Origin of the sequence: Bradyrhizobium sp. CCBAU 11434 (assembly GCF_028128895.1) — a bacterium.
Taxonomy (GTDB): domain Bacteria; phylum Pseudomonadota; class Alphaproteobacteria; order Rhizobiales; family Xanthobacteraceae; genus Bradyrhizobium; species Bradyrhizobium zhengyangense.
Genome location: NZ_LBJX01000085.1, coordinates 1 through 57671 on the forward strand (window position 1 = coordinate 1; position 57671 = coordinate 57671).

Annotated in this window: 48 protein-coding genes (1 of these 48 running past the window's edge); 26 read left to right on the forward strand and 22 right to left on the reverse strand. The window is 63.8% G+C overall.

Features of this window, described 5'->3' with window-relative positions; genetic code table 11:
• Positions 1 to 1291: HAMP domain-containing protein (locus XI06_RS19185; RefSeq protein WP_271606144.1), on the reverse strand; the 1291-nt coding region annotated here is incomplete at its 3' end.
• A 251-nt stretch (positions 1292 to 1542) separates the two neighbouring features.
• Between XI06_RS19185 and XI06_RS19190 the strand changes: the two genes are divergently transcribed.
• Both XI06_RS19190 and XI06_RS19195 read left to right on the forward strand, forming a co-directional pair.
• Positions 1543 to 2712: an FIST N-terminal domain-containing protein gene (locus XI06_RS19190; protein ID WP_237864291.1), complete on the forward strand. Its 1170-nt coding sequence runs from the start codon at positions 1543 to 1545 to the stop codon at positions 2710 to 2712.
• Positions 2709 to 4067 (forward strand): hybrid sensor histidine kinase/response regulator, encoded by a 1359-nt coding sequence (locus XI06_RS19195; protein WP_271606145.1) that lies wholly within the window; start codon positions 2709 to 2711, stop codon positions 4065 to 4067. The genes XI06_RS19190 and XI06_RS19195 overlap by 4 nt, the downstream gene beginning before the upstream one ends.
• A 102-nt stretch (positions 4068 to 4169) precedes the next feature.
• Here XI06_RS19195 and XI06_RS19200 read toward each other — a convergent pair whose 3' ends face one another.
• Complete coding sequence (locus XI06_RS19200; protein ID WP_237864293.1) at positions 4170 to 4676, reverse strand: MarR family winged helix-turn-helix transcriptional regulator; 507 nt, start codon at positions 4674 to 4676, stop codon at positions 4170 to 4172.
• Positions 4677 to 4826: 150 nt separating this feature from the next.
• Here XI06_RS19200 and XI06_RS19205 point away from each other — a divergent pair, with 150 nt between their 5' ends.
• From XI06_RS19205 to XI06_RS19225, 5 genes are all read left to right on the forward strand, one after another.
• Entirely contained in the window at positions 4827 to 5444 is a 618-nt protein-coding gene (locus XI06_RS19205; RefSeq protein WP_271606146.1) for a glyoxalase, read from the forward strand.
• A 46-nt stretch (positions 5445 to 5490) separates the two neighbouring features.
• On the forward strand, positions 5491 to 6831 hold the full coding sequence (locus tag XI06_RS19210; RefSeq protein ID WP_237864295.1) for an epoxide hydrolase family protein: 1341 nt from the start codon (positions 5491 to 5493) through the stop codon (positions 6829 to 6831).
• A gap of 23 nt (positions 6832 to 6854) precedes the next feature.
• Positions 6855 to 7268 carry a cupin domain-containing protein gene (locus tag XI06_RS19215; protein WP_237864296.1) on the forward strand — a complete coding sequence of 138 codons (414 nt, stop codon included), beginning with the start codon at positions 6855 to 6857 and terminating at the stop codon, positions 7266 to 7268.
• 53 nt (positions 7269 to 7321) lie between these two features.
• Positions 7322 to 7783, forward strand: coding sequence for a carboxymuconolactone decarboxylase family protein (locus tag XI06_RS19220; protein ID WP_271606147.1), 462 nt, complete (start codon positions 7322 to 7324; stop codon positions 7781 to 7783).
• 93 nt (positions 7784 to 7876) lie between these two features.
• A complete protein-coding gene (locus tag XI06_RS19225; RefSeq protein WP_271606148.1) occupies positions 7877 to 8752 on the forward strand; it encodes an alpha/beta fold hydrolase in 876 nt (291 codons plus the stop codon).
• An 11-nt stretch (positions 8753 to 8763) separates the two neighbouring features.
• On the opposite strand, the gene XI06_RS19230 is transcribed toward XI06_RS19225, so the two are convergent.
• The 5 genes from XI06_RS19230 to XI06_RS19250 all read right to left on the reverse strand — a co-directional run bounded on the left by XI06_RS19230 (position 8764) and on the right by XI06_RS19250 (position 14360).
• A complete protein-coding gene (locus XI06_RS19230; protein ID WP_237864299.1) occupies positions 8764 to 9465 on the reverse strand; it encodes a response regulator in 702 nt (233 codons plus the stop codon).
• Between the two features lie 135 nt (positions 9466 to 9600).
• A complete protein-coding gene (locus XI06_RS19235; RefSeq protein ID WP_271606149.1) occupies positions 9601 to 10287 on the reverse strand; it encodes a response regulator in 687 nt (228 codons plus the stop codon).
• A 138-nt stretch (positions 10288 to 10425) separates the two neighbouring features.
• Positions 10426 to 11631: a c-type cytochrome gene (locus XI06_RS19240; RefSeq protein WP_333909351.1), complete on the reverse strand. Its 1206-nt coding sequence runs from the start codon at positions 11629 to 11631 to the stop codon at positions 10426 to 10428.
• Between the two features lie 227 nt (positions 11632 to 11858).
• The gene (locus tag XI06_RS19245; RefSeq protein WP_271606150.1) at positions 11859 to 13574 is read right to left on the reverse strand and encodes a PQQ-dependent methanol/ethanol family dehydrogenase; all 1716 of its coding nucleotides are present in this window, start codon (positions 13572 to 13574) and stop codon (positions 11859 to 11861) included.
• Positions 13575 to 13910: 336 nt separating this feature from the next.
• Positions 13911 to 14360, reverse strand: coding sequence for an SRPBCC family protein (locus XI06_RS19250; protein ID WP_128949285.1), 450 nt, complete (start codon positions 14358 to 14360; stop codon positions 13911 to 13913).
• 662 nt (positions 14361 to 15022) lie between these two features.
• Here XI06_RS19250 and XI06_RS19255 point away from each other — a divergent pair.
• The 5 genes from XI06_RS19255 (at position 15023) to XI06_RS19275 (ending at position 21464) form a co-directional block, all read left to right on the forward strand.
• Positions 15023 to 15508 carry a (2Fe-2S)-binding protein gene (locus tag XI06_RS19255; RefSeq protein WP_237864303.1) on the forward strand — a complete coding sequence of 162 codons (486 nt, stop codon included), beginning with the start codon at positions 15023 to 15025 and terminating at the stop codon, positions 15506 to 15508.
• Between the two features lie 81 nt (positions 15509 to 15589).
• Positions 15590 to 17932 carry a xanthine dehydrogenase family protein molybdopterin-binding subunit gene (locus tag XI06_RS19260; protein WP_271606151.1) on the forward strand — a complete coding sequence of 781 codons (2343 nt, stop codon included), beginning with the start codon at positions 15590 to 15592 and terminating at the stop codon, positions 17930 to 17932.
• A gap of 15 nt (positions 17933 to 17947) precedes the next feature.
• Positions 17948 to 18748 carry an FAD binding domain-containing protein gene (locus XI06_RS19265; protein ID WP_271606152.1) on the forward strand — a complete coding sequence of 267 codons (801 nt, stop codon included), beginning with the start codon at positions 17948 to 17950 and terminating at the stop codon, positions 18746 to 18748.
• Positions 18749 to 18955: 207 nt separating this feature from the next.
• The gene (locus XI06_RS19270) at positions 18956 to 20080 is read left to right on the forward strand and encodes a CaiB/BaiF CoA transferase family protein (protein WP_271606153.1); all 1125 of its coding nucleotides are present in this window, start codon (positions 18956 to 18958) and stop codon (positions 20078 to 20080) included.
• A 76-nt stretch (positions 20081 to 20156) separates the two neighbouring features.
• Complete coding sequence (locus XI06_RS19275) at positions 20157 to 21464, forward strand: MFS transporter (protein WP_271606154.1); 1308 nt, start codon at positions 20157 to 20159, stop codon at positions 21462 to 21464.
• Positions 21465 to 21484: 20 nt separating this feature from the next.
• On the opposite strand, the gene hppD is transcribed toward XI06_RS19275, so the two are convergent.
• Positions 21485 to 22603: a 4-hydroxyphenylpyruvate dioxygenase gene (gene hppD / locus XI06_RS19280; protein WP_271606155.1), complete on the reverse strand. Its 1119-nt coding sequence runs from the start codon at positions 22601 to 22603 to the stop codon at positions 21485 to 21487.
• Between the two features lie 123 nt (positions 22604 to 22726).
• On the opposite strand from hppD, the gene XI06_RS19285 reads away from it, so the two are divergent.
• Complete coding sequence (locus XI06_RS19285; protein WP_271606156.1) at positions 22727 to 23206, forward strand: Lrp/AsnC family transcriptional regulator; 480 nt, start codon at positions 22727 to 22729, stop codon at positions 23204 to 23206.
• Positions 23207 to 23279: 73 nt separating this feature from the next.
• The gene (locus tag XI06_RS19290) at positions 23280 to 23591 is read left to right on the forward strand and encodes a DUF1272 domain-containing protein (protein ID WP_237864310.1); all 312 of its coding nucleotides are present in this window, start codon (positions 23280 to 23282) and stop codon (positions 23589 to 23591) included.
• Positions 23592 to 23713: 122 nt separating this feature from the next.
• Here the strand turns inward: XI06_RS19290 and fahA are convergent, their stop codons facing one another.
• From fahA to XI06_RS19315, 5 genes are all read right to left on the reverse strand, one after another.
• Positions 23714 to 24985, reverse strand: a complete 1272-nt coding sequence (gene fahA / locus XI06_RS19295; protein ID WP_271606157.1) for a fumarylacetoacetase — start codon at positions 24983 to 24985, stop codon at positions 23714 to 23716.
• Between the two features lie 139 nt (positions 24986 to 25124).
• Positions 25125 to 26471, reverse strand: a complete 1347-nt coding sequence (hmgA, locus tag XI06_RS19300) for a homogentisate 1,2-dioxygenase (RefSeq protein ID WP_271606158.1) — start codon at positions 26469 to 26471, stop codon at positions 25125 to 25127.
• Positions 26472 to 26473: 2 nt separating this feature from the next.
• Positions 26474 to 27430 (reverse strand): MBL fold metallo-hydrolase, encoded by a 957-nt coding sequence (locus tag XI06_RS19305; protein ID WP_237870762.1) that lies wholly within the window; start codon positions 27428 to 27430, stop codon positions 26474 to 26476.
• A gap of 18 nt (positions 27431 to 27448) precedes the next feature.
• Positions 27449 to 27673, reverse strand: a complete 225-nt coding sequence (locus tag XI06_RS19310) for a DUF2783 domain-containing protein (RefSeq protein ID WP_237864313.1) — start codon at positions 27671 to 27673, stop codon at positions 27449 to 27451.
• A gap of 9 nt (positions 27674 to 27682) precedes the next feature.
• Entirely contained in the window at positions 27683 to 29311 is a 1629-nt protein-coding gene (locus tag XI06_RS19315) for an FAD-dependent oxidoreductase (RefSeq protein WP_271606159.1), read from the reverse strand.
• A gap of 110 nt (positions 29312 to 29421) precedes the next feature.
• On the opposite strand from XI06_RS19315, the gene XI06_RS19320 reads away from it, so the two are divergent.
• Positions 29422 to 29964: a MarR family winged helix-turn-helix transcriptional regulator gene (locus tag XI06_RS19320; RefSeq protein ID WP_237864315.1), complete on the forward strand. Its 543-nt coding sequence runs from the start codon at positions 29422 to 29424 to the stop codon at positions 29962 to 29964.
• A 352-nt stretch (positions 29965 to 30316) separates the two neighbouring features.
• Here XI06_RS19320 and XI06_RS19325 read toward each other — a convergent pair whose 3' ends face one another.
• Together XI06_RS19325 and XI06_RS19330 are read right to left on the reverse strand one after the other, a co-directional pair.
• Entirely contained in the window at positions 30317 to 30895 is a 579-nt protein-coding gene (locus tag XI06_RS19325; RefSeq protein ID WP_237864316.1) for a LabA-like NYN domain-containing protein, read from the reverse strand.
• Positions 30896 to 31365: 470 nt separating this feature from the next.
• Positions 31366 to 32184 (reverse strand): N-acyl homoserine lactonase family protein, encoded by an 819-nt coding sequence (locus XI06_RS19330; RefSeq protein WP_237864317.1) that lies wholly within the window; start codon positions 32182 to 32184, stop codon positions 31366 to 31368.
• Positions 32185 to 32548: 364 nt separating this feature from the next.
• Between XI06_RS19330 and XI06_RS19335 the strand changes: the two genes are divergently transcribed.
• The 4 genes from XI06_RS19335 (at position 32549) to XI06_RS19350 (ending at position 39120) form a co-directional block, all read left to right on the forward strand.
• On the forward strand, positions 32549 to 34087 hold the full coding sequence (locus XI06_RS19335; protein WP_237870752.1) for a caspase family protein: 1539 nt from the start codon (positions 32549 to 32551) through the stop codon (positions 34085 to 34087).
• Between the two features lie 138 nt (positions 34088 to 34225).
• Positions 34226 to 34897: an OmpA family protein gene (locus XI06_RS19340; protein ID WP_237864319.1), complete on the forward strand. Its 672-nt coding sequence runs from the start codon at positions 34226 to 34228 to the stop codon at positions 34895 to 34897.
• 144 nt (positions 34898 to 35041) lie between these two features.
• Complete coding sequence (locus tag XI06_RS19345; protein ID WP_237864320.1) at positions 35042 to 35971, forward strand: efflux RND transporter periplasmic adaptor subunit; 930 nt, start codon at positions 35042 to 35044, stop codon at positions 35969 to 35971.
• Entirely contained in the window at positions 35971 to 39120 is a 3150-nt protein-coding gene (locus XI06_RS19350) for an efflux RND transporter permease subunit (protein WP_237864321.1), read from the forward strand. Before XI06_RS19345 ends, XI06_RS19350 begins: the two co-directional genes overlap by 1 nt.
• Before the next feature lie 34 nt (positions 39121 to 39154).
• Here XI06_RS19350 and XI06_RS19355 read toward each other — a convergent pair whose 3' ends face one another.
• Positions 39155 to 39829 carry a Crp/Fnr family transcriptional regulator gene (locus tag XI06_RS19355; protein ID WP_237864322.1) on the reverse strand — a complete coding sequence of 225 codons (675 nt, stop codon included), beginning with the start codon at positions 39827 to 39829 and terminating at the stop codon, positions 39155 to 39157.
• Between the two features lie 235 nt (positions 39830 to 40064).
• On the opposite strand from XI06_RS19355, the gene XI06_RS19360 reads away from it, so the two are divergent.
• From XI06_RS19360 to XI06_RS19370, 3 genes are all read left to right on the forward strand, one after another.
• Positions 40065 to 42122: an AsmA family protein gene (locus XI06_RS19360; RefSeq protein WP_271606160.1), complete on the forward strand. Its 2058-nt coding sequence runs from the start codon at positions 40065 to 40067 to the stop codon at positions 42120 to 42122.
• Between the two features lie 256 nt (positions 42123 to 42378).
• Positions 42379 to 44826: an adenylate/guanylate cyclase domain-containing protein gene (locus tag XI06_RS19365; protein ID WP_271606161.1), complete on the forward strand. Its 2448-nt coding sequence runs from the start codon at positions 42379 to 42381 to the stop codon at positions 44824 to 44826.
• A 304-nt stretch (positions 44827 to 45130) separates the two neighbouring features.
• Positions 45131 to 45997, forward strand: coding sequence for a hypothetical protein (locus XI06_RS19370; RefSeq protein WP_271606162.1), 867 nt, complete (start codon positions 45131 to 45133; stop codon positions 45995 to 45997).
• Positions 45998 to 45999: 2 nt separating this feature from the next.
• Here the strand turns inward: XI06_RS19370 and XI06_RS19375 are convergent, their stop codons facing one another.
• The 4 genes from XI06_RS19375 to XI06_RS19390 form a co-directional block, all read right to left on the reverse strand.
• Complete coding sequence (locus XI06_RS19375; RefSeq protein ID WP_271606163.1) at positions 46000 to 46413, reverse strand: PIN domain-containing protein; 414 nt, start codon at positions 46411 to 46413, stop codon at positions 46000 to 46002.
• Entirely contained in the window at positions 46410 to 46640 is a 231-nt protein-coding gene (locus XI06_RS19380) for an AbrB/MazE/SpoVT family DNA-binding domain-containing protein (RefSeq protein WP_271606164.1), read from the reverse strand. Before XI06_RS19380 ends, XI06_RS19375 begins: the two co-directional genes overlap by 4 nt.
• An 87-nt stretch (positions 46641 to 46727) precedes the next feature.
• Positions 46728 to 47996 (reverse strand): Spy/CpxP family protein refolding chaperone, encoded by a 1269-nt coding sequence (locus XI06_RS19385; RefSeq protein WP_442869461.1) that lies wholly within the window; start codon positions 47994 to 47996, stop codon positions 46728 to 46730.
• A 279-nt stretch (positions 47997 to 48275) separates the two neighbouring features.
• The gene (locus XI06_RS19390) at positions 48276 to 49376 is read right to left on the reverse strand and encodes a LysM peptidoglycan-binding domain-containing protein (protein ID WP_271606166.1); all 1101 of its coding nucleotides are present in this window, start codon (positions 49374 to 49376) and stop codon (positions 48276 to 48278) included.
• 178 nt (positions 49377 to 49554) lie between these two features.
• On the opposite strand from XI06_RS19390, the gene XI06_RS19395 reads away from it, so the two are divergent.
• The 4 genes from XI06_RS19395 (at position 49555) to XI06_RS19410 (ending at position 55187) form a co-directional block, all read left to right on the forward strand.
• Entirely contained in the window at positions 49555 to 50256 is a 702-nt protein-coding gene (locus XI06_RS19395) for a hypothetical protein (RefSeq protein ID WP_271606167.1), read from the forward strand.
• A 147-nt stretch (positions 50257 to 50403) separates the two neighbouring features.
• On the forward strand, positions 50404 to 53067 hold the full coding sequence (locus XI06_RS19400; protein WP_237864329.1) for a bifunctional diguanylate cyclase/phosphodiesterase: 2664 nt from the start codon (positions 50404 to 50406) through the stop codon (positions 53065 to 53067).
• A gap of 52 nt (positions 53068 to 53119) precedes the next feature.
• On the forward strand, positions 53120 to 53380 hold the full coding sequence (locus XI06_RS19405; protein WP_237864330.1) for a hypothetical protein: 261 nt from the start codon (positions 53120 to 53122) through the stop codon (positions 53378 to 53380).
• A gap of 109 nt (positions 53381 to 53489) precedes the next feature.
• On the forward strand, positions 53490 to 55187 hold the full coding sequence (locus XI06_RS19410; RefSeq protein ID WP_237864331.1) for a GMC family oxidoreductase: 1698 nt from the start codon (positions 53490 to 53492) through the stop codon (positions 55185 to 55187).
• Positions 55188 to 55198: 11 nt separating this feature from the next.
• Here XI06_RS19410 and XI06_RS19415 read toward each other — a convergent pair whose 3' ends face one another.
• Together XI06_RS19415 and XI06_RS19420 are read right to left on the reverse strand one after the other, a co-directional pair.
• On the reverse strand, positions 55199 to 55975 hold the full coding sequence (locus XI06_RS19415) for a L,D-transpeptidase (protein ID WP_237864332.1): 777 nt from the start codon (positions 55973 to 55975) through the stop codon (positions 55199 to 55201).
• Positions 55976 to 56115: 140 nt separating this feature from the next.
• On the reverse strand, positions 56116 to 57671 hold the 3' portion of the coding sequence (locus XI06_RS19420) for a methyl-accepting chemotaxis protein (protein WP_237864333.1). The gene runs 544 nt beyond the window's last position; the window shows 1556 of its 2100 coding nt (coding positions 545-2100); its start codon lies off the right edge, out of view; its stop codon occupies positions 56116 to 56118.

Sequence of the window (57671 nt, forward strand, 5' to 3'; positions counted from 1 at the left end):
CGGATGATTCAAGCTGCACGGCTGAGGCCGAGACGTTGGACACGATGGCTCCGACCGCAGCTTCGAAATCATCGGCAAAACGGATCAGCTCGGCGCGGCGGCTCGCTGCCTGCTCCCTGTTCTGGGTTTCACTGGCGGCGGCATCGCGCTCGGCCTTGGCGACGGCTTGAACCTTGAACTCCTCGACCGCCCCGGCCATCTCGCCGATCTCGTCCTTGCGCCCGAGGCCGGGCAGCACGACGTCGAAATTGCCCGAGGCAAGCTCACGCATCGCCTTGCACATCGCGATCATCGGACGCGAGATGCCGGTGCCGAGCAGGAAGGCAAGGACCGCGCCCAACAGCGTGCCACCGATGGCAAGCATCAGCACCAGTTGCTCGGTCTTTCCGATGGTCGCTTCCGACTCCGCATCCAGCCGCTGCTGTTCGGCGACCAGATCCGCCTTCAGGGCGGAGGCGCCGCGCAAGATCGCACCCGCCGAGCCGCTCATCTCGGTGACGAGATCGTCGACCAGCTTGGCGTTGGCAATCAGCTTCTCCAGCGCTTCGCGATAGGCAACGAGGATGGTCTTGGCATCCTTCAGGCCGGCGACGATCTTGTCGTCCATGGAATAGACCGCGCCGAGCGAGTTCTCGACGAATTTCAGCCGCGCCAATGCACTGTTTGCGATTGACTGGTCGGACGTCAGGACGAAATTGGTCGCCGCGGAGCTCGCAGTCTGGAACTGGGCGTTGACCTGCTTGGTGCCGAATTCGATCGCCTGCGCTTCGGAATCTGAGGCGTTGTTGCCGATATCATCGAGCTTGTATTTCAGCAGATTGGCCTGGCGCGAGAGCTGGTTCTGCACCAGCAGCGCGCTGTCGCGCTTGGCGCGGAGGACCTTGGCGAAGGTCGCGGAAAAATTCGCGAATTCCTTGGCGAGCTTGTCGACGCTGTCCTGCCGCGCCGGTGTCTTGGCACTCTTGACGGCCTGGTCGATGGCGTTCTTTAGACTGGCTTCGGCGTCCAGCGCCGCCTTGGCGTCGTCTTCCTTGCCGGTGACGACGAAATATTTGACGGCCGAACGGTAGCCGAGCAGCTCGCGGTCGATGTTGCGCGCGAGATCGGCCTCCGAGACGCTGCTGCGATAGGAGCCGACGCCGGATGAAACCCGCTCGAAGCCGAAATAGGCGAATGCCATGCTGCCGGCAGAGATCACCAGCACCGCGGCAAAGCCGAGGATGATCTTGGCGCGGAATCGGAGGGTGGGAAATATGCTGCGCTTCGACGGCGACACGGTACGCCCGGACATTCCAACCCCCATTTCGTCTATTCAACCGCGATCCGGGGGCGCCCCGCCCCCAGACCCGGATGCGCAAAACTAAGGCAGAAACGATAAAGGGCGGTAAATTCGGCACGGCGGCGAGGCCGATCGCTTCGGGCCCGACCGATGCCCGCGCAGTCCCGGTCGCCGAGTTGCGGCAGGGCCGAAAAGACCTTACTGTCCGGACACTTGTCAGGTACTCGGCGCGAGACCGAGGTGAGCCTCGAGGGAGAAGCGGAGTGGGGCAAACCGACTTTCGGTTTAGCGACGCATCCGGCGTTGCCGTTGCGAAATCGAAGGCTGCGACCGTCGATGGAGCTGTAGCCGAGCTTGCGGCCCAGCTGCCGCCGGACGGCCTGGCTCTGATCCTGGTCTTCCTCTCACCTCACTACGACCCCCACCATTTCATCGCCGAGATCAGCCGGCAATTCGACACCACCCCGGTTTGCGGCTGCACGACCGCCGGCGAACTCGCACCTGACGGCTGGGACGAAAACAGCGTGGTGGCGCTGGCATTCAGCCGTGCCGATTTTACCGCGGTAGTCCGGCCGATCCTCAATCTCGACAGCTTCCGGGTCGAAGACGGGCGGCGGATCGGCGGTGAGCTATGTCACGAGCTCTTGCGCGTAAGCCCACAGGTCGACCGGGGCAATTCCTTCGGCCTGGTCCTGATCGACGGGCTCTGCCGCCGGGAAGAGGCGGTGATGTCCGCCATCTACGCCTCGCTCGACGATATCCCGATCGTCGGAGGGTCCGCAGGCGACGGGTTGCGCTTCGAGAAGACGTGGGTGTTCTTCGAAGGCCACGCCTATACGAATGCCGCCCTCCTGATCCTCCTGAACACGTCGCTGCCCTTCAAGGTGTTCAAGTGCGACAATTTCGAGCCGATGCCGCAGAAGATGGTGGTCACTGAAGCCGACATCGAGAGCCGCACGGTGAAGGAGCTGAACGCGGAGCCCGCCGCCGAGGAATATTCCCGAATGGTCGGGATCATGGAGGATGCCAAGCTCGACCCCTTCTCTTTTGCGTCCCACCCGGTGCTGGTCCGTGTCGGCGGCTCCTACTTTGCGCGGTCGATCCAGCGCGTCGAGCCCGACGGTTCGCTGCATTTCTTCTGCGCCATCGACGAGGGCATGGTACTCACCGCCGCCACCTCGCGAAGTCTCGTCGGCTCGACGCAGGACCTCTTCGCGCAAATGCAGGATCAGATTGGCGAGGTGTCGCTCTATATCGGCTTCGAGTGCCTGCTACGCCGGCTCGATGCCGAGCAGCACCAGCTCGCCCGCGACATGTCCGAGCTGTATCGACAGAATCGGGTCGTCGGTTTTCACACCTATGGTGAACAGTTCGGCTCGATGCATGTGAACCAGACATTTACAGGCGTCGCCATCGGCAGGCGGCAGGCGTGACCGAGGCGTGGCAGGATCCTGCGACGGTTGAGCAGCTGCGGCGCGAGACCGCGAAGCTGAAGAAGATCAATGCAGCGCTGATGTCGCGCGTCGAGCGCTCGATGGACCAGCAGCTCAACGCCTTTTCATTGTTCGAAACCGCCATTGCGCTCGACCACAAGGTTCGCGACCGGACCTATCAGCTGCGTGAGGCCTTGCATTCGATCGAACGCGCCAACGAAGGCCTGTATCGGGCCAAGCAGCAGGCGGAGGCGGCAAGCTCGCTGAAATCCTCGGTGCTGATCTCGGTCACCCACGATCTGCTGCAGCCGTTGAACGCGGCGCGCCTGACATTGTCGGCGCTGACGGAGATGATGGAATCGCAGGATGCCGGCCTGCTGATCGATCAGGTCGACCGCTCCCTGCTGACGCTGGAAGACCTGCTCCGCTCTTTGCTGGAGATCGCCAAGCTCGATGCTGGCGCACTCAAGCCCGACATACGCGCGATTGCACTGGCGCCCCTGTTCGAGCAGCTGCGCAACGAATTCGAGCCGATCGCCGCGCGGCAGCGCCTGGCTTTGCACATCTGCACGACGGACCTCGCGGTATCCTCGGATGCGATGATGCTGCGACGGATCCTGCAGAACCTGATCGCGAATGCAATCCGCTATACGCGGATTGGCCGCGTCACCATGGACTGCGGGCATCGCGCAAATCGGGTCTATGTCGAGGTTTCGGATACCGGGCCCGGAATTCCACAAGCGCAGCAGGAGGCGATCTTCCGCGAATTCCAGCGCGGCGACGCCAGCGCCACCGACCAGGCCGGATTCGGGCTTGGCCTCTCCATCGTGCGCCGTTTCGCAACCGTGCTCGGGCACGAGGTGCGCCTGTCATCGCAAATCGGCCAGGGATCGACCTTCACGATCGAGATGGAGCTGGCCGAACGCACCGAGGTCAGCGACGAGGCCCATGCAATCAAGCTCGCGGACCGGCAATATGGCGGGCTCGAAGGTGCCAAGATCCTTCTGATCGAAAACGACCCGTCGGGCTCGGAAGCGATGGCTGCCTTGCTCGAAGGCTGGGGCTGTGATGTCGCCACCACGCGCTCAGGCGCGGACGCGTTGCTGCGCCTCAGCGAGCTCGGCGGCGCGCCGGACGCAGTCGTCGCCGATCTCCACCTCGATCACGGCGAGAGTGGCCTGTCGGCCATCGCGGACGTCCGGGAGCATCTGAAGCTCGACACACCGGCGATGATCATCACGGCCGACTACTCCGAAAAGGCCGCGAAGGAAGCGAGCCTGCACGGGCTCGAAGTGCTCAAGAAGCCGATCAAGCCCGCCGAAATGCGGGCCCTGCTGTCATTCCTGCTGAGCTAGGCAGCGCGGGTGATCTTCGCCTCATCCCGCTTGTGGAGGGCCTATCGGCTTGGCCAAGACAAAAATGTCGAAAACAACCCCATGCAAAGTAGGCAGGGCCTGTCACTCCTCCTCCATCGCCTTGATTAAATTGTCGCGGAGCCTGACGACGGTTTTCTGCAACTGCGCGAACTCATCCGGCTTAAGTCCGCTCGATTTCACGAGATTCATGTGCATGCCCTTCTCGCGGAGGCGGCGGCCGGCGTCGGTGAGGCTGACGCGCACCTGCCGCTCGTCGGCGGGATCGCGCTGGCGGCGCAAATAGCCCATCGCCTCGAGCTTCTTGAGGATCGGCGTCAAGGTGTTGGATTCCAGGAACATCTTGTTGCCGAGTTCACTCACGGTTTGGTCGTCCTGCTCCCACAGCGCCACGATCGCGATCCACTGCGGGTAGGTCAGGCCGAGCTCATCGAGGCCCGGCTTGTAGGCTCGTCCATAAGCGAGGTTGGCCGAATAGATCGCAAAGCACAGGAAATCGTCGAGGCGACGTTCGCCCGCAGCCGGGGTCGGCTTCTGTTTGGTCGTTGAATCGTCTCTGGAATCGTCTCTGGAACCGTTTTGCAGGCTCATTGGTGGCAGTCCCTTCCGACACGGACATGTGAAGTCCCGCATGCATATATATCGCATCCGATTAAATCGGAAGGGTTGACATTGACAGCCGGCGGGACTTTATACAGCGCATCCGAATATATCGGACACGATCTAATTCAGGAGAGAGCCATGCCTGCCAAGAATGCAAACGAGACCACCAGAGCGCCGGCGATCGACATGACGCTCGGATGGAGGCTGGACGCCGATTTCGCGGGGCCTGACGACTACCGCGTCATCCAGTACACGCCGCCCGGCTCCCCCTCCTCGGTCATCTTCGGCAAGAACGTGACCGCGGCGGCACCCGGCTCCGCCCAGGGCCTGTACCTGATCGTCTCCGACATCGAAGCCGCGCGAAACGATCTGCGCGATCGCGGTGTCGAGGTCAGCGAGGTCTTCCACGCCGAAGGCGACGTGCACACCGGACCGGACGAGCCCTATCTGTTCGGGCGACGTCGGATCAGCGGCCTCGATCCCGCGCGCACCAGCTACCGCTCATACGTCTCGTTCAGGGATCCGGACGGCAACGGCTGGCTGTTCCAGGAGATTACCGCGCGATTGCCGGGACGCGTAGAGCCGGCAGGCACGACATTCACCTCCTCGACTGAACTGGCGAGCGCGCTCCGACGTGCGTCCGCCGCACACGGCGAGCACGAGAAGCGGAACGGCGGTCAGCACGATGCGAACTGGCCGGACTGGTACGCCGATTACATCGCCCGCGAGCAGGCGGGCCAGCCGCTGCCGGCCTGAGCCGCGGCCGCGACGTCACCCAATCGAACCAGTGAGGGAGAGTCCAATGCGTGCGCAGTCAAGTTCCAAAGTCATCAACCCGGACCGCCGCCAGCTGTTGCGCTCCGCCGCGATGGGAATTGCCGCGGCGGCTGCCGCAAGCCTTTTCCCCGCGCATCTGGCGCCGGCGGCGACAAGTGACGACATCCACCCCTTCCGGATCAACGTTCCGGAAGAGGCACTGATTGACCTGCGCAGCCGCATCAATGCGACGAGGTGGCCGGAGCAGGAAACCGTCGCCGACGAATCGCAGGGCGTACAGCTTGCGACCCTTCGGGACCTCGCGCGCTATTGGGCAACGGACTATGACTGGCGGAAGATCGAGGCAAAGCTCAACGCCCTGCCGCAGTTCATCACCGAGATCGACGGACTGGACATTCATTTCCTTCATGTCCGTTCGCGGCACGAAAATGCGTTGCCGCTCATCGTCACCCATGGGTGGCCCGGTTCGATCATCGAGCAGTTGAAGATCATCGATCCTCTCACCAATCCAACGGCGCATGGCGCGAGCGCATCGGACGCCTTCCATATCGTGATCCCGTCCGTTCCCGGCTACGGATTTTCTGGCAAGCCGGCCACCAGCGGCTGGGGCCCCTCTCGCGTCGCGCGCGCCTGGGTCCAGCTGATGAAGCGCCTTGGCTACACCCGCTTTGTCGCGCAGGGCGGAGACATCGGTGCTCTCATTTCCAATGCGATGGCCGAACAGGCGCCGCCGGAACTGCTGGGCATCCACACCAACTTCCCCGGCACGATTCCGCCTGACATCACCAAGGCGTTGCAGAGCGGTGAGATGCCATCCGGTCTCTCAGCCGACGAGCAACGCGCCTTCGACCAGGTGAAGGATTTTCGCGCCAAGCATTTTGCCTACGCCGCAATGATGGCGACGCGGCCACAGACGCTCTACGGCTTGGCAGATTCTCCGGTCGGCCTCGCCGCCTGGATTCTCGACCACGGTGACGGCGATGCGCAGCCGGCGGCGGCGATCACTTCGGCTGTGCTCGGACGCACCATCAATGGGCACTCCGCAGGCGACGTCACGCGCGACGACGTCCTCGACGACATCACACTCTATTGGCTGACGAACACCGCGATCTCGGCGGCCCGCTTCTATTGGGAAAACAAGGGAATGAGCGCACTGAACGCGGTCGACATCTCGATTCCCGCTGCTGTGAGCGTCTTTCCAGGCGAAATCTACCAGGCCCCGCGCAGCTGGACCGAGCGGGCCTATCGCAAGCTCATTCACTACAACAAGGTCGACCGAGGCGGACACTTTGCAGCCTGGGAACAACCGCAACTTTTTGCGGAAGAGGTCCGCACAGGCTTCCGTCCGCTGCGCAAATCGATCTGAAAATTCTGACCAAGGAGCACGAAGTGACCAAGCATCAAGTGAAGAGGAAAATCCTGGCGATCGCGGCGCTTGTCGTCGGAAGCGTTCTGGCCTCCAGCGCGGCGCAGGCTCAGCAGGCGGGCGTGACGCGCACCGATCTGCAACGGCACGATCTCTCTGCGCCCGGACGCGAAGCCGTCCAGGTACGCGTCGACCTCGCCCCGGGGGTCGCGTTCGGCAAGCACACGCATCCCGGCGAAGAGATCATCTATGTCCTCGAGGGTTCGCTCGAGTACCAGATCGAGGACAAGCCGCCGATTACCCTGAAGGCCGGCGACGTCCTGTTCATTCCGGCCGGAACGGTTCATGCGGCAAGGAACGTCGGCAACGTCACTGGCAGCGAACTCGCGACCTATATCGTCGAAAAAGGCAAGCCGCTGCTCGCATTGGTGAAGTGACGGCGGCGAGCGACAAAAAGGACCTGACCACCTACGTTCATCGAGGAGCTAAAATGAGCAAGCGGCTCGACTACAATCAGATCGCACCAGCAGGCGTGAAAGCGCTGGGCGGCGTCTACGGCTATGTCATGCAGAGCAACCTTTCGCCTGCGCTGATCGACCTGATCTATCTGCGAATTTCCCAGATCAACAACTGCGCGTACTGCCTCGACACGCACACCCGTGACTTGCTCAAGAAGGGAGTGACGATCGAAAAGCTCGCGCTGGTACAAGCGTGGAGAGAGGCCGGCAACGTCTTCGATGAGCGCGAACGCGGCGCCCTGGCATGGGCCGAAACGGTGACGCGCGTTGCGGAGACCAACGTGCCGGACGAAGCGTATCAAGCCGCCCGTACCGTGTTCGACGAACGCGAACTCGTGGATCTCACGATCGCGATTGGCTTGATGAACGCCTACAATCGCCTGGCCATCAGCTTTCGGAGCACGCCGCAGGCCGTACTCGAGCATCAGGCGTAGCAGCAGTCCGAATTCGTCTCCGCCGGACCTCCTTGGCCTCCAGATCACCTCGACCCGCACGCCGACTCGTAACGGGATGAAAGGACACTGACCATGTCACACCGGACCAACGACAACTCGATCGGCTTCTTCGAGATCAGCGAAGATATCACGCTTCGAAGGATGGTTCTGCGCAGCGCGAGACCGAGGGGGACCGTCCTCTTTCTGCACGGCTTTCCAGAGACCCTTTATGCGTGGAAGGATATCGGCGCGGCCCTCGCCGGGGACTACGAGGTCCATGCCTTCGACTGGCCGGGCTACGGTCTTTCATCGAGGCCCGCGGTCGACAGGTTCTCCTACGCGCCGACGGACTACGCGCATGTTCTGGATCGGTACATCGCGAAAGCAGACATCGACGCATCCAGGCTCACGATCTACGCAACGGACATCGGCGCCCTGCCGGCACTCCTGCTGGCGGTGGAAAAACCCGATATCGCAAGGGCCATCATCGTTGGCGACTTCGCCCCGTTCAACAGGCCGCAGTTCATGGCCGAGAATCTGCAAAATCTGAAGGCGGGGCCTGCCATGGCGCAGGTCCGCGCTATCATGAACAGAAATCGCGACGAGATCCTGGAAAACGTCTTCACAAGAGGCTTCCCCAAGGAGGCGCGGTTCGACGTTTCGCAGGAATTCAGGGACGACATGTCCCGCGGATGGAGTCACGGCGCCATGACGACCGTCGACGCATTCTCCCACTACTACTCGCACTTCACACGAGACCAAGACCACTTCGAAACGCAACTGGCTCGGCTCAAAACTCCGTTGAAGGTGATTTGGGGTGAGAAAGATCTCTACATCAAGAAGGAGATGGGAGCGGAGCTCGCTGAAAGGGTACGCGCGGAATTCACGCTTCTCCCCGGCATTGGGCACTACCCTCACCTCCAACATCCGGAGGGAACCGTCGATGAGGTGCGCGCCTCGTTCCGATGACTGACGTCTGGCTATCCCGAGGGCGGATCGGCCTGCGAACGCTCCCGCTTCGGGCCGGTCCCCTCGGCAGCCAGCGTCGCGAAATCGATCCTGGACATTTCGACGATGGCCTTGGTGCGACTAATCACGTTGAGCTTGCGCAGGATGTCCGAGACATGGACCTTCACCGTAGTCTCCGAGATCTTCAGCTCAAAGGCGATCTGCTTGTTCTGCAGGCCGCGCTTGAGCATTTCGAGCACGCGCAATTGCTGCGGCGTCAGCTCGTGCAGGCGTTTGATCAGATCCTGCGCCGGGCCGGACCCGCGCTGCGGGCGGACGGGCGCGCGATAGGCGGCGGGCACGCAGATCGAGCCGCGCAGCACCTCGCCGATCGACTGCGCCAGATCCTGCTTGGACGACGATTTGAGGATGTAGCCGGCCACGCCGAGCGACAGGGCGCCGGAGATGATCTGCGGATCCTGATGGCCTGATACGATGACGATTGGAATCTTGGGAAACGACTTGCGGATGCGGATGATGCCCGAAAGACCCGTCGTGCCCGGCATCGACAGATCAAGCAGGATGAGATCGAGCTCCGAAGTCGCCGCGACCAACTCGAGCGCCCCGTCGATCGAAATCGCCTCAAGGATCTCGGCCGTCGGCGCCACCATCTGGAGCGCGCCTTCGAGCGCCTCGCGAAACAACGGATGATCTTCGACAATCAAAAATCGCATCGCGCGTGAGCCACTGTGAAGGTCTTGCGGGAAACCTCGCCCGGGATGTGACCGGAACGGATGTTGAATTGCCTCACGTGAGAATGTCCCAGCCGGGCCGGGCCGGCTTGACCCAGGTCAAGAACGACGACCGCGTCATTGCGGCTTCCCGCGATCGACCCGCGCATAGGGACGCCCCTTGGGATCGGGCAGGTCCATCTCGCCGATCTCGATGACCGCCTTGTTGCGGCTGAACAGCCCGAGCTTGCGCAGAATCTCGGTGATGTGCGCTTTGACCGTGGATTCGGCCAGCGCAAGCTCCTGCGCGATCTGCCGGTTCGGGAAGCCTCGACGCAGCAGATCAAGCACGCGCAGCTGCTGCGGCGTGAGCTCGCGCAGCTTGACCTCGAGCGCCTTGCTGGCGTCGGCCCGGCGCAGCCGCGGCCCCGCCACGAAATCCTTCGGCACCGACACCGAGCCGCTGAGCACGCCCTCGATCGATTGCGCGAGCTCACGCTTCGACGTCGACTTCGGAAGATAGCCGGCGGCTCCCAGCGCGAGCGCCTCACGAACGATGTGCTGGTCCTCCTCGCTCGACACGATGGCGACGGGCAGGCGCGGATAGGCCTCGCGCAAACGCAGAAAGCCGGAGAAACCGGTCGCATCGGGCAGTGACAGATCGAGCAGGGCGAGGTCGATGCCCTGCTCGGCCAACAGGATATGCAGCGCGTCCTCGATCGACATCGCCTCGAAGATCCGCGCCTCCGGCAAGGCCAGCCGCACGGCATTGCCGAGCGCTTCGCGAAACAGCGGATGATCGTCGATGATCAGGAAGCTGGTCATGGCGCCTTCCCAGGATCGCGCCGCACAGGCATCCTCCGCGAGAGCGGAAGCGACATATCGATGCGGCACCCGTCCGGCGCCTGGATGATGCCGGACGGAAGCTAGCACATCCTCCCGATCGCGTTTGGTCAAGATCGTTCAGTCGTTGGATTCGGTCTGGACCGTCAGCAGGAAGGAATAAATGTTGTCGAACTGGTCGTCGGTGAAGACCTCTTTCCAGGCCGGCATGCCCTTGGTCGGCCGTCCTTCATGCACGGTCGTCCAGAATGTCTGGCGCATGTCGTCGCCGTAGCGGTGACGCAGCAGCCGCAGGTCGATCTTCCGCTCGCTCTGGATCGCGTCGGGGCCGTGACAATGCGCGCAAGTTCCATTGAAGATTTCCTTGCCCGCACCGACCGCCTCGGCGGCTGGCGCAGCCGCATCGCCCTTGATCTCGGTCGCGGCGACCTTGGCGATCTCAGTGACGTGAACGCCGGTCTGGGCTCCGCTTCCCATGCCAGTCGTTGTTCCCGCAGGCACCGCTCCGTTCACGCCGAAGCGAACCGGCTTGCCGCTCGGCAAGCCGTATTTCACCGCGAGTTCGCCGATCGTCCGTTGAAGCTGTGGCAAGACAGCATCGACGCGATCACGAAGCTCAGTGGACGTCTTCGCGAAGCCGATGGCCGCATCCCATGACAGGCCTTCGCCCTCGGTGAGCTCAATCTGGTAGCGGTCATTGTAGCCGGTCTTGTTCAGCCAGCCGGCAACCGGCCCCCAGATGAAGGCGACGTCGGCCTTGCCCTGGTCGAGCGCCTGCATACCCTCCTCCGGTGACAGCACGGTCACCATTTGGACGTCGTCGCGGCTCGCGAGCAGGTTTTGCGGCGTGCTGGCGTACTGCACGGCGACCCGCTTGCCCCTGAGGCCGTCGATGCCGCCGAGCGCCGGGCCCTTCGCGGCCACGAGGGCATAGCCTTCCTTCGCGAACGGACTGGAGAAGATCACGGCCGGTCCCATGAAGTCCTCGGACCGCGGCAGCCCGATCATGGCGTCGCATTGCTTGCCGAGCAGCGTGACGCGCACGGTGCGCTTGCCGAAATAGGATTTGTACCAATCATAGGTGATCGGCCGGCCGAGCGCCTGCGCCAGGGCCTGCCCGATCTCGACATAGAAGCCCGGCTGCGACGGACTATCGCTGGAGAACGGAAGATTGGTCGGATCAGCGCAGAGACGAAGCGGCTGCTGCGCCTCGTCGGCGTGAGCCGTGATAACAGGTGCGACCATCGCGGACGCGGCGGCCCATGCGACGAGCCCGGCAATGCTACGGTTTCGCGTCTTGCCACTTCCAAGATGATTCGGACGCATCCTCATCTCCCGCAGTTGGGAATTGTTGGACCAATGCGCGATGAGATCAGGGTGAATCGTCATCGCGCTTTAGGTTGTTGTTTTGAGCATGACCTATTCGGGAAACCGCTGCGCACTTTTCCGGATCATGCTCCAGGCGTTGCGGCGCGCATCAGCCGAGCCGCAACGATCGTCTGGAAAAAGCGCGCGCGTATCTCGTCACCTCTGAAAGATACGCGCGCGAGTGGTCACTGGACGGAGAACACGAAGAGCGAACCGCCCTCGGGAGCTGCGGCCGTCATCTTCTTGCCCACGTCGCCCAGGAACGCCGGTAGCGAAGCCGTGCGGCCGACGACGATGGCCACGTATTGCTTGCCGTCGACCTGATAGGTCACCGGGCCCGCACCGATGCCGGAGCCGAGATTCTTGCTCCACAGCACCTTGCCGGATTTCGCATCGATGGCCCGGAAGTCGCCATGGATGTTGCCGGCAAACACGAGGCCGCCGCCGGTGGTCAGCGTGCCGCCGTTGAACGGCAGGTCTTCCTTGATCGACCAGACCTTCTTCTGCGCCACCGGGTCCCAGGCCACGAGCTCGCCGAGGAATCCGCCGGGGCCCTCCTTGGTCGGGAATTCGGCGCCGAGATAGAACACGCCGCGCTTGTAGGAGACGTCGCCGACCGACCAGTCCATGCAGACATTGTTGGACGGGATGTAGACGAGGCCGGTCTGCGGGTTGAACGACATCGGCTGCCAGTTCTTGCCGCCAATCAGGTTCGGGCAGATATCCTTGGCAGGATGACCCGGCCCCGGCCGCTTGTCGGGATCCTCGACCGCGCGCATCGTCGCGATGTCCCACTTCTTGGCCCAGTTGGAGAACACGTATTTCTCCGCCGACAGCACCTTGCCGGTCTCGCGATTGGCGACGAAGAAGTAGCCGTTGCGATCCGCCTTCATCAGCGCCGGAACGGTGCTGCCGCCGATCTTGAGATCCGCAAGCACCGCCTCGTTGACGCCGTCATAGTCCCAGGCATCGGCGGGCGTGGTCTGGATGTGCCACTTGATCTTGCCGGTGTTGGGATCGAGTGCGAGCGTCGAGGCGGTGTACAGGTTGGTCAGCTTGCCGAAATTGCCGTCGCCGGTCGAGCGCACCGCAGTGTTCCACGGGCCGGGATTGCTGGTGCCCCAATAGACCGTGTCGCTCTTCGCATCGTAGGAGCCGACCAGCCAGGCGGCACCACCGCCATGCTGAGCCGAGTCACCCTTCCAGCTGTCGCCGCCAGGCTCATCCGGCGAGGGAACGGTATAGGTCTGCCAGAGCTGCTTGCCGGTGTTGATATCGAAGGCCTGGAGCGAACCGCGAACACCATATTCGCCGCCGCCGAAACCGGTGATCACCTTGTCGCGTACGACGAGCGGCGGCGACGTGATGACCGAGCCCTGCTTGTAATCGACCACCTTCGACGTCCACAGCACCTTGCCGGTCGCCGCATCGAGCGCCGTCAGCTTGCCGTCGAGACGGCCGACGAAGATCTTGCCGTCGGCATAGGAGACGCCGCGGCTGTTCACGTCGCAGCAGGCATATTGCAGCACATCATCGGGAATGTCGGGCTCATAGGTCCATTTGCGTGTGCCGGTGGCCGCATCGAGCGCGTAGACGTATTTCGGACCCCATGAGCTCGAGACGTAAAGCGTGTTGCCGATCACGATCGGCGAGGATTCGTTCGAGCGCAACGACGCCAGCGAGAACGAGTAGGCGAGCGTCAGCTTGCCTGCGTTCTCGGTGTTGATCTGCTTGAGCGGGCTGAAGCGCGTGTTTCCGTAATCGTGACCGGCAACGGCCCACTGGTTGGAATCGGATTGCGCCTTGATCAGGGAGTCGTTGGCGCGAGCGCCTGGTGTCGCGGCGGCCAGCATCGCAATCATCGAAATGCCGGCCAAGAAGCCCTTTGTAGCAAAGGTCATGTATTCCCTCCGATGTTGTTGTGTGCACCGCGTTGGGCGCTCGTGATGCGCAGTTTGTCTGCGACACCATCGACCGGAATTACAACATCGCCGCGCAGCGCTTAGTATGGGCGGAAGGTAGTAGTGCAAATCATTGGCGACTTTCGCTGTGCATCTCCTTGTTGAAGCTTGCGTCTTTGGCTTGTTTTACAGCTCGAAATGGACGTTCGGATTTTTGCAAGGCACAGGACTCGACCGTCGTCCCGGACAAGCGGAGCGAAGCGACGTGCAGATCCGGGACGACGGATGAGTTCCTAGCGATCTTGCATCGTCGGGTGCAGCGATGCTGCGCATCGATCACGATGATGGCGCTACCACAGACGCAAAACTCTCGAAGAAGTTCGCGGCGAGTTTGCGCGACGTCGAATCGATCAGCCTCGAGCCGAGCTGCGCAAGCTTGCCGCCGATCTGCGCCTCGGCCTCGTAGTGCAGGATGGTGACGCCGGGAGATTCCTCTTCCAGCCTGACCTTCGCACCGCCCTTGGCAAAGCCCGCGACGCCGCCGGCGCCTTCGCCGATGATGCGGTAACCATTGGGCGCGTCGATATCCGTGAGCGTCACCTTGCCGCTGAATGTCGCCTTCACCGGGCCGACCTTCAGCACCACGGTCGCGACCATCTCCGTCGGCGACGCCATCTCGAGCGATTGGCAGCCGGGAATGCAGCGCCTGAGAATGTCGGGATCGTTGAGCGCGGCCCACACATCGGCTTTCGACGCGGGGATACGCTGACTGTCGTTCATCTGCATCGCTTCCACCCCTTGGCTGTTGCTTGTACAGCTCGACTAGGCGCGCGCGCGGGTGCGATCAATCGCCAGGAAGTACTAGGGCTGCTTTGCTGCGGCTCATTCATTCGATGTCATTCCGGGGCGCGACGAAGTCGCGAGCCCGGAATCCATTCATCCACCAACCTGCCGTTCGAAGGATTCCGGGCTCCCTCGCGCCGCTCGGGCCCCGGAATGACGTTCGAGTGTTGCGACGCCGACGGCCGTTCCACGCCCCCCAAGCTGGCGGCGGCGCGCTGCATCGCAGCTAACAAAATCAATGACTTAGATCGCCGTCACCTACTACCAAGATCGCGATTACAACGGGCATGGAAGGGTGCTCCTATTCGCACAACGAACAAGGCAGCAAAGGGAGAAACGGCGCGCGAGGAGCCCGACGTCCAAGGCGTGCTTCGCGCGATAAGGTGAGCACGGCAGCCACCGACGAAGCAGCCATCGTTCTCGAAAGCTTCTTGTACGGCCACGCCACGCATTGGCGGCGGCACGGAACATCGTGACCGAATCGCGCACCTGCGGCGACAGTCACAATGACCTTTCCATGACGCGCGATGACTAAAATCCCAGTTGCAAAGTTCCGTTCGCGCTGTCTCTAATTGGAATAACGACAAACATTCGGGAGGTATCACGTGTCTACAGTCAAACTGACGGTGAACGGCAAGGCCGTTGCTGTCGAGGTCGAGGACCGCACGCTGCTGGTCCATCTCTTGCGCGATCACCTCAACCTCACCGGAACCCATGTCGGCTGCGACACCAGCCAATGCGGTGCCTGCGTCGTGCACTTGGACGGCCGTGCGGTAAAATCCTGCACCATGCTGGCCGGCCAGGCCGACGGCGCCAGCGTCACCACCATCGAAGGCATCGCCAAGGGCGACGAGCTGCACCCGATGCAGGCCGCCTTCCGCGACAATCACGGCCTGCAATGCGGCTATTGCACGCCGGGCATGATCATGTCGGCGATCGACATCGTGCAACGTCATGGCGGCCAGCTCGACGAGGGCACGGTCCGTCAGGAGCTCGAGGGCAATATCTGCCGCTGCACCGGCTACCACAACATCGTCAAAGCCGTGCTGGATGCGGCCGGACGCATGAAGGTCTCGCAGGCGGCCGAATAGGGCCCGGCTCGAACGAACGATCACCACTGCAGCTTTCGATGGAAAGCGCAGGCATAGCAATTCCGGTCGGGAGGACCAGACATGGGTGTTGAAGGCATCGGCGCGCGCGTCGTGCGCAAGGAAGACAAGCGTTTCATCACCGGCAAGGGCCGGTACGTTGACGACATCAAGTTGCTGGGCATGACCCATGCCCATTTCATCCGCAGCCCGCACGCGCACGCCAAGGTGAAGAAGATCGATTCGTCCGCCGCGCTGAAGATGCCGGGCGTGGTCGCCGTTCTCACCGGACAAGAGCTCGTCGACGACAAGGTCGGCAACCTCATCTGCGGCTGGGCCATCACCTCCAAGGACGGCAGCCCGATGAAAATGGGCGCATGGCCGGCGATGGCACCGGAGACGGTGCGCTTCGTCGGTCAGGCCGTCGCGGTCGTGATCGCCGACAGCAAGAACCTGGCGCGCGACGCGGCGGAAGCTGTCGTCGTCGACTACGAGGAACTCCCCGTCGTTGCCGACGTCCACGCCGCCATCAAGGCCGGCGCGCCGCAGCTCCACCCCGAGGCCCCCGGCAATCAGGTCTATGATTGGGTGATCGGTGACGAGGCTGCGACGGATGCTGCCTTCGCCAAGGCCGCGAATGTGGTGAAGATGGACCTCACCAACAATCGCCTCGCGCCGAACCCGATGGAGCCACGCTCGGCGGTCGCCGACTACGACGCCGCGGAGGAGCATTACACGCTCTATACGACATCGCAGAACCCGCATGTCGCCCGGCTCGTGCTCTCTGCGTTCTACAATATCGCGCCCGAGCACAAGCTGCGCGTCATCGCGCCCGACGTCGGCGGCGGCTTCGGCTCCAAGATCTACATCTACCCGGAAGAGATGGTGGCGCTCTGGGCCTCCAAGAAGACCGGCCGCCCCGTGAAGTGGACCAGCGACAGGACCGAGGCCTTCCTCACCGACGCGCATGGCCGCGACCACGTCACCCATGCCGAGATGGCGTTCGACGCCAACAACAAGATCACCGGCTTGAAGGTCAAGACCTACGCCAATTTCGGCGCCTACATGTCGCTGTTCTCGTCGGCCGTGCCGACCTATCTCTACGCGACGCTGCTGTCGGGCCAGTACAACATCCCGCAGATCCACGCCGAAGTGATCGGCGTTTACACCAACACCACGCCGGTCGACGCCTATCGCGGCGCGGGCCGTCCCGAGGCCAGCTATCTGGTCGAACGGATGATGGAGACAGCGGCGCGGCAACTCAAGGTCGATCCGGCCCAGTTGCGCCGGAGCAACTTCATCACCCAGTTCCCGCACCAGACGCCCGTGATCATGGCCTATGACACCGGCGACTTTAACGCCTCGCTCGACGCCGCGATGAAGGCAATCGACTATGCCGGCTTCCCCGCCCGCAAGGCGCAAGCGAAGGCGCAAGGCAAGCTGCGCGGCATCGGCGTGTCCTGCTACATCGAGGCCTGCGGCATCGCGCCGTCGAAGGCGGTCGGTAGCCTGGGCGCCGGCGTCGGCCTGTGGGAATCGGCCGAGGTGCGGGTCAACCCGGTTGGCACCATCGAGATCCTGACAGGCTCGCACAGCCACGGCCAGGGTCACGAGACCACGTTCTGCCAGCTCGTCGCGGAGCGCCTGGGTGTTCCCATCAGCCAGGTCTCGATCGTCCATGGCGACACCGACAAGGTGCAGTTCGGCATGGGCACCTACGGCTCTCGCTCGGCCGCCGTCGGTCTCACCGCGATCCTGAAGGCCATGGAGAAGATGGAAGCCAAGGCCAAGAAGATCGCCGCGCATGCGCTGGAGGCCTCGGAAGCCGACATCGTCATCGAGAACGGCGAGTTCAAGGTGACGGGCACCGACAAGGCGATTGCGCTGCCGATGGTCGCGCTCGCGGCCTACACCGCGCACAATCTGCCTGACGGGATGGAGCCGGGCCTGAAGGAGAGCGCCTTCTACGACCCCTCCAACTTCACCTTCCCGGCCGGCACCTATATCTGCGAGCTCGAGGTCGACGCTGGTACCGGCAAGACCTCCTTCGTCAACTTCGTCGCGGCCGACGATTTCGGCCGGTTGATCAACCCGATGATCGTCGAGGGACAGGTCCATGGCGGCTTGGTTCAAGGCATCGGACAGGCACTGCTCGAGCACGCCATCTACGATGCCAACGGCCAGCCGGTCACGGCCTCGTTCATGGACTACGCCATGCCGCGCGCCGACGATGTACCCTCGTTCAACCTCTCCCACACCACGACGCTGTGCCCGGGCAATCCGCTGGGCATCAAGGGTTGCGGTGAGGCCGGCGCGATCGGCGCCTCCGCGGCCGTGATCAACGCGATCACGGATGCGATCGGCAACAACAACCTGGAAATGCCCGCAACCCCTGATCGGGTGTGGCGCACGATCCACGCGGCTTGAGAGGGAGCATCAAAGATGTACCAGACCACTTATCATCGCGCTTCCTCGGTCGACGAAGCCGTGAGCTTGTTTGGCAAGAGCAGCGAGGCGAAGTTCCTTGCCGGCGGACAGACCCTGCTTCCGGTCATGAAGCAGCGGCTCGCGAGCCCCTCGGACGTGATCGACCTCGGCAAGATCAAGGAACTGCAGGGCGTCGAGCTCTCCGGCGACGTGCTGACCATCAAGGCCGCCACGACCTATTACGACATCATGACCAATGCCGATGTGAAGAAGGCGATTCCAGCGATCGCCCATCTCACCTCGGTGCTCGGTGACCCTGCCGTACGCTATCGCGGCACGATCGGCGGCTCGATTGCCAACAACGATCCTGCCGCCGATTTCCCCGCCGCCCTGCTCGCACTCGGCGCCACCGTGAAGACCAACAAGCGGTCGATCGCGGCGGAGGATTTCTTCAAGGGCCTGTTCACGACCGCGCTGGAAGACGGCGAGATCATCACCGCCGTGTCGTTCCCGGTTCCGGCGAAGGCGGGTTACGAGAAGATGCGGCATCCGGCCTCGCGCTTCGCGCTGACCGGGGTGTTCGTGGCTCAGACCAAGTCGGGCGAGGTGCGCGTTGCCGCGACCGGCGCGTCGCAGAGCGGCGTGATGCGGGTCCCTGCGATCGAAGCGGCGCTGAAGGCGAACTGGTCGCCGTCGGCGATTGACAGCGTGAGCATTTCGGCAAGCAATCTGCTAGCCGACATCCACGGCACGGCGGAATACCGCGCCAACCTGATCAAGGTGATGGCGCAGCGCGCGGTGACTGCTGCGGGCTGAGATCCTACTCTCAGCGTCTCAACACAAATCTTCCGCGGCGCGCAGCAATGCGCGCCGCTTTTTTGATGCGCCCATGTATGAAAAGCGCTTGCCTCGCTGGCGTGAAGGCGAGAAGAGTTAATCAGCCAATTAACTCGCCCCAGAGAGGAAAGTCCGTGGCGACGGCCTGACATCAGGCATTCGCCCGCGACCCGAGGAAACAACAACGTGCTCGATCAACCGGCCCAGCAAAAATCAGAAGACTCGTCCATCCGCAGCTCCGGCCCGCTCGCGGGATTCCGCATCGTCGAATTCGCCGGCATCGGTCCCGGCCCTTTCGCCTGCATGTTGCTGGCTGACATGGGCGCCGAAGTCGTCACGCTCGATCGTATCGGCGCGAAGAAGAGCATGAAGTCGGTGGCGGGCCGCGGCCGCAAGCTGATCGAGCTCGACCTCAAGGACAAGGCGGCGATCGCGCAGGTGCTAGACCTGCTCGCCGGCGCCGACGCACTGGTCGAAGGTTTCCGTCCTGGCGTGATGGAGCGGCTCGGGCTCGGTCCCGACGTGGTGCTCGCACGCAATCCAAAGCTCGTCTATGGCCGCATGACCGGCTGGGGCCAGGAAGGCCCGCTGGCGAACGCCGCCGGCCACGACATCAACTACATCTCCATCACCGGCGCGCTCGCGGCGATCGGCACTGACGAAGCGCCGGTGCCGCCGCTCAACCTGGTCGGCGATTTCGGCGGCGGCGCGCTCTATCTCGTCGTCGGCGTGCTCGCCGCGCTGCTGGAAGCATCAAGGTCCGGCAAGGGTCAGGTGGTCGACGCCGCGATGTGCGACGGCGCGGCCTCGCTGATGTCGTTCTTCTTCGACATGAAGACGCTCGGACGCTGGACCGAGGGCCGCAACCGGAATTTCCTCGATGGCGGCGCCCACTTCTACGGCGTCTATGAATGCGCCTGCGGCCACTTCGTGTCGATCGGCTCGATCGAGCCGCAGTTCTACGCCCTGCTGCGCGAGCATGCCGGCCTGACCGATGCCGATTTCGACGCGCAGATGGATCCCAAGGCCTGGCCCGCGCTGAAGGAGAAGCTGAAGGCCGTGTTCAAGAGCAAGACGCGCGAGGACTGGTGCAATATCATGGAAGGCACCGACATCTGCTTCGCGCCTGTTCTGACCATGTCGGAAGCGACCGCGCATCCGCACATGGTCGCCCGCAACGTCTTCATCGAGCGCCACGGCGTGAAGCAGCCGGCGCCGGCGCCGCGCTTCTCCCGCACACACTCCACCGTCCGCGAGCCGGAAAGCGCCGAGATTTCCGCCGTGACGGCTGCGTGGAAAGCGGGCCGCTAGGGCGCGCTTGAGGGTTGTCAGCAGGCACCTTTTGCGTCACTTCGCGTTTCACAGAAGTGACACAAGGTGCTCATCCGTGAACCAGACTGACCGTCCGCGTCCCTCCCAAACCATGCGCGTCGGCGCAGCCATACTGGGCAACGCGCTCGAATTCTACGACTTCACCGTCTACGCGGCGTTCGCGGTCTGGCTCGCCAAGGCCTTCTTTCCGGCTGACAATCCCAACACCAGCCTGCTGCTGACGGTTGCGACCTTCGGCGTCGGCTTCGTGGCGCGACCGCTCGGCGGCATCGTCATCGGCGCTTATGCGGATCGTTACGGTCGCAAGCCGGCAATGACGCTGACCATCTGGCTGATGGCGCTCGGCACCGGCATCATCGGCCTGCTGCCGACCTACGATCAGATCGGCCTGCTCGCCCCGGTCCTGCTGGTGCTGGCGCGGCTGCTGCAGGGTTTTTCGACCGGCGGCGAGATGGGACCGGCGACGACTTATCTGCTCGAGAGCGCGCCCTCGCACCGCAAAGGCTTCTTCGGCAGTTGGCAGCTCGCCAGCCAGAACCTGGGCAGCCTGTTCTCCGCGCTGGTCGGCCTTGGCCTCGCCTTCCTGATCACGCCCGGCGCCAATGATAGCTGGGGTTGGCGCGTGCCGTTCCTGCTCGGAATCCTGATCGCGCCGGTCGGCTATTTCATCCGCAAGAATCTCGACGAGACGCTGGATGCCGAAGAGGCCCATGCCAGCGTCGGCGGCGTGCTGTCCGACATCCTGGCCAACCACTGGGGCAAGGTCGTGCTGTGCATCCTGCTGATCTCGGGCGCGACCATCGGCCAGTACTTCTTCCTTTACACCGCGACCTACGCCATCAACACGCTGCACTACAGCCAGGGCTGGGCCATGACGGCCAACTTCGCCACCTTCGTGAGCGGCACGATCTTCGCGCTGCTCGGCGGCGCGCTCGCGGACAGATACAGCCTGAAGACCATCGCCGTGGTGCCGCGCATCATCGTGACGCTGCTGTTCTATCCGGCATTGCTGCTGGTGGTGTCGTCGGGCTCGCCGCTCGTCTACGTCGTCACCGCCGCGGTGCTGATGGCATTCCATGCGATGTCGGGCGGCGCCGGCATCATCCTCATCCCGCTGATCTTCCCCGCGATCGTCCGCACCTCCGGACTGTCGATCGCCTACGCGCTTGGCGTCACCCTCTTTGGCGGCACCGCGCAGCTGGTGTTCACCTGGATTATCGGCACGACAGGCGACAAGCTGTCATGGGTCTGGTACGTCGTCGCGATGGGCGCGGTCAGCATCCTCGCCACGATGGCGATGCGGATGCCGGAGGATCTCGCGCGGCGGCGGGACGGTGCGATGAACGCGGCGGTGGCGCGCTAGAGCGGACGAACGGCAGCGTTCTACGCTGCCGTATCCACCTTCAACACGCCGCGGCGGATCTGATCTTCCTCGATCGATTCGAACAGGGCCTTGAAATTGCCCTCGCCAAAGCCGTCATCGCCCTTGCGCTGGATGAACTCGAAGAAGATCGGGCCGATGGCGTTGGCCGAGAAGATCTGCAGCAGCACCTTGGTCTGGCCGCCGTCGACGACGCCCTCGCCGTCGATCAGGATTCCGTTCTTCTGCAGGCGCGCGACGTCCTCACCATGCTTGGGCAGGCGCGCGTCGACCTTCTCGAAATAGGTCGCGGGCGGCGATGGCATGAAAGGCAGGCCGGCTGCGCGCAGACCCTCGATGGTACCGTGAATCTCGCGGCAGCCGCAGGCGATGTGCTGGATGCCTTCGCCGCGATAGGTCTTCAGATATTCCTCGATCTGTCCGGAATCACCGGCGTCCTCGTTGATCGGAATCCGGATCTTGCCGTCCGGGCTGGTCAGCGCGCGCGAAAACAGGCCGGAGGCGCGGCCTTCAATGTCGAAGAAGCGGATCTGGCGGAAGTTGAACAGTCTTTCGTAGAAGCCGGTCCAGACATCCATGCGGCCGCGGTGAACATTGTGGGTGAGGTGATCGAGATAGAACAGGCCGGCGCCGACCGGACGCGGATCGCGCGCACCGAGCCATTCGAACGCGGCGTCATAGGCCGAGCCCTTGGCGCCATAGCGATCGACGAAATAAAGCAGGCTGCCGCCGATGCCCTTGATCGCGGGCACATCCAGCGTCTTCTGCGCCGATGTGACGCCAGCCGGCTCGGCACCAAGCGCAATAGCACGGTCATAGGCCGCCTTGGCATCGACGACGCGGAACGCCATCGACGGCGCGCAAGGACCATGCGCGGCGACGAACTCATAGCCGTGAGTGCCGGGCTCCTCATTCACGAGATAGTTGATGTCGCCCTGGCGATAGACGGTGATCCTCTTGGTCTTGTGGCGCGCGACCGGCGCATAGCCCATCAGCTTGAACAGATCGTGCAGCTCTTGCGGATTGGGATGCGCATATTCGACGAATTCGAACCCGTCGGTACCCATTGGATTGTCGGCGCTAACAGTGGCCGGCGGTGCATCGTGCGGAAACGGACCCATTGGCGATTCTCCCAAATTGCTGCTGGCCAGAACTATCCTTCATGGGGCGCGCAATGAGCGTGCAAATGGAACGCGTTTTCGCTATCCTATGCACGATCTGTGCACGAAATGGACAAATGACGCATGATTCCAGTGGATGCCTTCGACCTCAAGATCCTGGGCGCGCTCCAGGACGACGGCCGCCTCACCAACCAGGAACTCGCCGAGCTTGCAGGTCTCTCGGCTTCGCAATGCTCGCGGCGGCGGATGCGGCTGGAGGAGGAGAAGGTCATCGCAGGCTATCACGCCGATCTCTCCAGCGAGGCGCTCGGCTTCGGCGTGATCGCCTTCATCCAGGTCGGGCTCGCGACCCACTCGCCGGATAATTCAAAACGCTTCCGCGCGCTGGTCAACCGGATCGACGAGATCCAGGAGGCCTATTCGCTGACGGGCGACGCCGACTACGTGCTGAAAGCCGTGCTGCGCGACCTCAAGGGTCTGTCCAACCTCGTCAACGACGTCCTGATGCCGCATCAGAGCGTGGCGCATGTGCGTTCCTCGATCGTGCTCGACCGTCTCAAGGAAAGCTCGAAGCTGCCGCTGAAGGATTTGAAGACTGGCTGAAATCGAGGGAACTACGCCATTCGCGCTGCGCGCGCGATCTGCGATGATCGAGGCCATTCGCGGAGATCCGACCATGGCCCTTCAGCTTCGACCGAACTGCGAATATTGCGACCGCGACCTGCCGCCTGATGCAACGAACGCGCGGATCTGTTCCTATGAATGCACGTTTTGCGCGGATTGCGTCGAGACAAAACTGTCTAACGTCTGCCCGAATTGCGGCGGCGGCTTCGCACCGCGCCCGATCCGTCCGACGCGGGAATGGCGGCCGGGCGTGTGCACGACCAAGCAGGCGCCATCCGACAAACGCGTGCATCTGAAGTACAGCCAGGAGGACGTTGCCGCGCACTGCGCGCGGGTCAAGGACGTGCCGCCGGAGAAGCGATAAGCTCTCTCCGCGCCGTCATTGCGAGCGCAGCGAAGCAATCCAGACTGTCGTCGCGTTGACAGCCTGGATTGCTTCGTCGCAAGAGCTCCTCGCAATGACGGAGGTCGGAGCGAGGGCGAAGCCTACTCCGCCGGCAAGATCGTCCCCTCGACCTCGCCGAAGCCGACGCGATAGCCGTTGCCCTGGCACCAGCCGCGCATCACGAGACTGTCGCCATCTTCGAGGAACGTACGCTTGCTGCCGCCGGGCAACTCCACCGGCTCGGTGCCGTTCCAGCTGATCTCCAAGAGGCTGCCGCGCTGGTTCTTCTCGGGCCCGGAGATGGTGCCGCTGCCGAGGAGATCGCCGACATTCATGGCGCAGCCCGAGGAGGCGTGGTGCATCAGCTGCTGCACCGAGGACCAGTACATGTATCTGAAATTGGTGCGGCTGATGCCGGCGGCCGCATTGGCGCCGGCGGCGCGCAAGGAGACGTCGAGCGCGATATCGTAGTTCTGAGGCTTCACCTGCTTCAGATAATCCAGCGGCACCGGCTCCTGCTCGGGCCCCTTGAGCCGGAACGGCTCCAGCGCCTCGCGCGTCACCACCCACGGGCTGATCGAGGTCGCGAACGCCTTGGCCAGGAACGGCCCGAGCGGCACATATTCCCATTGCTGGATATCCCGCGCGCTCCAGTCGTTGAGCAGCACGAAGCCGAAGATCATCTCCTCGGCCTGAGCCTCGGTGAGCATGCTGCCCATCGGCGACGGTTGCCCGACCACGACGCCCATCTCCAGCTCGAAATCGAGCCGCTTGCACGGACCGAAGCCCGGCACGTCCACATTCGGCGGCTTCAGCTGCCCGCGCGGCCGCTTCACCTTGGTGCCTGACACCACGACGGTGGATGCGCGTCCGTTATAGGCGATCGGCATGTGCAGCCAGTTCGGCTGCAGCGCATTGTCCTTGCCGCGGAACATCACGCCGACATTGGTGGCGTGTTCTTTCGAGGAATAGAAATCGGTGTAGCCGGAGACCGCGAACGGCAGATGCAGCTTTGCCTCGCGCATCGGCACCAGCGCCTGGCTGCGCAGCTCTTCGTTGTCACGCAGCTCCGGATGATCGTGCCGCAGCAGCTCGCTGATGCGCGCCCGAGTTTTGCTCCAGACCTTTGGCCCGAGTGCCATGAAGGGATTGAGCGAGGGTCCGGAGAACACGCCGAGCGGACCGACATCGAGCCGCGAATCCTGCTCGAGCTCCCAGAGATCGAGCACGTAGTTTCCGATCGCGACGCCGACCCGCGGCGTCGGATTGCTGGCGGTCGAGAACACGCCATAGGGCAGATTCTGGATCGGAAAGTCCGAGGCGGGGTCGATTTCGATGAAGGAGCGGAGGCTGGGGTCGTTGGGGTGGGGCACATGGCTCTCCAAAATTGAGACCGTCATTCCGGGATGGTCCGTAAGGACCAGACCTCAGGTGCGCAATTGCGCACCGGGGGAATCTCGAGATTCCGGGTGCGATGCTTCGCATCGCCCCGGAATGACGATAAGAATGATTTTACGGCCTATTCGGATCGAAGCGCTTTTCCAGGCCCTTCCAGCAATCCGCATAATCGTCCTGCAGCGTCGACGATTTCGCGGCATGCGCCGTGACGCGCTGCGGGTAGCGGGTCTCGAACATGAAGGCCATGGTGCCCGTCAGCTTCACCGGCTTCAGCTCGCCATTGCTGGCGTGCTCGAAGGCGTCGCGGTCGGGGCCGTGCGGCAGCATGCAATTGTGCAGGCTCATGCCGCCGGGGACGAAACCCTGCGGCTTCGCGTCATAGACGCCGTAGATCAGGCCCATGAACTCGCTCATGATGTTCATGTGATACCAGGGCGGACGGAAGGTGTTGTCGGCCACCATCCAGCGCTCGGGGAAGATCACGAAATCGATATTCGCGGTGCCTGCCGTCTCCGATGGCGAGGTCAGCACCGTGAAGATCGAGGGATCGGGATGATCGAAGCCGATCGCACCGACCGGCGAGAAGCTGCGCAGATCGTATTTGTAGGGCGCGTAATTGCCGTGCCAGGCGACGACGTCGATCGGCGAATGCGGCAAATTGGTCTTGAACAGCGACCCGCCCCATTTCACGTAGAGCTCGGTCGGGGTGTCCTTGTCCTCGTAAAACGCGACCGGGGTCAGGAAGTCGCGCGCGTTCGCAAGGCAGTTGGCGCCGATCGGCCCGCGCTCGGGCAGCGTGAAGGCGCCGCCGTAGTTTTCGCAGAGGTAGCCGCGTGCCGGTCCGTTCGGGATCTCGACGCGGAATTTGACGCCGCGGGGAATCACCACGATCTCGCCGGGCTCGGCGTCGATGCGGCCGAACTCGGTGACGAGGCGAAGATTGCCCTGCTGGAGCACGAACATCAGCTCGCCGTCGGCATTGTAGAAGTGCTGGTCCACCATCGATTTGGTGATGAGATAGACATGCGCGGCCATGCCGGCCTGCGTATTGACGTCACCGGCCGTGGTCATGGTCTGCACGCCCTGAAGGAAGGTCACCTCCTCCTTCGGCAGCGGCGTCGGGTCCCAACGCAGCTGGGCGATCGGCAGATCGTTTTCATGGCACGGTGCCGAGCGCCACAGGCCGGCATCGACCTTCTCGAAACGGCCGGAATGCTTCACCGAGGGGCGGATGCGATAGAGCCAGGAACGCTCATTGGTACCGCGCGGCGCCGTGAAGGGCGAGCCCGAGAGCTGCTCGGCGTAAAGCCCGTAAGCGCAGCGCTGCGGAGAATTACGGCCCATCGGCAGCGCGCCCGGCAGCGCCTCGGTCTCAAAACTGTTGCCGAAGCCGGACATGTAGCCAGGCGTGACCTGTGCCGAGCTGCGGATGATCTGATCAGGCGAGGTATTGATGTTCATGACTATCCTCCTCCTTGCAGGGCGGCCCACATTTCCTGGTCGCGCTTGTCGGTCCAGATCACGGGATCGTCGATCCCCGACGCTTCGTCGAAGGCGCGCGAGACGTTGAACGGCAGGCAGTGCTCGTAGATGGCGAAGCTGTGGAATTTCGGATCCATCACCTCTCGCGTTGCCGCCATCGATTCCTTCAGCGTGCGGCCCTTGGCGACCGAAATCTCGGCTGCACCATAGAGCGAGGTGACGAAGTCGCGCGTCATCGCGATGGCTTCGCGCACGGTGCCAACGCCCTTCAGCGCATCGCCGCGGCCCGGGGCGATCGCCTTGGGATTGAAGTTGCGGATCTCGTTCAGCGTCAGCGGCCATTCCCGCAAATGCGCATCACCGCAATAGCAGGCCGAGTGATATTCGATGAGGTCACCGGAGAACATCACTTCCGCATCGGGCACCCAGGCGACGATATCGCCGGAGGTGTGCCCGGCGCCCAGCTGCATCAGCCGTACTTCGCGCTTGCCGAGATAGATCGACATCTCGCCTTCAAAGGTCAGCGTCGGCCAGGTCAGGCCGGGAATGCTCTGCGCATCCTGGAACAGGCGCGGAAAGCGGCCATATTCGGAATCCCAATCCTGCTTGCCGCGCTCCTCGATCAGACGGTAGGTCTCCTGCGAAGCGACGATGCCTTGCGCGTGATAGGCGGAGGCACCGAGCACGCGCACCGCGTGATAATGCGACAGCACGACATATTTGATCGGCTTGTCCGTCACCTTTTTGACGCGCTCGATCACCTTATTGGCCATCGCCGGCGTTGCCTGGGCGTCGAACACCAGGCAGCCGTCGTCGCCGACGATAACAGCGGTGTTCGGATCACCCTCCGCGGTGAAGGCATAGAGATCGGTGCCGATTTCGGAGAAGGTGATCTTCTTCTCGGAGAGATCGCCGGTAGATGCGAAATTCTTCGCCATCAATTCATCCTTACGAGGTTATTGTTGTTGCTGTTGTTGCTGCTGGCCGTCGATCATGCGGCGTTTGGCCAGCACGATCGCCTCCCGCAGCACGTCGATGTCGCCGATATGATTGGCGAGGATCAGCACCAGCGCCGCGTCGAAATCGGCGCTCTGCTCCTCGGTGAGGCCGCGATGCGCTTCGACGATGGCGCGGAAGGCGTCATCGGGCCGCGCGAAGTTCGAGCTGGTGGACAATGGCATTGTGAAACCTCAATTCAGACCGGCCGCCCGCGACAGCGCGGCGGCAACGCCAGCGCGCGTCGGATGACGGAAACGAGCGGCGACATAGCCATCGGGCCTGAGCAAATAGGCAGAGCCCGGCTCGGCATCATAGCGCTTCGCAACGAAGCCCTGGGGATCGGCGAGTCCGCCCTCGCCGCCGATCCTGATATCCTTCACGCCATCGGGCGTATCGATCGCTGCGCCATTGCCAAACGAGAGCAGGGTGAAGTCCGTTCCACCCTTGCGGAACGCATCGGTCAGATAGGCCTGCTCGCCTCCGCGCGTCGCAGTGGGCGCATCGAGCATGGAACAGCCCGGCGATGGTCCGCCGCGCCAGGCATCCGCATCGCGCGATGACAGCGGCGAATCATAGCTGCACGGCACCGAAAGGCGTCCGCCATTGACCATGCGCTTGCCAAACTCGGTCTCCTTGGCGAGCGACAACACCGCCTTGCGCAGCCGCGCCTCCTGATGCGAGTTCGGCGCCATGAAATCGGTCGAGCGGGTGGATTCGCGGATGTTCTCGTCGGCCGCCAGGCTGCGCTCGACATGGTAGCTCTCGAGCAGGCTCGCGGGCGACGTGCCGCGCAATACGCGGTCGAGCTTCCAGGACAGATTCTCGGCATCCTCGAGCCCTGAGTTCGCGCCGCGTGCGCCGAACGGCGACACCTGATGCGCGGAATCGCCGGCAAAGATCACGCGGCCATGGATGAAGCGGTCCATCCGACGGCATTGGAATTTGTAGAGCGAGATCCACTCGAACTCGAACTTGTCGTGGCCGAGCATGCGCGCGATTCGCGGCCGCACATTCTCAGGCTTCTTCTCGACGACAGGATCGGCGTAGCGATTGAGCTGGAGATCGATACGCCAGACATCGTCGGGCTGCTTATGCAGCAGCGCCGAGCGGCCGGCGTGGAACGGCGGGTCGAACCAAAACCAGCGCTCGGTCGGGAATTCCGCGGTCATCTTGACGTCGGCAATCAGAAACTGATCCTCGAACACCTGTCCGCCAAACTCCGCGCCGACCATTTGCCGTAGCGACGAGCGCGCGCCGTCGCAGGCGATGACGTATTGCGCGTGCAGGCGATAGGCACCTTCAGGAGTCTCGATCGTCAGCGCTACGGAATCGTTGCGTTGCTCGAGCGCGGTCACCTTGTTGCGCCAGCGCAGGTCGATATCCGGCAGATCGCTGATGCGATCGACCAGATAGGCCTCGGCGTAATATTGCTGGAGATTGATGAAGGCCGGCCGCTTGTGACCGTCCTCCGGCAGCAGATTGAACTGATAGAGCTGCGATTCGCCGTGAAAGATTCGGCCGACGCTCCACACCACGCCCTTGTCGACCATGCGGTCGGCGACGCCAAGCCGGTCCCAATATTCCAGCGACCGCTTCGAGAAGCAGATCGCGCGCGACCCTTCGCCGATGCGGTCGGCATCGTCCAGCAAGACGACGCGCTGGCCGCGCTGGGCCAGATCAATGGCGAGCGACAGGCCGACCGGGCCTGCACCGACGATGACGACGGGGTGCTCGGCCGGACTTTGGCCGGGACGATCCTGGTCAGCATGGCGGCGATAGCCGAACTGGATTTTGGCCTGATGCGTATTGGCGTCCGCCATACACTAACCTCGGCTCTGGTCAGGAGAGGACTGATCTGCTAGATAGTCTCATGTGCAACTATTTTGGACCGGAGCCGGCCGGCCGTCAACTGGAATTCGGAGCGCTCTCCTTGGCAAGGACATCAAGCGACATCGCGCTGAAGACAAGGGAAGCTGGCGAGGCTTCCCCACGGCCGAGATCGCGGCTCGATCTGTTCAAGTTCGTGCCATTCCGCCTCAATCGGCTCGCGGCGGAGGTCAGCTCCGCGCTCGCGGTGGAATATCAGGAACGTCACGGCCTCGACATTCCGGCCTGGCGCGTGATCGCAACGCTTGGCTTCCGCAACGATGCCTGTAGCGCGCAGTTCATCTCGCAATGTACTCGCACGCATAAGTCGACGATCAGCCGCGCGGTGACCACGCTGTTGCAGAACGGCTTGATCGAGCGGGTCGAGAACGAAGCCGACCGCCGCGAATTCCGCCTGCAACTGACGAAGAAGGGCCGCGCGCTCTACGAAGAGCTGTTCCCGCAATTGCTGCGGCGAGAAGACGAGATCCTCGCCTGCCTCTCCGCAACTGAGCGCAAGCAGCTCTCGGCGCTGCTTGGCAAGATCGAGGAGAGTCTCGACCTGATCCAGACCAGCGAAGAGGCCGACGCCAAGCAGGCGTATTAGAGCGCGCACGCATAGAGGCGCAGGCGCCTTCATCAATTGGGAAGGCTTGGTAGGCTCGTGAAGGCACTGGCTTATATCGCGGCGCTACTTGTGGCGTTTGCCGCAACGCGCGCGTACGCCGCTGACATAGGTTGTAGAAACGCATTAGGGCCGCCGACGAATGTCAGCGGCCCTTCCGGGTCAAATGATACCGTGCTCAAATCAGCCCCGGCATTTATTTATTGCCGTCCCTTTTTTGCACGGCCTTGATTCAGCGCAAATTCAACTCTCCTCTTGGGACTGCAATTTGCGCGGTGACGGGCAACCCGCCGTAGCTGGCCTCGATTTCGGAAGCACAACGTAGCTCCCCCACTCAGCGGTTTGGACTTCGGGGGCGATTTTGATCTGGGGAGCGGTCGGCGGAGATGCGGGCAATGCGGGGGCGCAGCTCGGCAAGGTCCAAGAAGACATCAGCTTGTCGGCGAAGCTCGTCTGCAATCATTGGTGACTGGATCTCTATCGTCGAAACCACCGTAACATGGACCCCGCGCCGCTGCACTGCCTCGACCAACGGACGAAAATCGCGATCGCCGGAAAATAGCACCATTTGGTCGAGATGCTCGGCAAGCTCCATGGCATGCACGGCAAGTTCGATGTCCATGCTGCCCTTGGTCTTGCGACGTCCGTTGGCGTCGATAAACTCCTTGGCCGGCTTGGTGACGACAGTGTAGCCGTTGTAGTCCAACCAATCGATCAACGGGCGAATCGAAGAGAACTGCTCCTGATTATCGATGACGGCAGTGTAATAGAACGCGCGAAGAAGCGTCCCTTGGACCTGAAACTCCTCCAACAGTCGCTTGTAGTCGACATCGAAACCAAGAGCTTTCGCGGTCGCGAAGAGATTCGCACCGTCGATGAACAATGCGATGTTGCTTGGCTTAACGGATGACATGAAGCGATACTCCGGCCCTGCGATCGATTGTCGATGCGCATTTGCGAGGTCGATCTGAGTTGAGGCGGGAGCCGCGATTCGCGGCCTATCAAAAAGTCCGGCGCCATCCACCACGCGTCCGGGGAAGCGCGCAGTTCGCCACCGCAAGCAACAGCAACACGCTAACGTGTCTTTCCGCTTGCGAGTCTAGCCCGCACGAAATTGAGCGCGGCGGGCATTTGGTAACAAAGCTAACTAAGTGAGAGTCGTTCACTTTCAAAGAATAGAAGTACGTGACGTTACGCCGCACCAGCCGGCGCTGGAGAAATCGCAGGTCAGCCAAACCACTCTATCACTCAGCGCGTGCGGACTTCTGCTCCTGGCCCGACTCTGACCTTCCGCGATGCTGGTTTGCGCGCTGCTTTCATGAGCACAGCGGACATCGGGGCGCCTGTAAGCTTAAGGCTCACAAGGACACGCCCGGGATTCCGTCACTTCGCAAACGATCGCGTCGGCGGCAGATGCAGCGCCCAGGCATCGACCTTGTCGCTCGCCCGCGGATAGATCTCGGTGACGACAGGATCGTGGCCGGGAATGTAGCGGTCGGGATGACCGGCGAGACGTTCGATCGTCTCCCAGCCGAGTGCCATGTCGCCGACATTGTAGACGATCGGGAATGGGCTCCTGCGCTGCAGATTGGCGTAATAATGCGCGGCATCGGAAGCCAGCACCACCGGCCCGCGCGCGGTCTCGACCTTGACCACCTGCAAGCCGTCGGAGTGACCGCCGACGCGGTGAACGGTCACCCCGGGCGCGACCTCGCCGTCGCCGGAATAGAAGGTGACGCGCTCGCCATAGACGTGGCGCACCATCTGGGTGACGTGCTCGACCGAGAACGGATGTCGCAGCAGTCCGTTGCACATGCAGCGGCCCGTCGCGTAAGCCATCTCGCGCTCCTGGAGATGGAAGCGCGCGTTTGGGAAGCGATCGAGATTTCCGGCGTGGTCATAGTGCAAATGCGTCACGATCACGTCGCGGATACTCGAAACCGGGACGCCAAAGCGCTCCAGCGCATCGACCGGATTGAGCGTCAGCTTGCGCGCACGCAAGGACGCTTCCTCGGCATTGAAGCCGGTATCGACCAGGATATCGCGGCCCTGCCCGCGGATCAGCCACACGAAGTAGTCGAGGTCCTGCGCCGCGCTGTCATGCGGGTCGGGTGCCAGAAAATTCATGCTGGGCGTGCGCGGCGACATCGTCGCATAGCGCAGGGCGTAGATTTCGTAGGCGTTTCCCTCTGGCTTGTTCATGGCTTTGATCCCGGCTTTTGCTTTTCTGAGCGGACCTTGGCGCACCAAGCCATCGCGCGCCGCAAAGGTCAAACCTCGCGGTTGCGGCGAACCCGGCAGCAATGTGAGACCAATCACATTTTCGTCGCGAGTGCCGGCCTAACATGGCAGCCGGAACCCTGAACGAGACCGCGTCGAGTGATGCCGTGACATCAGATCTATTCCCCTCGCCCCCGGCCTGCGCCTCGCGGTCAATTGTCGCGATAGTGCAGAATCTCCAAGCGGTTGACGCCCCCGCTCCCCGGTTTGATAATGCACTTTGCGTAAGTTAAGGTCGCCGCGGCGCAAGCTGGAACGGCGCCTTTTTGGCTGGACCGCGCTGATTATGAAAACTCGCTTCCTTTTTCTTCTGCCATTGCTTGCCTTGTTCGTCCCGACCGCTGCGTCGCATGCGGCCGGCGACCGCTTCGCGCTGGTCATCGGCAATGCCAAATATCCGGATGCCGACAGCCCGCTGAAGGAGCCGATCAACGACGCCCGCGATGTCGCCGACGAGCTCAAGCGCGATGGCTTTACGGTCGAGGTCGGCGAGAACCTGACCGGCGACGGCATGCGCCGCGCCTTCGACAAGCTCTACGGCAAGATCAAGCCCGGCTCCGTGGCGCTGGTGTTCTACAGCGGCTTCGGCATCCAGTCGGCGCGCCAGAGCTACATGATCCCGGTCGATGCACAGATCTGGACCGAGTCCGATGTCCGACGCGACGGGTTCAGCATCGAGGCCATCCTGGGCGAGCTCAACACCCGCGGCGCCGGCGTCAAGATCGCTCTGGTCGATGCCTCGAGGCGCAACCCGTTCGAGCGCCGATTCCGCAGCTTTTCGGCGGGCCTGACGCCGGTGATTGCACCGAACGGCACGCTCGTGATGTATTCGGCCGCACTGGCATCTGTCGTGTCGGATGCCGGCGGCGACCACAGCCTGTTCGTCCAGGAGCTGCTCAAGGAAATCCGCGTCCCCGACCTGATGGCGGAGGAAACGCTGAACCGCACCAAGATGGGCGTCACCCGCGCCTCGCGCGGCGAGCAGGTGCCGTGGATATCGTCCTCGCTTGCGGAGGATTTCTCGTTCATTCCGAGTCCGAACGGCTCGCGCCCGACGGCGACGATAGCGCCAACGATGCCGCCACCGGCGCCTCCGCCAGCGCCGCCAGCGGTCGCCAACAACCCGCCGGCGCCGCCTCCAGTTCCACCGGCGTCACCGGCGCCGGTAGCTTCGAACAATCCGCCGGCGCCGCCCGCCCCTCCGTCACCGCCGCCGGTGCCGAAGCCGCAGGTGGATGCCGCGCTGCCTCCACCGCCCCCGCCGGTCAAACCGGCCGAGCCTGCGCCACCGACAAATGCGGACGGCGGCCCGAGCGCGGCTGCGCTGCAGGAAGATCCCACCATCAAGGGTCTGACGGCAAAGATCGCCGCCAATCCTGACGACGTGAACGCGCTGTACCGGCGAGGCCAGGTCTATGCCAGCAAGGGGGCCTACACCCTCGCCATCAAGGATTTCGACGACACGCTGCGGATCAATGCGAAGGACGTCGAGGCCCTGAACAATCGCTGCTGGACCCGCACCGTGGTGGGCGACCTCCAGGGCGCGCTCAAAGATTGCAACGAGGCGCTGCGGCTGCGGCCGAATTTCGTCGATGCACTGGATAGCCGCGGGCTGGTGAACCTCAAATCGGGAGCGGTGAAGAACGCCATCGCCGATTTCGACGCCGCCTTGCGGATCAATCCGCGCCTGACCTCCTCGCTCTACGGCCGCGGCGTGGCCAAGCAGCGCAACGGCTCGGCCCAGGAAGGCTCGCTCGACATCGCCAATGCCAAGGCGATGGATCCGAACATCGTGCAGGAATTCGCAAGTTACGGAGTGCGTTGATATTTTTTTGATTCCAGGCAGGCGGCGCCTCGAACCCATGGCGCCCGGCCAAGACTAATCAACGGATGCCGGAGGCCCTGCCGTGGGGCCTGTTGCCGGAATTTGGAACCGCGCGGGCTCGCACAGGAGGGACTGACAATGAGATTGGCTGCAAAGGGACTGACCGCACTCCTCTCCGTCATCACCGTCAGTGCCGCCCTGTCGCTGACACTCCCTCCCGCCTTCGCCGGCGACGACGGCAACAGCAAGAACGTCACCGAGGATGAGATTGTCCGTGCCCTGGCACCGCCGCCGAAAAAGCCCCTGACTCGCGGCCTCTCGATCGGCCCGCAGGCGGATCCGGTCCCGAATGCGACGGAAACCAAGCTGATCCAGTCAGTCCGCGGCCGCGCCACCCGTTCGCTCTCCTCGACCGAGCGCGAGGAGATCGCAACCGCCGCCAAGGACAAGCCCAATATCGATCTCGAAATCACCTTCGACTACAACTCGGCCGATATCAGCGCCAAGTCGCTGCCTTCGGTGCAGGCGCTGGGGCGCGCGCTGACCAGCCCCGACCTCAAGGGCTCGACCTTCGTGGTCGCAGGCCACACGGACGCCGCCGGCGGCGAGAGCTATAATCAGGACCTGTCGGAACGCCGGGCGGATTCGATCAAGCGCTATCTCGTCGAGAAGTACAGCATCGCCGCGACCGACCTCGTCACCGTCGGCTATGGCAAGAGCAAGCTGAAGGATCCGAGCCAGCCGATGGCCGAGGTGAACCGCCGCGTGCAGGTCGTCAATATGGAAAACAAGACCACCGCATCGAAGTGACTACGACGTGAATCCGTTGAAGTGACAAGTGCTGATGTGGTGTAAACTATTGGTCCCAGCGCGCGTCCCGCAGCCCTGCGGGACGCCGCTTCGTTTCAGGGATTCGTTCCCGACAACCTCGAGCCAGGCCAGGATGATCCGGCGATGAACATCTCCGAATATCTCAAGCCTGCGGGAACCGTGGCGTTCATCCTTGCGCTCGGCGTCGGCTATTACTGGTTCGAGCATCGGCATCGCCCTGAAGCGAAGGAAACGCCGGGCGAGGCGCTCGTCATCGTGACGAAGTCGACCAATGCCTGCTTCTCCGACCTCGTGCGAGTGACCGGCTTCTTCGTGCCGAGGCGCGAGGCCGTGGTCATGGCCGACCAGGAGGGATCGAAGGTCACCGACCTGTTCGTCACCGAGGGCACCATCGTCACCGAGAACCAGGAGCTGGCGCGCCTCACGGCGCCGCCGCAGATTCCGGGCCAGCCGCAACGGCCGGGGCCTCAGGGTCCGATTTCGCTGAAAGCGCCCGCGCCGGGTCTCATCACGGAAGTGCGCACCGTCGTGGGTGCCCCGGCCTCACCCCAGGCTGGACCGATGTTCCGCATCGCCGTCAACAACGAGATCGAGCTGGATGCGCAGGTCCCGGCCGTGCACATGCCGAAGCTCAGCACCGGCGCGACGGTGCGGATCAGCCGGGACGATGCCGCCGATCTGATCGGCCGGGTCCGCCTGGTCGCGCCCGAGATCGATCGCGCCACCCAGCTCGGCCGCGTCCGCATCAGCGTGACCAATAACCCCTCGCTGAAGGTCGGCGTGTTTGCCCGCGCCTCCATCGACGCCAAGCGAAGCTGCGGCGTCGCGGTTCCCAAGACCGCGATCGACCATCTCACCGTCCAGGTGGTCAAAGGCAATGTCGTCGAGACGCGAAGGGTGCGCGTCGGGCTGACATCGGACAGCCAGACGGAAATCCTCGAAGGGGTCGAGGTCGGCGAGATCGTCGTCGCCGACGCCGGCTCTTCGCTGCATGACGGCGACCAGATCAAGACCATGTTCGCCGATGAACTCGATCGCACGCGGGTACGCTAATGGCTCTCAATATCTCGGCATGGTCGATCCGCAATCCGCTGCCGTCGGTGGTGTTCTCGATCATCCTCTTGATCCTCGGCTGGACCTCCTTCACCAAGCTCGCCATCACCCGGCTGCCTTCGGCGGATATTCCGGTGATCTCGGTCGCTGTCTCGCAATTCGGCGCCGCGCCGGCGGAGCTCGAATCGCAGGTCACCAAGACGGTTGAAGACGCCGTCTCCGGCGTCGAGGGCGTCAGGCACATCACCTCCTCGATCACCGACGGCGTGTCGATCACCACCATCCAGTTCGCGCTGGAGACCAACACCGATCGCGCGCTCAACGACGTCAAGGATGCGGTGACGCGCGTGCGCTCGAACCTGCCGCAGAACGTCACCGAGCCGCTGATCCAGCGCGTCGACGTGATCGGTCTGCCGATCGTGACCTATGCGGCGATCTCGCCCGGCAAGACGCCGGAGCAGCTTTCTTACTTCGTCGACGACGTGGTCAAGCGCGCGCTGCAAGGTGTGCGCGGCGTCGCCCAAGTCGAGCGCATCGGCGGTGTCGAGCGCGAGATCCTGGTCTCGCTCGATCCCGATCGCCTGCAGGCGATGGGGCTGACGGCCGTCAACGTCAGCCAGAGCCTGCGCGGCACCAATGTCGACGTTGCCGGCGGCCGCGCCGAGATCGGCAAGAACGACCAGGCGATCCGGACGCTGGCCGGCGCCAAGACGCTCAGCGACCTCGCCGGAACCATGGTTCCGCTGTTCGGCGGCGGCGAGGTCCGGCTCGACGATCTCGGCACCGTGACCGACACGATCGCCGATCGCCGCACCTTCGCCCGCTTCAACGGCGAGCCGGTCGTTGCGCTCGGCATCAAGCGCTCCAAGGGCGCCAGCGACGTAAAGGTCGCCGAGGCCGTGCAGAAGCGCATCGACGCGCTCAAGGCCGCCTATCCCGATGTCGACCTCAAGCTGATCGACACCTCGGTCGAATACACCAACGGCAATTACGAAGCGGCGATCTCGACCTTGTTCGAGGGCGCTATCCTCGCCGTCGTCATCGTGCTGCTGTTCCTGCGCGACCTGCGCGCCACCATCATTGCCGCGGTCTCGCTGCCGCTGTCGATTTTCCCGGCCTTCTGGGCGATGGACATCCTCGGCTTCTCGCTCAACCTCGTCAGCTTCCTCGCCATCACGCTGTCGACGGGTATCCTGGTCGACGACGCCATCGTCGAGATCGAGAACATCGTGCGGCACATGAACATGGGCAAATCGCCCTACCGTGCCGCACTGGAAGCCGCCGACGAGATCGGCCTCGCCGTGATCGCGATCTCGCTGACCATCATCGCGATCTTCGCGCCCGCAAGCTTCATGTCTGGTATCGCCGGACAGTTCTTCAAACAGTTCGGCATCACCGTCTCGGTGCAGGTGTTCTTCTCGCTGCTCGCCGCACGCTTCGTCACGCCGATGCTGGCGGCCTATTTCCTCAAGCACGGCCATCACGAAGAGCCGCCGCCCGGCCGCATCCTGCGGACCTATCACAGCCTCGTCTCGTGGTCGGTGAAGCACTATTTCATCACCGTGCTGATCGGCTTCGGCATCTTCGCGGCCTCGATCTGGAGTATCACGCTGCTGCCGCAGGGCTTCCTGCCGGCGCAGGACAGCGCCCGTTCCCTGCTCGCCCTCGAACTGCCTCCGGGCACGCAACTCGCCTATACCGAGAAAGTCACCGAGGACATCGTCGCGCGCCTGCGCCAGCGGCCCGAAGTGAAGAGCATCTTCGTCGACGGCGGCCGCGTTCCACCGGGCACGCAGGAGGTCCGGCGCGCCTCCCTGATCATCAATTACACACCCAAGAACGACCGCAAGATCACCCAGCGCGAGCTCGAATTTTCGATCAGCCAGGAGCTGGAGAACGTTCCCGATATCCGTTTCTGGTTCCTGGACGAGAACGGCCTGCGCGCGATCTCGCTGGTCGTGACCGGTGTCGACCCCAACATCGTCAACAACGTCGCCAGCGAGCTCGCGACGCAGATGAAGCGGATTCCGACCATCTCCGACGTCATCTCGGAAACCTCGCTGGAACGTCCCGAGCTGCGCATCGAGCCGCGCGCCGATCTCGCCGCGCGGCTCGGCGTCTCGACCGAAAGCCTGTCGCAGACCATCCGTGTCGCGACCATCGGCGACGTCGGGCCGGCGCTCGCCAAGTTCGACGTCGGCGACCGCCTGGTGCCGATCCGCGTGCAGCTCGAGGATGCCGCCCGCGGCAATCTCAAGACGCTCGAGCAGCTACGCGTGCCGCTCGGGGAGCACGGCGAGAAGGGCGGCGTGCCGCTCGCCGTCATCGCCGATGTCAAGCTCGATCAGGGCCCGACCAGCATCAACCGTTACGATCGCGAGCGGCAGGCCACCGTCGCCGCCGACCTCGTCGGCTCCGCGGCGCTCGGCGATGCCACCAAGAAGATCTACGAACTGCCCGTCATGAAGAGCCTGCCGAAGGGCGTTAAGGTCTCCCCCTCGGGCGACGCCGAAAGCCTCAACGAGCTCTCCGACGGCTTCGCCACGGCGATCACGGCCGGCCTGATGATGGTCTATGCGGTGCTGGTGCTGCTGTTCGGCACCTTCCTGCAGCCGATCACCATCCTGTTCTCGTTGCCGCTCTCGATCGGCGGCGCGATTGCAGCGCTGCTCGTCACCGGCAAGCAGCTCACGACGCCGGTGTGGATCGGCATCCTGATGCTGATGGGCATCGTCACCAAGAACGCGATCATGCTGGTGGAGTTCGCGATCGAGGCGATCCGCGACGGCAAGCCACGCGACGAGGCGATGATCGACGCCGGCATGAAACGCGCCCGCCCGATCGTAATGACCACGATCGCGATGGCCGCCGGCATGATGCCGAGCGCACTCGCGGTCGGCGCCGGCGGCGAGTTCCGTTCGCCGATGGCGCTCGCGGTGATCGGCGGCCTGATCTTCTCGACCATCCTGTCGCTGGTGTTCGTGCCCGCGATGTTCATGGTGATGGACGATGTCGGCGCGCTGATCTGGCGCTTCGGCAAGCGGCTGATCGTGCACAGCGCGGATGCAGAGACGGACGACCATCACGGCGCCGCGCCGGCGGAAGCGCCGCCGATGCCGAAGAGCATGGTCCATCCGGCGGCGGAGTAGCGGCGGCTACGCCAGGAGCGGCGTCGCTACGCCCCTACTCGTTCCGCGCGATCGCCGTCAGCTTGGTCATGTTCCTGAGCAGGATCCGCCCGCGCTGGAGATCCAGGATCGCTTCCTTGCGCCAGGCCTGAAGCTGGCGGTTGACGCTCTCGCGGGCGGCGCCGACGAAGACGCCGAGTTGCTCCTGCGAGATGTGCACCTCGGAGCCGAAATCGGCGGCAAGCGCGCAGAGCCGCCGCGCCAGCCGCACCGGCAACGGCTGCAGCATCGACTCTTCCATGCGCTCGCTCTGCCAGCGGATGCGCTGGCACAATAGCGCGATGATCTTGATCGCGACCTTCGGCTCGCGCTCGAGGAAGGCGAGGAAGTCTTCGCGCCGCAGCACGAACAATTCGCTCACCTCGCCCGCGGTCGCATCCGCAGTGCGGCTCTGGCCGTCGAGCACCGCGACTTCGCCGAACAGATCGCCCGGACCCATGAAATTCAGCGTCAGCCGACTGCCGTCGGAGGCGCCGGTCTCGATGCGGACCTGGCCGCGGCGCACCCCGAACAGGGCGTCGCCCGGGTCACCCTTCTGGAACAGCACCTCACCATTCGCCAGATGCTGGGTGTGGCAGAGGTTGGACAAACGCTGGAGTTCGTCCACGCCGAGATCGGCGAACATGGCATTCATTTTCAGAATGACCGCAAATTCGGCCTGCTTGCTCATTTCAACGTCCTTGTGAATTTACTCGTCAATTGCCAGGGCAAATCGCTTGGAAGCATGAACGTCAGAATCGCGTAAAACCGCGCCGCAGAAGTGTGTCATAAGTCACATAACTTTGCAGCACCTCCCGATTATTTTTAGTCGCTTGGAGCGGCTTCCCGTCCCGGGATAAACTCAGGCGCAAAGGACGGGTCATCCGCCGGTTGCGACGCCGCCCGTCCGTGGTTGGAAAGTCGACATGAGAGCAGTGAAATTCGCCGGCGCGGCGGTGGCCGCGATCATCATCGTGATCGTCCTCCTGCTGGTGATCGGGGTTCCCTCGGGCTTTTTGACTGCGACGATCGCCTCGCGGGTCGAGCAGGCGACCGGATATCGGCTGTCGATCGACGGAACCACGAAGATCAGCCTGTGGCCGACGCTGAACGTCACGCTGAACGACCTCACGCTTGCCGATCCCAAAGACCGCAGCGGCATTGCACGCGTGACGATCGACACCGTGCAGGCCGACATGTCGCTCGCAAGCGTGTGGTCGGGTCATCCCGAGATCAGCGAAATCATCGTCAGCCATCCCGTGCTGTACCAGCCGCTGCTGCGTGAGCGCCTGCCCAATACGGATGCATCGCCAAAGCCGCTCGCGCTCGACACGGGCGGCGCAACCATCAACCGCGTCAAGATCGTCAATGGCGAAATCGCATTCTCGCGCGCACGCGATCGCGTCGAAGGCCGCATCAGCGCGATCAACGCGGACATCGTCGCCGGCCAGGACCGCAAGGTCAATATCGCAGGTACCGCGCGCGTTGGCGAACACCCGACCAAGTTCGACATCAAGGCGACCACCCCGGCGCCCCCGATCGAGCGGCAGACCGTCCCGGTGGATTTCGCCGTCGACATGCCCGATGTGCTGAAGTCGCAGCTGGCCGGTCACGCCGAGCTGCGGCTGAGCGGCGCAATCGTGATGATCAACAGCGTCAACGGCACGCTCGGCGATGGCGCCTTCAACGGTTGGGCTTCGGTCGACACCGCAAGCAAACCGCTGGTGAAGCTCGATCTCGATTTCCAGCGCCTCGCAATCCCACTGGCGAAATCGCCCGATGGCGCGGCCGGGCAGCCCTGGAGCGATGCGCCGATCGACGTATCCGGGCTCAACTATGTCGACGCGCAGGTCAGGATCTCGGCCAACGAAGCCGTCATCGGTGATGCCCGTCTTGCGCCGCTGGCGCTCGATGCAAAGCTCGCTGGCGGCATCCTGAAGGCTGGCACCGCCAATCTCGGCGCCTATGGTGGCCAGGTGTCGGGCGAGGTGATCCTCGATGCCACTAGCGGCGCGCCGAGCTTTGCCATGCATTCCGACTTGGTCGGCGTGCGCGCGCTGCCGCTGCTCCAGGGCCTCGCCGAATTCGACCGGATCGACGGCAAGCTGCAGGCCAAGCTCGCGCTGCGCAGCGCAGGCACCAGCCAGCGCGCGCTGATGGCGAACATGCAAGGCACCGCCTTCGTCAATTTCCAGGACGGCGCCATCCGCGGCATCAATGTCGCGCAGATGATCCGCTCTCTGACCTCGGGCACGCTGACGGGCTGGCAGGACAACCAGAGCTCCGGCCAGGAGCAGAGCACGGATCTGTCGCAGCTCTCCGCCTCCTTCCGCATCGACAAGGGCCAGGCGGTGACGACCGATCTCAACCTGATCGGCCCGCTGGTGCGCGTCACCGGCGCCGGCACCATCGCGCTCGACACCAAGATGATGGGCTTTCGTGTCGAGCCGAAGTTGGTGATGACGACGGAAGGCCAGGGCCGCACCTCCGAACCTGTTGGCTTCGGCATTCCCGTGATGATCACGGGCGCATGGTCGCAGCCGAAGATCTATCCAGACATGGCCGGCGTGCTCGATAATCCCGATGCGGCCTATGCCAAGCTGCGCGAGATGGGCAAGGGCCTGTTCGGCCCCGACGGCGCTGGGCTCGGCAACATCCTGAACAGCTTTGGTCTCGGCGGCGCCGTGCCGGGCGCCGGCGGCAGCGCGGCCAGCAATGCCAATCCGCAAGTCCAGCAGCCGGGGCAAGGGCAGGGTCAGAACAATCTGCTCGGCGGCCAGCTGGGCGAGGCGATCGGCAATCTGATCCAGCAGGGACTCTCGAGTGGCGCCGGAAGCGGCACCGGCCGAAGCCGCAGCCTGCCGGGCAGCCCGACCACACCAGCACCGCAGGCTTCGCCCGCCCCTCCGACCCAGGATCCGCCTCAGGCGCAGCAGGACAGCCAGCCGATGAACGACGTGATGCGGCAGCTGTTCAATCGGTGATTAGCGGACCAAGGCGTCGAACTCCGCGCGCAGCCATACACCGCCGCCCCGCCCGCTTCTTCATCCGAACGGAGGAGGGAGCCTGCCGGCTGCGACAATTCACCGCCCAGGCGGTTGTTCCGGCATTCCCCGACGGGTAACCACACGAGCCCGTTCCTCGCCCCCTACCCGTCCAAACACCCAAATTGTGGTAGAAGGGCCATGGGGGCCGTAGGGCCCTTAGCGCCGGCGTCGGTCGCGGCGCGAGAGGATCGGGATGGCGGGAGCGAAAGACAAGACCTGGGTTCTGCGCGAGGGCCTGTTCGCCAAATATGTCGTCTCCCTCGTCGGCCTCGTCGTGTTCGTGCTCGCGGTCAACGGCGCGATGGAGACCTGGATCTCCTATCGCGCCACCAGGACACAGCTGACAGGCGGGCTCGAGGACAAGGCGCAGGCCGTCGCCCGGCGCATGGAGCAGTCGATCTCCGAGCTGGAGCGCCAGATCAGCTGGGTCACGGCGGCCAGCCAGGACACGCTCGAAAAGCGCCGCACCGGCTATGCCCAGCTGCTGCATCAGGTCGCGGTCGTCACCCAGCTCTACCAGCTCAACGGCGAGGGCCGCGAGGTGCTGCGCGTCTCGCGGCAGTCGACCACGACCGGCGGCAATGCCGACCTCTCCCGCGACATGCGTTTCACCGACACGGTGGCGCGCGGGGTGAGCTACTCGCCGGCCAGCTTCGTCGATGAGAGACCGGTGATGTCGATCTCGGTGGCGCATTCCGGCTTCAATGCCGGCGTCACCGTGGCCGAGGTCGATCTCAGCTTCCTCTCCGACTACCTGTCGGACAACCAGGTCGGCAAGGCGGCTTTCGCCTATGTTGTCGATCCGCACGGCCGCGTGCTGGCGACATCGTCGAAGGGGCCCGATGTCGGCACGGACGTGTCGAAGCTGCCGCAGGTCGCAGCGGCCATCGCGCCCGGCCGCGAGCCCGACACGTCGGGCACCGACTTCAACGGCCATTCTGTGCTGACAGCCGCGAGCACGGTACCCAAGCTCGGCTGGACGGTTTTGTTCGAGCAACCGACCACGCAGGCCTTGATGCCGATCCGCGACCAGCTCGTGCGCATCGCGCTTTTGATCGGCATGGGGCTGCTGGTCGCGATCCTCGCCGGCACGCTGCTGGCGCGTCGCATGATCATCCCGATCACCGCGCTGCGCGACGGCGCGCACAAGCTCGGCGAGGGCGACTTCAGCCACCGCATCGACGTGCATACGTCGGACGAGCTGGAAGATCTCGCCGGCCAGTTCAACCGCATGGCCGGCCAGCTCCAGGAGACCTATACGGATCTCGAGACCAAGGTCGAGGCGCGCACCCGCGACCTCGCGCAGTCGATCAACGAGCTGAAGGTGCTGGAAGAGGTCGGCCGCGCGGTCTCGTCCTCGCTCGACCTCAACGCCGTGCTGCCGACCATCGCCGCCCGGGCGCTGGAGATCAGCCATGCCGATGCGGTGCTGATCTACGGCTATGAGGCCGAGCTGCGCCGCTTCAACCTGGTCGAGGCTGACGGCATCGACAAATCGGCCGGGGGCGACCATGTCAGCATCGACGAAGGCGCGAACATTTTGAGCGATGCCGCCAAAAGCGGTGAGCCGATCGCGATCGCCGATCTCGACGATGCCGCCGAGCAGCCGCTGCGCGACGTCGCGGTCGCCGCCGGCTTCCATTCGGTGCTGGTGGTGCCGCTGGTCGATCAGCAGGGCACTCTCGGCGCGCTCGTCGTTCTACGCCGCGCCAGCGGCGAATTCGAAGGCAGCCTCACCGGCCTGATGCGCACCTTCGCCAACCAGGCGGTGCTGGCGATGCGCAATGCGCGCCTGTTCACCGAAGTGGACCATAAGAGCCACGCGCTGGAGACGGCAAACGAGACCGTGCGCGCCCAGGCCGACAAGCTGCGCGAGCAGACCGAGCAGCTGAAGAACTGGAACAAGTCGCTGGAAGAGCGTGTCGCGACCCAGCTCGGCGAGATCGAGCGCATCCGCAAGCTCGAGCGCTTCCTGGCGCCGCAGGTGGCGCAGCTGATCGCCTCCTCCGACAGCCCGGAGGGGCTCCTCACCAGCCAGCGCCGCGAGGTCACGGTGGTGTTCTGCGATTTGCGCGGCTTCACCGCCTTCACGGAAGCGACCGAGCCGGAAGAGGCGATGAACGTGCTGCGCGAATATCACGCCGCGCTCGGCAAGCTGATCTTCAAGTACGAAGGCACGCTGGACAAATATGCCGGAGACGGCGTGATGATCCTGTTCAACGCGCCGATCCAGTTCGAGGACCACACGCAGCGCGCCGTGAAGATGGCGGTGGAGATGCGCGACACGATCGGCCCTTTGACCGAGCGCTGGCGCAACCGCGGGCATAGCCTCGGCTTCGGCATCGGCATCGCGCTCGGCTATGCCACGCTCGGCCAGGTCGGCTTCGAGCAGCGGCTGGAATATGCCGCGATCGGCAGCGTCACCAACCTCGCCTCCCGCCTCTGCGCCGAAGCCAAACCCAACCAGATCGTGGTCAGCCGCCGCGTCTACGGCATGGTCGAGCAATGGGTCGAGGCGCGCGCCCTCGACGATCTCCAGCTCAAGGGGTTCAATCATCCCGTGCTGGCGATGGAGATCTTGTCGTGGCGTGATGAGGTCGACAACGTCGTCGACGCGACAGCGGCACGTCGCCGAGGGTAATCATCGCCACGGAAGTCGAAAACAACCCCATGCACAGTAGGTAGGGCTCGGGCGATACAGCGAATTTTCGATGCGACTACGGATTTCACGAATTTCCCTTTGACGCGTCGGGCAAAACACTGGCATAATGGCATCATCGGGCGTTTGCGCCTGATCTCCCCACGCGCTGATGTGTGTCCGTCGGGTCAACCGATCCCGCGATGACCATGCTGTTGCGATCTGCCTCTCTCACGAACCACATCGCGGCTCACCGCGACTAACCCAGGCTTCAACGACGAAGCGGAGTTCGGATGGGAGACGGCCTGTGGTGTTTGCCTTGCCTTCGCGCGCCTATGATCTGCAGATGCAGGACCGTTCCGCCGATCGCGCACGCGACCATGGCTGGGTCTTCGGCCTGCCGCCGGGCATTGAGAGCGAGCAATGGCCACTCGATCCCGTCACCGGCTATCCGCTGATGCACGGCTTTACGCTTCTGCTGCCGGACGATTATCGCGTGCATGGCGAGGACATCGTCGCGGTGTCGTTCTTCGCGACAGCGCCCGACCACAATGACGGCGGCGCGCCTGACGATCCTGAAATCCGCGAGGCGGTGGCGGCACGCGCCTCACATCCGCGCCTGTCGCGCATGACCGACATCCTCGATTACGAATATGCCGCGATCCTTCTGACCAAAGCCGAATATGACGGCGCATTCGCAACCCCGCCGGCGCCGCTCGCACTTGCGACGGCGGAGCGGCCGCGCTGGCTCGATGTCGGCGGCGCCAGCGCCTTCCACGAATCGGCGCGCGGCTACGCGAAGAAGCTGCTGCCGACGACGCCGCGCGCCGATCTCGCCGAGAACCGCGCCATCGCGCTGACGGCCCGCGCTGAGGATCCCAACGCCGGCAAGGGCCCGCAGGATACGCATGTGAAGCGAGGGCCGCCGACCGGATATCAGCCCTATTATTACTATGTCGACGGCGTCGCGAGCCGCGACAATTTCCGCCTGCACGATTGGGGCAAGGATCACGCGCCGAACCATCTCGGCGGCACCATGCGGCCCTGCCAGGCCGTGCCCGAGATGAGCCCGTTCTACATCGAGTTCGAGGAATATTTCGGCGGCTACAATTTTGGTGGCGGCAATGCGCAGCTCGATTTCAGGGATATGAAGTTCGACTGGGCGTGTGGGTGAGGTTACGGCTGCCCCGTTCCACCACCGAGAAACGGATTGACGATGGTGAGCCCGCCGATGTTGCGGCCATGTTGCAGGTCTTCGCTGTAGAGCGTGTCACAGCCGGCCTCGATCGCCGCGGCGATGATCAGGGCGTCGTAGAAGGCAAGTGTGTGATCGCGAGCGAGCTCAATCGCGGCAGCGTGCGTCTCTGATGTCAGCGGCACGATGTCAGGGAAGCGGAAGCGAAGGGACTGCACCGCGGCTTCGATGACCGGCCATTCTTGCTTCTGCTTCTTGCGCAGCACATTGGTGAATTCGTTCAGCACTTGCGCGCTGATCGCGCCGCCCCCAGCGATCGTGGTGAGCGCCCGCTGCCGCCTTGCATCGCTCGAAAAAGCGTAGATCAGGATATTGCTATCAAAGAACGCGCTCACCGCTCGTTCGCCTCATCGCGGTCGAACTTGTAGCCTTCCGGCAGAGGAAAACGAAACTGCTCCACCTGTCTAAGAAACTCCGCTCGCTTGTCGATCTTCTCGACTACGAGTTGGCCCTTCGAGGCCTCCACCACATTGAGTTCGTCGCCGGGAGAAAGCTTCAGTTCTTCAACGAGAGCCTTGGGCAGGCGGACCGCCAAGCTATTTCCCCATTTGGAAACAAGCATGAAACCTCCATGATATACAAGAATAGATGTATATCATAGGGCGGTTACCCTTTCGCTTCAAGAGGTTACGGCCCTGCCAAGTAACGCTCACATCGCCCGCTTCGGCCCCATCGCCTCGAAGGCTGCCTTCTGCTCATCGCTGAGATCCGCTTCGAAATCGTCGACCGCATCGCTGACGCCGCCCACCGCCTGCTGCATCGTCTGCAGCCGCAGCTTCACGGCGGCGAGGCGAGCTTGCGGTGTCGCTTCCGCCTTCATCGGGCAAGAGCTTAGCGTTTCCAGCGTGCGCAGCGTGGTGTCCTGGAGCACGTCGAGCCGGGCGCTGCCGGTGTCGTCGAGCTTCAGCGTGGACACGATGTCGGCGGCGGGCCATTGCTGCTGCACGAGCTGTTCGTACTGGTGCTGGGCCTGCACATCATAGCGGGGATCGTAGTTCGGATCGCAGGCTTTGGATGCCTGCGGCGCCTGGGCCGCCTGCGCATCCTTGTGCTGGGCGGCTGCAAGCGCGGCGCGGCGCTCGTTCGCGAGGGATTCGAGCTTTGCTTTCTGGCCGTCATCGAGGAGGCCAACGAATTTATCCAGCGGCGCTGCCAGCGCATCCGTGGCCTTGATCATCGCATCCAGCCGCGCCTGCATCACGCCGAGGCGTTCCGCGGCAGTCATCGGCGCCTGCGCCGGGCACGAGGTGCGGATGGTGTCGCGCGCTGCAGTCCAGGCGACGGCGAGTTCGTCGAGCGCGGTGCGCTGCATCTCGTTCGGCTGCACGGCGCTCGCGATGCGATCGACAGGCAAGCCACCGGTGTCGCTGCTGTCGCAGACGGCCTCGACGGTCGGGACTCGTCGCGCGCGGCGGCCTTGCGGCGCGGTGTAGGCCGCGAGCTCGGGCGCCGCATAGGGCGCGAAGATCGCGGCATAGATATCGCCATAGCCATAGAGCGAGAGACTGGTCGTGTCGCCGAAGACGATTGCGGTGGTGAGATCGTCATGCGCGAACGGCCAGAACACCGGACCGATCCAGCCATAGCTGCCATCAGGATGACGCCACCAGCCTTGCGGGCGGCGGCCGCCGTGCCAGCCCGATAGCGCAGCCTGCGCCGTGAGCGCGGCGCGCAAGACGTAAGGGTTGGCGGGCCGGCCGCGTTCACCGCCCCTCGGATCCTGAGCGCTCATGGCAGCGGACCGATAGCGGCTACCGCGCACCGCCATGCGCGAATGGCGCAGCCGCGACAGGCCGATGACATGGCCGACGGCAAAGCGGGCAACGCCGAGCGGGCCGCCGCGCAATCCGAATTGCGCATTGGCTGTATCAGGCAGCAGCACTGTCACAATCGCAAGGACCGCGCCGACCAGCGCCAGTCGCAAGTGTGATCTCGACCTGACCACTGAGCTGACCACTGCGTTGTCCTCTCAAACACGCATCTCGTCTTAGGGAGAAGACGCGCCGGGGAACCAAATGTTCCGGGGCGAGACGGGCCAAAGCGTCGCGGATCGAAGGGCGGCAGTGGCGGCGAGCCCAATCGCTCGTCATTCCGGGGCGCGCCCCTCGGCGCGAACCCGGAATCCATCGAGCGACGGTGACGGTAGGACAATGGATTCCGGGTTCGTCGCTTCGCGACGCCCCGGAATGACGACGCCTCACTGCGCCTTTTGCGGCACCAATACGGTCTGGCCGGGATAGATCAGATTCGGATTGCGGATCTTTTCGCGGTTGGCATTGAAGATCACCGCGTAGCGGGCGCCGTCGCCATAGGCCAGACGACTCAGGGCCCAGAGGCTGTCACCCTTGGAAATCACCCGGCTGCCGCTGGCCTCCGCCGGTGCCGTGTTGAGCACCTCTGCGGGCGAGGCCGCTGCGACAATCGCAGATGTCGCAGGCACCCTCGCCATGGACTTGGGTTTGGACGGACCCATCATCCGCGGCCGAGCCGCGGACCGTTCCGGCGTCGAGGCCAGACGCGGCGCCGGAAGCGAGGCGACAACCTCCGGCTTGTCATCAGGTTTTGCTTCTTGCGGCTTTGCCTCGGGCTTCGCGGCCACAGCGACACGCGCAGGCGGCGGTGCGGCTTCAGCAATCGTCACCGGCATGGTGCGGCTGGATTGCGTGACGCTGCCGTCGGGTGCCTTGGCGCGCAGCGCCAGCTCATAGTTGCCGGCGGGAAGCTTTGGCGGCGTCATCACGAACTGGCCCGACGCATCGGCCACCACGCTGTCGAGCGGTTGGCCGTCGCGCAGCAGCTCGACCTTGGCGCCCGGTGCAGCCTGGCCCGCGATCACCGCGGCCTCGCCATGATCGTCGACACGGGCGACATCGAAGCGGGGGCCGGTGTCTGCAACAGGCGGCTGCGGCTTGGCCGGAGCGACATCCGCCAGCGCGGCGATCTGCTTCTGGGTCTCGGCCAGCGCGCCCGCCTTCGGCGCCTCGGTCGTCGCCGGCGAGGCGGACGGCGCGGGGGCAACCGTGGCGAGCTTCGGCACTTCGGCCTTCGGTTGTGGTTTGGGTTCGATCTTGGATGCGGTCTTGGCCTCAACCTTTGGTTCGACCTTGGCCTCGGCCTTGGGTTCGACCTTGGGCTGGATTTTCACCTCGGGCTTGCTCTCGGGCTTTGCGACCGCGGCCATTTCGGTCTTCGTCCCACCCGGCAGCATGTGGCGCAGCTCGGTCGGGCCGATCACCAGCACGGTGCCGCCCACGGCAAGCAGACAGAACGCAATGAAGGCCTTGGATGCGGTGATCATCAGTCCTCAAACCTTGATCAAAAATCTCTGGGTCGCAAATCAGCCCCGGCAAATTGCGCCGTTTTGGCTGCGGCAGCAAGACGTTCGAAGGGATGAACCGCGCCGGCCCTGTCCGCGTCAAACCAGCGAGGCCGCATCAAGCCCATTTTTTAACGACCATTTTCCTGGGAATTTCACCATGACCGCATTTTGCCGCGCCGCGCCATGGCTGGCGCTTGTCCTGACACTCGCCGCAGCTCCCGCGGCTGCCGCCTCCGGCCCGCCGCCGGGGTTCGTTCTCACCGACGATGCCGACCTCGCCTTCACCTCGCCCGACGGCGCCACCAAGCTCGAGCAGTACACCAAGGACCCCGGCACTTTTGACGTCAAATGGCAGGTCTGGGCCCGTCGCGGCGATCAGATGACCGAGCTGAAGCCGGAGCAGGGCTATGGCGCCGGCTTCCGCTTCACCGCAGATTCGCAATGGCTGGTGCGGATGCAGAAGACCGGTTCAGGCGAGCAGGACCTGTTTCTCTATCATGCCGAGAACGGCACCTTTGTCAGTGCGACCAGGACAAAATCGCTCAGCGATCTCGCCTGGGCCTATTTCTACGGCCGGCCGGAGACGAAGACGTTTGCCAAGCTCGACTTCCACATCTCGGCCAATCTGTTGAAGGGGACCGAAGAGGCCTATCACTGGCTCGGCGTGGATTGGCCCAACAACCGCTATCTCGTGATCAGCCTCGCCGGCCAATACGACAAGCATCCGAAAAACACCGTCATGAAGGGACTGGGCGGCTGGCAATGCCGCTATGACCTGAAGACCGGCAAATTCGACGTGCCGCCGATGTTCGCCAAGGAGAATGCGGAAGCGCTGAAATGGGAAGTGAAGCGGGAGTGATAAGCAGCTCCAGAACCGCCCCGCGTTTTGGAGTTCCCAATAGCCGTGCCAACCCCCTGATTTTGTTCCAGTTCACACTTCGCTAACCCACAATGGTAACGGGGTCTTGGCGTTTTTGGCGCATTCTGCATCCCAGGGGAGGGCAGGATGGGCGCATCAATCCGATGGACCGCGCGATTGCGCGTGCTGCTTCGCCAGTGGCGCGGCGCGCCGCTGACGTGGTTGATCGTCGGCGGCTTCGTGCTCATGGCCGCGACCGCCATCGGCACCGGGCTCACCGTCGACCGCTTCCGGCAGAACGCCATCGAGAGTGGTCGCGACAGCCTTGAAAGCTCCGTCCGCCTGCTGGCCCGTCATTTCGATCGCGAGTTCGCGGATTTCGCGGTCCTCCAGAAGAGCATCATCGCGGAACTCGAAAGCCACGGCATCGCTTCCCCCGAACTGTTCCGCAGCGAGATGGCGACGCTCGCCATGCATGAGGTGCTGCGCGCCAAGGCGAGCGGCTGGTCCGACATTGCCGGCGCCAATGTGTTCGATGCCGAAGGGCGGCTGATCAACTCGTCGAAACGCTGGCCCGTCGCCGATATTTCGGTGTCCGATCGCAACTATTTTATCAGGCTCAAGAACGATGCGATCGCCCAGGAAGAGGTCGAGGTCGTGCCCGGCCGGTTGGGCAAGGGTCCGGCGATCGTGCTGGCGCGACGCGTGTCAGGTCCGCACGGTGAATTCCTCGGCATCGTCACGCGCGCGATCGCGCCGGAGCAGATCGAATCCTTCTTCGCCTCAACCGGGCTCGGCGAGGATTCCTCGGTCGCGATGTACCACCAGAGCGGCCAGCTCTTCGCGCGCATTCCGCATGTCGACGCGATGATCGGGCAAAATTATCGCATCGGCTCGGCGGAGCAGAAGGCCGTGTTCGATCGCACCTCCGTCTCGACGAAGCTCACCAGCCCGATCGACGGCAAGGACCGCATTGTGGCCTCCCGCCTGCTGACCGGCGAGCCGCTCGTGATCATCGCCACCAGGTCGCTGGATGCAGCGCTCGCCACCTGGCGCACACAAACTAAGTTCTTCGTCACCGTCGCCGTGCTGTCGATCGGCTTGCTCGTGCTCACCCTGTTCCTGATCTTCCGCCAGGTGACCAACCGAGTCTCGCTGGAGAAGCAGCGGCTCGACACCGCCATGAACACGATGACGCAGGGCCTCTTGATGTTCGACCAGGACGAGCGGCTCATCGTCTGCAACCGCCGCTACATCGACATGTACGGGCTCTCGACCGCGGTGGTGAAGCCCGGCGTCAATTTCCGCGACGTGATCCAGCATCGCGCCGACACCGGCTCGTTCGACGGGGACGTCGACGCCTATTGCGACAGGATCCTGAGCCAGGTCGGACTGACGCAGAGCCGCATCGTCGAGACCTCCGATGGCCGCCTGATCGAAATCAAGAACCAGCCCAGCGCGGCCGGCGGCTGGCTCGCCACCCATGACGACGTCACCGAGCGCATCCGCGCCGACGAGCGCATCGCGCATATGGCGCATTACGATGCGCTGACCGACCTTCCCAACCGCGTGCTAATGCGCGGTCATCTCGAGCGCCGCGTGGCGGAGCTTGCCCAAGGCAAGCCGTTTGCAATCCTCTATATCGACGTCGACGAGTTCAAGGGCGTCAACGATTCACTGGGCCACGAGGTCGGCGACGAATTGCTGCGTCAGGTCGCGAACCGCCTGCGCGCCTGCGTCAGCGGCAACGATCTGGTGGCACGTCTCGGCGGCGACGAATTTGCTATCATCAAGGCCGGGACCTGCGACCAGGCGGAGCTGGCGATGCTGGCCGAACAGATCCTGGCATCGCTGCGCATGCCGGTCGATTGCAAGGGCCAGGAGATAGCGTCCGACGCCAGCATCGGCATCGCGATCGCGCCCGACCACGGCGACGTCATCGACGACCTGCTCAAGCGCGCAGATCTCGCAATGTATGCGGCGAAGTCAGAGGGACGCGGCACCTTCCGCATCTTCGTGGGCGAATACGACGCCAAGGCGCGGCAGCGCCGCCAGCTCGAGCTCGATTTGCGCCAGGCGCTGGCCCGCCGCGAGTTCGAGGTGCATTACCAGCCGCTGGTCGATCTCTCCGCCAATGTCGTCACCGGCTGCGAGGCGCTGCTCCGCTGGCGCCATCCGGAGCGCGGCATGGTCTCGCCTGCGGACTTCATCCCGGTCGCCGAGGACACCGGCATGATCGGCGAGATCGGCGAATGGGTCTTGAGGCAAGCCTGTCTTGAGGCGGCAAGCTGGCCCGGCGACATCCACATCGCGGTCAACGTCTCGCCGGTGCAGTTCCGCTCCAAGACGCTGGCGCTGAAGGTTGCGGCTGCGCTCGCCGAGTCGGGCCTGGCGCCGGGACGGCTCGAGCTCGAGATCACCGAGACCGTGCTGATCCGCGACGACGAGGAGGCGCTGACCATCCTGCAGCAGCTGCGCGAGCTCGGCGTGCGCATCGCGCTCGACGATTTCGGCACCGGCTATTCGTCGCTGAGCTATCTGCACCGCTTCCCCTTCGACAAGATCAAGATCGACCGCAGCTTCATCAGCGATATCGGCGAACCTGAGGATTCCTCGCCGATCGTGCAGGCCGTGGTGCACATGGCCGCCGCCCGCCACATGGCAACGACCGCCGAAGGCGTCGAGACCGAAGCCCAGCGCGAGGTGCTGCGCCAGCTCGGCTGCAGCCAGATGCAGGGCTGGCTGTTCAGCCCCGCCGTGCCGGCGGCAAAACTGAAGCAGCTGTTGTCGAAGCAGGCGGCTGCGGCCTGAGAGTTTTTCCTCCGCGCCTTGCATTTGCACGGAGGTCCCATATCTCATCGGCATGATGAAGCTCACACGCATTCAGGACCACGCCATTCAGGCGCTCATGGCCGGTATCGTCGGCGCCGAGACGTTCGATCACGTCTTCGCGGGTATTCGCTTCGATGAAATCGAGGGCACGATGCTCTACGCCTTCGCCAGGAACGAGGACGTCGCCTCCGACATCGAGGACAGCTATTCGCCGCTCATCGCCGCCGTCGCCTCGCGGGTGCTGAACAAGCAGGTCGATGTCGTCGTCGTGATGCCCAAGGTCCTGCAGTAAGGTTTTGCAATAGCGTCTTGACGCAACCCACCGCCTGCGTGGGCGGGGCGTGACCTCGCGATATTTCCGCGTTACCCTCTTGGGGCAAGAACAAGAGGAAACGCCAATCGTGTACGACTACATTATCGTGGGCGGCGGCTCGGCAGGGTCCGTGCTGGCCCACCGGCTCTCCGCCAGGAGCGCCAACAAGGTCCTGCTGTGCGAAGCCGGGCAGGACACACCACCCGGCAACGAGCCCGCCGAAATCAGGGACAGCTATCCGGGCACGGCCTATTTCGATCCGCGCTTTCACTGGACCGAGCTCAAGGTCACGACCGAGGTCGTCAGCCACAACAATCCGAACGAAGCGCGTCCGCCTTTGCGCAAATACGAGCAGGCGCGCGTGCTTGGCGGCGGCTCGTCCATCAACGGCCAGATGGCCAATCGCGGCGCGCCGACCGATTATGACGAGTGGCAGGCGCGTGGCGCGGAAGGGTGGGCGTGGGACGACGTGCTGCCCTTCTTCAAGAAGGTGGAGCGCGATCTCGATTTCGACGGACCCTATCACGGCAAGGACGGAAGGATTCCGGTGCGCCGCATTCCACGCGAGCACTGGACGAAGCATTCGCAGGCGTTCGCCGACGCCTTCGATCAAGCCGGCCATCCCTACGTGGCCGACCAGAACGGCGAGTTCGTCGACGGCTATTTTGCGGTGACGCATTCCAACCAGGCCGAGCAGCGCGTCTCGGCCGCGATGGGCTATCTCGATCGCGACACCCGCAAGCGCACCAATCTCACGATCTCCACCAACACGCAGGTGAGAGAGCTGATCTTCGAAGGCACGCAATGCGTCGGCGTGAAAGCAGTGATCGACGGACGCGAGCAGGAATTCCGGGGACGCGAGATCATCCTCTCTTCCGGCGCGATCCATTCGCCGGCGCATCTCTTGCGCGCCGGCATCGGTCCGGTCGGCCACCTCAAGGACATGGGCATTCCGGTGCTGATGGGGCTCGCCGGCGTCGGCCAGCGCCTGATGGACCATCCCTCGATCTCTCTGTCGTCCTTTGTCCGCCGCGGCGCGCGCATGAACGAGCATACAAGGCGGCATATGCAGCTTGGCCTGCGTTACTCGTCAGGACTTGAAGGCGTGCCGAAGGGCGACATGTTCGTCGTCGTGCTCTCCAAATCGGCCTGGCACGCGGTCGGCGCGCAGATCGGCTCGCTGCTCACCTTCGTCAACAAGACCTATTCCGAGACGGGGCAGGTGAAGCTCGCCTCGCGCGAGCCCACGGCTGAGCCGATCGTCGAGTTCAATCTCTTGTCCGACCGGCGTGACCTCGACCGCCTGATGAGCGGCTTCCGCAAGATGGCCGCCATTCAGATGAGCGATATCGTAAAGAAGGTGACGGACAAGCCGTTCCCGGCCGCCTATACCGACAAGGTGCGCAAGATCGGCGTGGTCAACACCCAGAACAAGATCCTGACCAGGATCGCCGCGACCATGATGGATGGGCCGGCGGCGCTGCGCCACTATCTGATCGACAATTTCGTGGTCGAGGGCTTTACCTTCGATGACGTGATCAACAATGACGAGGCGCTGGAAGCTTTCGTGCGCAAGGCCACCATCGGCGTGTGGCACGCCTCCTGCTCATGCCGGATGGGCCGGGCCGACGATCCGATGGCCGTCGTCGACACGCAAGGCCGGGTCAAGGGCATTCAGGGCCTGCGCGTCGTCGACGCCTCGATCTTCCCGGTGGTGCCGTGCGCCAACACCAATTTCCCGGTGCTGATGTCGGCGGAGAAGATCGCGGCTGCGATGATGCAGTGACGTGCCGCGTACTACTGGACCTCGGCGATCTTCGGTCCGGATGATTGCATCTGGGCAGCGGTTGCCGGAAGCACGATCACTTTCGCTCCGACTTTCACCCGCTCGTAGAGGTCCACGACGTCATCATTGGTCAACCGGATACAGCCGGACGAGACCCGCTTGCCGATCGTATCGGGCTTGTTGGTGCCGTGGATCCTGAATTCGGTCTCGCCGAGATACATCGCCCGAGCGCCAAGCGGGTTGCCGGGACCGCCTGCCATGAACCGCGGCAGATAAGGCTGGCGCACAAGCATCTCCGTAGGTGGACGCCAATCCGGCCATTCCGTCTTGCGGGCCACCGTCTGTTCGCCGGACCATGTGAAGCCTTCACGGCCAACACCGATGCCGTAGCGCAGCGCCTGCGTGTCGTTCAGGACGAAATAGAGGAATGTGTTCTTGGTATCGACGATCACAGTGCCCGGCGTCTGGTGGCTGGCGTAGTCAACCACCTGCCGAACAAAGGCTCCGGGACCCTCAGCGGCTTTTGGTGGCTCGACCAGTGGCGCCGGGGCTGGAGCTGGAATCGGCGCCGGAGCTGGCACCGAGACATGAGCTGGTGTTGCCACGTAAACCGGAGACGACGACGCCTGGGCCTGGTGCGGCGACGGCTTCTGTTGCGATTGCACACCCGCCGGGCGAGACAGCAAACTGTAGCCCACGATGGCGACGGCTACGGCGCCAATTGCAACTCTCGCGGCCTTTGGTAGTGCGAGCGTCTCCGCTTTTCCACGTTTGGCCCGCTTACCCATTACTTTCCCCGGATCAGTTGTCAGGGAGAGGTACCCAGCAAAATTTAAGAAACTTCAAAGCGATTTGGCCTCAGCGCGGGAACCGTTAACGGTGGTTAACCGCGGCTGAGCTTGGGCACGGCGAGCGTGGACGAAGCGTCCTACGCCGCCCGGAGATCGCCGACAAAGCGGTCGACGTCGCGCTTGAGATCATCAGACAGGCGCGCCAGCATCTTGGCGGAATCGAGCACTTCGCCGGCGGCGGCGCCGGTCTGCCCGGCCGCCTGCGAGACGCCCGAGATATGCCGCGAGACGTCGTTGGTGCCTTGCGAGGCCTGCTGCACGTTGCGCGCGATCTCGCGCGTCGCGGCGCCCTGCTCCTCGACAGCCGCCGCGATCGCGGCTGCGATCTCGTTGACGCGCTGGATGGTGGTGCCGATCGACTGGATCGCCGTCACCGACAATTTGGTGGCGCCCTGGATCGCGGCGACCTGGCCGGTGATTTCCTCCGTCGCCTTCGCGGTCTGCGTGGCGAGGTTCTTCACTTCCGATGCGACCACCGCAAAGCCGCGACCGGCTTCGCCGGCGCGCGCGGCCTCGATGGTGGCGTTGAGCGCCAGCAAATTGGTCTGCTCGGCAATGCCCGTGATCAGCGCGACGACATCGCCGATGCGTTGGGCGGCATCGGCCAGCGCCTGCACCTCGGTGTTGGTGCGATCGGCTTCGCTGGCAGCGGCGCCGGCTATGCTGGAGGATTCCGCGACCTGGCGGCTGATCTCGCTGATCGAAGCCGACAGCTCTTCCGTCGCCGCAGCCACCGTCTGCACGTTGGAGGAGGCATCGCCCGACAGGGTCGCGACCGAGGCCGCCTGGGACGAGCCCTGCTCGGCGGTCGAGGACATCGACTGCGCCGTGGCATTCAGCTCGCCCGAGGCCGAGGCCAGTGTGTGCAGCGATTCCGTGACAGTCTTTTCGAACTGCTCGATCAGCCCGTCGATGGTAAACTGGCGACGCTCCTTCTTGGCCTGCTCGGCGGCCTTTTCCTCGCCGAGGCGGTCGCCCGCGATCATGTTCTCCTTGAACACCGACACGGCGCGCGACATTTCGCCGATCTCATCGCCGCGCTCGATGCCTGCGAGCTCGATCGCATAGTCGCGCTCGGCGAGCTTGCGCATCGCCTGCGTCAGCTTCCGGATCGGCGTGCTGACGCGGCTTTGAACCAGGATGAAGCCGAACACCGTGATGGCGAGCGCGACCAGCATCATCGCGCCGTTGAAGACGAGGCTCCATATCGCAGCCGTCTTCTGCTGTCCGGCACGGGCGACCATTTCGGCCAGCGCCGCCTGACCGGCCTCGACATAGAAATTGAGAATGGCGGTGTTGAGCTTGGCAAGCTCGACGCCCTTGATGTCGATGGTCTGGTTGTTGCTCAGCGCCTTGATGAGGCCCTGCTGGCGCTCGACCATGGCAACCGCATCGCCCGCCTTCGATCGCGCGATCACGTCAGTGAGGCTTGCGGGGGCGTCAGTGCGGCTGGCGGTATCCCGCACCTGGCTCCAGGCCTGCTTGGCGCGGCCGGCATCCTCAGCCGCCCCGACGATGTCGGCGGCGGTCCAGGGCTTTGCAGCGGCACCCGCTGCCTCGAGACGGATCGCGATGAGGCCGCCGAAATTGCGCGCGGCCCAGGCCGACTGCTTGACGCCGAGGAGATGATCGA

Coding starts and splice junctions, on each gene's coding strand:
- XI06_RS19390 (WP_271606166.1), bottom strand. CDS start 49,376: ATGATCACCGCATCCAAGGCCTTCATTGCGTTCTGTCTGCTTGCCGTG.
- hmgA (WP_271606158.1), bottom strand. CDS start 26,471: ATGAACATCAATACCTCGCCTGATCAGATCATCCGCAGCTCGGCACAG.
- XI06_RS19400 (WP_237864329.1), top strand. CDS start 50,404: ATGGGCGCATCAATCCGATGGACCGCGCGATTGCGCGTGCTGCTTCGC.
- XI06_RS19230 (WP_237864299.1), bottom strand. CDS start 9,465: ATGCGATTTTTGATTGTCGAAGATCATCCGTTGTTTCGCGAGGCGCTC.
- XI06_RS19395 (WP_271606167.1), top strand. CDS start 49,555: ATGACCGCATTTTGCCGCGCCGCGCCATGGCTGGCGCTTGTCCTGACA.
- XI06_RS19210 (WP_237864295.1), top strand. CDS start 5,491: ATGCGTGCGCAGTCAAGTTCCAAAGTCATCAACCCGGACCGCCGCCAG.
- XI06_RS19240 (WP_333909351.1), bottom strand. CDS start 11,631: ATGCGTCCGAATCATCTTGGAAGTGGCAAGACGCGAAACCGTAGCATT.
- XI06_RS19235 (WP_271606149.1), bottom strand. CDS start 10,287: ATGACCAGCTTCCTGATCATCGACGATCATCCGCTGTTTCGCGAAGCG.
- XI06_RS19200 (WP_237864293.1), bottom strand. CDS start 4,676: ATGAGCCTGCAAAACGGTTCCAGAGACGATTCCAGAGACGATTCAACG.
- XI06_RS19310 (WP_237864313.1), bottom strand. CDS start 27,673: ATGCCATTGTCCACCAGCTCGAACTTCGCGCGGCCCGATGACGCCTTC.
- XI06_RS19220 (WP_271606147.1), top strand. CDS start 7,322: ATGAGCAAGCGGCTCGACTACAATCAGATCGCACCAGCAGGCGTGAAA.
- XI06_RS19365 (WP_271606161.1), top strand. CDS start 42,379: ATGGCGGGAGCGAAAGACAAGACCTGGGTTCTGCGCGAGGGCCTGTTC.
- XI06_RS19260 (WP_271606151.1), top strand. CDS start 15,590: ATGGGTGTTGAAGGCATCGGCGCGCGCGTCGTGCGCAAGGAAGACAAG.
- XI06_RS19335 (WP_237870752.1), top strand. CDS start 32,549: ATGAAAACTCGCTTCCTTTTTCTTCTGCCATTGCTTGCCTTGTTCGTC.
- XI06_RS19325 (WP_237864316.1), bottom strand. CDS start 30,895: ATGTCATCCGTTAAGCCAAGCAACATCGCATTGTTCATCGACGGTGCG.
- XI06_RS19285 (WP_271606156.1), top strand. CDS start 22,727: ATGATTCCAGTGGATGCCTTCGACCTCAAGATCCTGGGCGCGCTCCAG.
- XI06_RS19205 (WP_271606146.1), top strand. CDS start 4,827: ATGCCTGCCAAGAATGCAAACGAGACCACCAGAGCGCCGGCGATCGAC.
- XI06_RS19330 (WP_237864317.1), bottom strand. CDS start 32,184: ATGAACAAGCCAGAGGGAAACGCCTACGAAATCTACGCCCTGCGCTAT.
- XI06_RS19355 (WP_237864322.1), bottom strand. CDS start 39,829: ATGAGCAAGCAGGCCGAATTTGCGGTCATTCTGAAAATGAATGCCATG.
- XI06_RS19345 (WP_237864320.1), top strand. CDS start 35,042: ATGAACATCTCCGAATATCTCAAGCCTGCGGGAACCGTGGCGTTCATC.
- XI06_RS19265 (WP_271606152.1), top strand. CDS start 17,948: ATGTACCAGACCACTTATCATCGCGCTTCCTCGGTCGACGAAGCCGTG.
- XI06_RS19380 (WP_271606164.1), bottom strand. CDS start 46,640: ATGCTTGTTTCCAAATGGGGAAATAGCTTGGCGGTCCGCCTGCCCAAG.
- XI06_RS19290 (WP_237864310.1), top strand. CDS start 23,280: ATGGCCCTTCAGCTTCGACCGAACTGCGAATATTGCGACCGCGACCTG.
- XI06_RS19250 (WP_128949285.1), bottom strand. CDS start 14,360: ATGCAGATGAACGACAGTCAGCGTATCCCCGCGTCGAAAGCCGATGTG.
- hppD (WP_271606155.1), bottom strand. CDS start 22,603: ATGGGTCCGTTTCCGCACGATGCACCGCCGGCCACTGTTAGCGCCGAC.
- XI06_RS19245 (WP_271606150.1), bottom strand. CDS start 13,574: ATGACCTTTGCTACAAAGGGCTTCTTGGCCGGCATTTCGATGATTGCG.
- XI06_RS19315 (WP_271606159.1), bottom strand. CDS start 29,311: ATGGCGGACGCCAATACGCATCAGGCCAAAATCCAGTTCGGCTATCGC.
- XI06_RS19405 (WP_237864330.1), top strand. CDS start 53,120: ATGATGAAGCTCACACGCATTCAGGACCACGCCATTCAGGCGCTCATG.
- XI06_RS19305 (WP_237870762.1), bottom strand. CDS start 27,430: ATGGCGAAGAATTTCGCATCTACCGGCGATCTCTCCGAGAAGAAGATC.
- XI06_RS19360 (WP_271606160.1), top strand. CDS start 40,065: ATGAGAGCAGTGAAATTCGCCGGCGCGGCGGTGGCCGCGATCATCATC.
- XI06_RS19340 (WP_237864319.1), top strand. CDS start 34,226: ATGAGATTGGCTGCAAAGGGACTGACCGCACTCCTCTCCGTCATCACC.
- XI06_RS19415 (WP_237864332.1), bottom strand. CDS start 55,975: ATGGGTAAGCGGGCCAAACGTGGAAAAGCGGAGACGCTCGCACTACCA.
- XI06_RS19350 (WP_237864321.1), top strand. CDS start 35,971: ATGGCTCTCAATATCTCGGCATGGTCGATCCGCAATCCGCTGCCGTCG.
- XI06_RS19225 (WP_271606148.1), top strand. CDS start 7,877: ATGTCACACCGGACCAACGACAACTCGATCGGCTTCTTCGAGATCAGC.